Source organism: Streptomyces ardesiacus (assembly GCF_003112575.1).
GTDB lineage: Bacteria > Actinomycetota > Actinomycetes > Streptomycetales > Streptomycetaceae > Streptomyces > Streptomyces ardesiacus.
Map to the genome: position 1 here is coordinate 854,452 of NZ_BEWC01000002.1, position 56,735 is coordinate 911,186.

A 56,735-nucleotide genomic window follows, 5' to 3' on the forward strand; every position below is an offset into this window, starting at 1 on the left:
CGCCGCCTTCAGGCGCAGCATCGACTTCGGGGTGAAGACCACCAGCGGCTTGTGGTGCGGGTTGTGCACCTGCCACCGCAGGAGGTGGAAGTAGTTCGACGGCAGGGTCGGCATCGCGACCGTCATGTTGTTCTGCGCGCACAGCTGCAGGAACCGCTCCGGGCGGGCCGAGGAGTGGTCCGGGCCCTGGCCCTCGTAGCCGTGCGGCAGGAGCAGGGTGACGCCGGAGGTCTGGTTCCACTTCTGCTCGGCCGAGGAGATGAACTCGTCCACGACCGTCTGCGCGCCGTTGACGAAGTCGCCGAACTGCGCCTCCCACATCACCAGCGCGTCCGGGCGGGCCAGCGAGTAGCCGTACTCGAAGCCCATCACCGCGTACTCGGAGAGCAGGGAGTTGTAGACGTTGTACCGGGCCTGGTCCTCGGACAGGTACAGCAGCGGCGTGAACTCGTCGCCCGTCTCGCGGTCGATGACGACCGCGTGGCGCTGGCCGAAGGTGCCGCGCTGCGAGTCCTGGCCGGTGAGGCGGACCGGGACGCCCTCCAGGAGGAGGGAGCCGACGGCGAGGGTCTCGCCCATGCCCCAGTCGATCGTGCCGTCCTCGACCATCGCGGCGCGGCGCTGCAGCTGGGGCAGCAGGCGCGGGTGGATGGTGACGTGGTCGGGGATGTTGACCTGGGACTCGGCGATCCGCTTGACCGTCTCGGCGCTGACCGCGGTGTTCACGGCGACCGGGAACTCGGCCTGCGGGTCCGACGGTTCGGCGGCCGTCGGCTGCGAGACGGCCTCGCGGACCTCGGTGAAGACCTTCTCGAGCTGGCCCTGGTAGTCCTGGAGCGCCTGCTCGGCCTCTTCCAGGGTGATGTCGCCGCGACCGATGAGGGACTCGGTGTAGAGCTTGCGCACCGAGCGCTTCTTGTCGATCAGGTCGTACATCAGCGGCTGGGTGAAGGCCGGGTTGTCCGACTCGTTGTGACCGCGGCGGCGGTAGCAGATGAGGTCGATCACCACGTCCTTGTTGAACGCCTGGCGGAACTCGAAGGCGAGCCGCGCGACGCGGACCACGGCCTCCGGGTCGTCGCCGTTCACGTGGAAGATCGGGGCCTCGATCATGCGGGCCACGTCGGTGGCGTACATCGAGGAGCGCGAGGACTCCGGGGCGGCGGTGAAGCCGACCTGGTTGTTGATGACGACGTGGACCGTGCCGCCGGTGCGGTAGCCGCGCAGCTGCGACATGTTCAGGGTCTCGGCCACCACGCCCTGGCCCGCGAAGGCCGCGTCGCCGTGGATCGCCACCGGCAGGACGGTGAAGTCCGTGCCGCCCTTGTTGATGATGTCCTGCTTGGCGCGGGCGACGCCCTCCAGGACCGGGTCGACCGCCTCCAGATGCGAGGGGTTGGCGACCAGCGAGACCTTGATCTGCTCGCCGTCCAGGCCGGTGAAGGTGCCCTCGGCGCCCAGGTGGTACTTCACGTCGCCGGAGCCGTGCATCGACTTCGGGTCGAGATTGCCCTCGAACTCGCGGAAGATCTGCGCGTACGACTTGCCGACCACGTTGGCCAGCACGTTCAGCCGGCCGCGGTGGGCCATGCCGATGACGACCTCGTCCAGGCGGGACTCGGCGGCCGAGTCGATGACCGCGTCGAGCAGCGGGATGACGGACTCGCCGCCCTCCAGGGAGAACCGCTTCTGGCCGACGTACTTGGTCTGCAGGAAGGTCTCGAAGGCCTCCGCCGCGTTCAGCCGGCGCAGGATGCGCAGCTGCTCCTCGCGCTCCGGCTTGGTGTGCGAGCGCTCGATGCGGTCCTGGATCCACTTGCGCTGCTTCGGGTCCTGGATGTGCATGAACTCGACGCCGGTGGTGCGGCAGTACGAGTCGCGCAGCACGCCGAGGATGTCGCGCAGCTTCATCAGGGACTTGCCGGCGAAGCCGCCGACCGCGAACTCGCGCTCCAGGTCCCACAGGGTGAGCCCGTGCTCGGTGATGTCCAGGTCGGGGTGCTTGCGCTGCTGGTACTCCAGCGGGTCGGTGTCGGCCATGACGTGGCCGCGGACCCGGTAGGAGTGGATCAGCTCGAAGACGCGGGCGGCCTTGGTGACGTCGTCGTCGTGCGAGGCGTCGATGTCCTTGAGCCAGCGGACCGGCTCGTAGGGGATGCGCAGCGCCTTGAAGATCTCGTCGTAGAAGCCGTTCTCGCCGAGGAGAAGGTTGGCGACCTGGCGCAGGAACTCGCCGGAGGCGGCGCCCTGGATGACCCGGTGGTCGTAGGTCGACGTGAGCGTCATGACCTTCGAGATGCCGAGCTTGTTCAGCGTGTCCTGGCTGGTGCCCTGGAACTCCGCCGGGTAGTCCATGGAGCCGACGCCCAGGATGACCGACTGGCCGGGCATCAGGCGCGGCACGGAGTGGACGGTGCCGAGACCGCCGGGGTTGGTCAGGGAGACGGTGACGCCGGTGAAGTCGTCCATCGTCAGCTTGTTGTCGCGGGCGCGACGGACGATGTCCTCGTAGGCCTGCCAGAACTCGAAGAAGTTCAGCGTCTCGGCCTTCTTGATCGCCGCGACGACGAGCTGGCGGTCGCCGTTGGGCTTGACCAGGTCGATGGCGAGGCCGAGGTTGATGTGGGCCGGCTTGACCAGGGTCGGCTTGCCGTCCTTCTCGCCGAACGAGTGGTTCATCGACGGCATGGCCTTGATGGCCTGCACCATCGCGTACCCGATCAGGTGCGTGAAGGAGATCTTCCCGCCGCGGGCGCGCTTGAGGTGGTTGTTGATGACGATGCGGTTGTCGAACAGCAGCTTCACCGGGACCGCGCGCACGGACGTGGCCGTGGGCAGCTCCAGCGAGGCGTTCATGTTCTTCGCGACCGCGGCGGCCGGGCCGCGCAGGGTCACCAGCTCGGGGCCCTCGGGGGCGGCAGCGGCGTCCTTGGCGGGCGCGGCGGCCTTCGCCTGCGGCTTGGCGGCGGGCTCGGCGGCCGGCGCGGGGGCGGGCTTGGCGGCCGGGGCGGCGGGCGCTGCGGCGGCGGGCTGCGCGGCCGGCTTCGCGGGAGCGGGGGCCGGGGCGGCCGCCTTCGGCTGGGCGGGGGCCGCGGCCTGCGGGGCGGGTGCGGCCTGCGGCGTGCTGCCGGAGTCCGTGGTCGCCGTGCCGGCGGCCGGCTGGGCCGCGGCTCCGGGCTTGTAGTCGGCGAAGAAGTCCCACCAGGCTCGGTCCACGGAGTTCGGGTCCTGGAGGTACTGCTGATAGATCTCGTCGACGAGCCACTCATTGGCACCGAAGGCGGCCGCGGGGTTCTTACCCGTGGTGCCCGCTTGGTCGGTGTCGGTCGAGATGCTCGAGTTACTGGGGGACTGTGGCGACACGGCGAGAACCGCCCTCTTCCGCTTCACAAGGATGGTGGACAGCGGGAATCAAGGCTACGCCTACCGGCACCGGAAGGTCAGTCCGGGCCCGTTCATCGTCGCGTAAGTCACATCACAGACCGCGTTTCAGCGCTGGAAATGGCGGGAAACAAGCCAGGTTCTGTTGCGTGAGGGATCGGGAGACCGCGACCCGGCGCCTCGAAAACGCGGGCCTGTGCCTGATCACACGTGTCCGCCAGCGCGGATGCAGTGGATCTTGGTGCTCCGCTGTGAACCCTACGTCAACCGGACCGCGACGGCAGGCCCGGAAGAGTGATGAGAATCCGGCAGCCCCGCTCGGATTCGGCCACTCCGATCCGGCCGCCGTGCAGATCCACCGCCCAGCGCGCGATCGCGAGCCCCAGACCGGTGCCTCCGTCGCTGCCCGGACCGTGCGGCCGCGACACCGAACCCCGGTTGAACCGCTCGAACACCCGTCGCCACTCCGAACGCGGGATGCCCGGACCCTCGTCGAGCACCTCCAGCTCCAGCGACTCGGGCAGCTCCCCGGCCCGCGCCCGCACCGTCACCCGGCCGTGCGGCGGGCTGTGCTTGACCGCGTTGTCGATGAGGTTGGCGACGACCTGGTGGATGCGCTCGGGGTCGGCGTGCGCGGTGAGGTCCCCGGGGAAGACGTCGAGGGCCAGGTGGACGTCGGTGCGGGTGTGCCTGCCGGAGCCGGAGGCGATGCCCGCGCGGGCCGAGGCGACCATGTTGGCCTCCTTCAGTACGCCCGCGAGGTAGGGCCACACCTCGAAGCGCCGCTTGCGCAGCGGAATGACGCCGTTGTCCAGGCGGGAGAGGTCCAGCAGGGTCTCCACCAGCCGGCCGAGCCGCTCGGTCTGCCCGAGCGCCGTGCGCATGGTCTCCGGGTCGGCCTCGGTGACGCCGTCGACGATGTTCTCCAGCACCGCGCGCAGGCCCGCGATCGGGGTGCGCAGTTCGTGCGAGACGTTCGCGACCAGCTCCTTGCGCTGGAGGTCCTGGGCCTCCAGGTCGTCGGCCATGCGGTTGATGGTGACGGCCAGGTCGCCCAGCTCGTCGCGGCGGTTCTCGCTCACCCGGCGGGTGTAGTCGCCGTGCGAGATGGAGCGGGCGACGGCGTTCATCTCGTCCAGCGGCGCGGTCAGCGAGTGCGCCACGAACTGCGTGATCAGCAGCGTGGCGATCATCGAGAACACCGTGATGAAGCGCAGCTCGGTCTTGGTGTGCACCGCTATCACCGACAGGCCGGTGGTGATCAGCACCGACGTGACGACGAGCGCGCCCAGCTTGGTCTTGATCGAGAACGGGCGTACGCCGCGCCAGGGATCCCCGGTCTTCCGGGGGCCGGGGCTCCTGCGTGCGGTCTCCCGTCCCCGGCTCATGGGGTCGGCGTCTCCAGGGCGTAGCCCACGCCGTGCACGGTGCGGATGCGCTCGGCGCCGATCTTGCGGCGCAGCGCCTTGATGTGGCTGTCCACGGTCCGGGTGCCGGAGGCGTCCGCCCAGTCCCAGACCTCGGCGAGCAGCTGCTCGCGGGAGAGCACCGCGCGGGGGGTGTTCGCCAGGCAGACCAGCAGGTCGAACTCGGTCGGCGTGAGGTGCACGTCCTCGCTGCGCACCCGCACCCGGCGCTGCGCGTGGTCGATCTCCAGCTCGCCCAGGCGCAGGATGCCGCTGCGCGGGGTCGAGGCGGCCACCACGGCCCGCTCGACCCGCCGCAGCAGCACGTGCACGCGGGCGGCCAGCTCGCGCATCGAGAACGGCTTGGTCATGTAGTCGTCGGCGCCCACGCCGAGGCCGACCAGCATGTCCGTCTCGTCGTCGCGCGCGGTGAGCATCAGCACCGGCACCGGCCGCTGGGCCTGCACGCGGCGGCAGACCTCCAGGCCGTCGAAGCCGGGCAGCATGATGTCGAGGATGAGCAGGTCGGGCTGCCACGCCTCGGCCGTGTCGACGGCGGACGGACCGTCGCCCGCCGTCTGCACCAGGAATCCCTCGGCGCGCAGGCGGGTCGCGATGGCGTCCACGATCGTCTGATCGTCCTCGACCACCAGGACCCGGCGCTGGGCGCCCTGGGTGGCCGTGCCGTTGTGGGAGGTCTGTGTCTGCTCCATCGCCCGCCCCTGAGGTGTGCTTTCCGGAATCCGTGGGGTGATCCCATGACTGCGCTTGACGCTTGAATGATCCGCGCCAGGGCAGCAGCGTACGGGGAGTCACCGCGCCTTTGCTATCCAGGCCCGACGCCGATGTGCACGACGTCCGGAACGCCCCGGGCAACGGGGATCTCTTCGGTACGCACCTGCTGGAAACCGGCATTACGCAAGGTTTCTTCGAATTCCGGAGAGGGCTGCGCGGACCATACGGCCAGCACCCCGCCGGGCCTCAACAGCCGTGCGCAGCCCGCCAGTCCGGACGGCGCGTACAGCCCGTCGTTGCCCTCGGTGACGGTCCACCCGGGGCCGTTGTCGATGTCGAGGCACAGGGCGTCGTACGTGTCGGAAGTCTCATTGACGTACTCGACCAGGTCCGCCTCGACGATCTCCGCGCGGGGGTCGGCCAGCGCGTCGGCGGAGAGCGCGGCCAGGGGGCCGGTGCGGTGCCAGTCGATGATGGCGGGCTCGCGTTCGACGACCGCGATCCGGCCCCAGCGGGGGTCGGCGGCCGCGTGGACGAGGGAGAAGCCGACGCCGAGTCCGCCGACGAGCAGATGCGGCGCGATCCGCCCGCCGGAGGCGGCCAGCGCGTCGGCCGCCGCGTCGATCAGGCGCCGCTCCGAACGCCCGTCGGAGGTGTCCATCAGGAAGCAGCCGTTCGCGATGATCTGCAGGAGGGGTCCGTGCCGGCGCAGGACCACCTCGCCGTACGGACCCTCGCGGCGGTCCAGCACCTCGGGGGCGTCGGGGTCGTGGTGAGAGGTGAGGGGCATCGGCCCATCCTGGCACCCGCCCGGCGCAGGAATGCCGCTCGGTCCGGCGGTGCTGTCCCGTGGGCGGGAGGCGCCCCCGGCGCATGATCGCTCAGAGCGAACACGGTGGGGGGAACAATCCCGGGCTCGCTTTCATTGAGTCGATGTAACTCAACTTGACTGCCGAAGGGGAGATCATGGCTGCTGAGTCCGCCGCCTTCACACCGCTCACCCTGCCCGTGCTGCCGCTCGACGACGAAGTGGTCCTGCCCGGAATGGTCGTCCCCCTGGACCTGAGCGACGCCGAGGTGCGGGCCGCGGTGGAGGCCGCGCAGGCCGCCGCCAGGTCCGAGCCCGGCAAGCCCCGCGTCCTCCTCGTCCCGCGCATCGACGGCACCCACGCCGCGACCGGCGTCCTCGGCACGGTCGAGCAGGTCGGCCGCCTCGCCGACGGCGACCCGGGCGCCCTGATCCGCGGCCGGGGCCGGGTGCGGATCGGCGCCGGCACCACCGGCCCCGGCGCCGCGCTCTGGGTCGAGGGCACCCGGGTCGACGAGACCGTCCCCGATCCGCTGCCCGGCCAGGTCGCCGAGCTGATGAAGGAGTACAAGGCGCTCGCCACCGCGTGGCTGCGCAAGCGCGGCGCCTGGCAGGTCGTCGACCGGGTCCAGGCCATCGACGACGTGTCCGCGCTCGCCGACAACTCCGGTTACTCGCCCTTCCTGACCACCGAGCAGAAGGTCGAGCTGCTGGAGACCACCGACCCGGTCGCCCGTCTCAAGCTCGCCACCCAGCAGCTTCGCGACCACCTCGCCGAGCAGGACGTGGCGGAGACCATCGCCAAGGACGTCCAGGAGGGCGTCGACAAGCAGCAGCGGGAGTTCCTGCTGCGCCGCCAGCTCGAAGCCGTCCGCAAGGAACTGCGCGAGATCAACGGCGAGCAGGAGGGCGAGGAGTCCGACGACTACCGCGCCCGGGTCGAGGCCGCCGACCTGCCGGAGAAGGTCCGCGAGGCCGCGCTCAAGGAGGTCGACAAGCTGGAGAGGTCCTCCGACCAGTCGCCCGAGGGCTCCTGGATCCGCACCTGGCTCGACACGGTCCTGGAGATGCCCTGGAACGAGCGGACCGAGGACGCCTACGACATCCGGGGCGCCCAGGCCGTGCTCGACGCCGAGCACGCGGGCCTGGAGGACGTGAAGGAGCGCATCACCGAGTACCTGGCCGTGCGCAAGCGGCGCGGCGACCGGGGCCTCGGCGTCGTCGGCGGCCGGCGCGGGGGCGCCGTCCTGGCCCTGGTGGGCCCGCCCGGCGTCGGCAAGACCTCGCTCGGCGAGTCCGTCGCCCACGCGATGGGCCGCAGGTTCGTCCGCGTCGCCCTCGGCGGCGTCCGCGACGAGGCCGAGATCCGCGGCCACCGGCGCACGTACGTCGGCGCGCTGCCCGGCCGGATCGTGCGGGCGATCAAGGAGGCGGGGTCCATGAACCCGGTCGTCCTGCTCGACGAGATCGACAAGGTGGGCTCCGACTTCCGCGGCGACCCGGCCGCGGCCCTGCTGGAGGTCCTCGACCCGGCCCAGAACCACACCTTCCGGGACCACTACCTGGAGGTCGAACTCGACCTGTCCGACGTGGTCTTCCTGGCCACCGCCAACGTCCTGGAGGCCATCCCCGAGGCCCTGCTCGACCGGATGGAGCTGGTCCGCCTCGACGGCTACACCGAGGACGAGAAGGTCGTCATCGCCCGCGACCACCTGCTCCCGCGCCAGCTGGAGCGGGCCGGACTGGACGCCGGCGAGGTCACCGTCGACGAGGGCGCGCTGCGCAAGCTGGCGGGCGAGTACACCCGCGAGGCGGGCGTGCGCACCCTGGAGCGGTCCATCGCGCGGCTGCTGCGCAAGGTGGCGGCCCAGCACGAACTGGGCGAACGGGAGCTGCCGTTCACCGTCACCGAGAGCGACCTGCGCGGCCTGATCGGACGGCCGCACCACGTGCCCGAGTCCGCCCAGGACCCGGCGGAGCGGCGCACGGCGGTGCCGGGCGTGGCCACCGGCCTCGCGGTCACCGGCGCGGGCGGCGACGTCCTGTACGTCGAGGCGTCGCTGGCCGACCCGGAGACGGGCGCGGCGGGGCTGACCCTGACCGGTCAGCTCGGCGACGTGATGAAGGAGTCGGCGCAGATCGCCCTGAGCTTCCTGCGCAGCCACGGCGCCGAACTGGAACTGCCGGTGGGCGACCTGAAGGACCGGGGAGCGCACATCCACTTCCCGGCCGGCGCGGTCCCCAAGGACGGCCCGAGCGCCGGCGTCACCATGACCACGGCCCTCGCCTCGCTGCTCTCCGGCCGGCTGGTGCGCACCGACGTGGCGATGACCGGCGAGGTCTCGCTGACCGGGCGCGTGCTCCCGATCGGCGGGGTCAAGCAGAAGCTGCTCGCCGCGCACCGGGCCGGGATCACCACGGTGATCATCCCCAAGCGCAACGAGCCCGACCTGGACGACGTCCCGGCCCAGGTGCTGGACAAGCTCGACGTCCACGCCGTCACCGACGTCCGCCAGGTGCTGGAGCTGGCGCTCGCACCGGCGACCAACGGCGCCGGGCAGGAGGTTCCGGTCGCGGCGTGACGGGCGCGGCCGGACGAGGAAAGGGGAAGGCCCGGACTCCGCTCGGAGTCCGGGCCTTCGCCGCGCGCGGGGCGGGGTGTCAGCCGTTGGCGAGGGCCTGGACGCGGTCCAGCGCGCCGTTGAACTTGTTGTGGTCGCCGACCGTCGGGCCGGACGACGTGTACTGCCACATCGTGTAGTAGCCCCAGCCGGCCGGCAGCGTGCCCACCGTCGAGGCGTACCGGGCGACCCACAGCGGGTTGTTGGCGGCGAAGCCGCCGTAGTTGCCGGTGCACTGGGTCCACCAGCTCGTGGCCGTGTAGATCACGGCGTCCCGGCCGGTGCGGGCCTTGTACGTGTTCAGGAAGTCGCTGATCCAGGACACCATCGCGCTCTGCGACTTGCCGTAGCAGGTGGCGCCGTAGGGGTTCCACTCGATGTCGAGCGCGCCCGGCAGCGTCTTGCCGTCCTTGGACCAGCCGCCGCCGTGGTCGACGAAGTAGTTGGCCTGCGCGGCGCCGCTCGTCGTGTCCGGGGTGGCGAAGTGGTACGAGCCGCGGATCATGCCGACGTTGTAGGAGCCGTTGTACTGCTGGGCGAAGTAGGGGTTGGTGTAGTACGTCCCCTCGGTGGCCTTGACGTAGGCCCACTTGACCCCGCTGTTCCACAGGGTCGACCAGGCCACGTTGCCCTGGTGGCTGGAGACGTCCACGCCCTCGGTCTGGGCCGCGCGGCCCGGGACGGGGGTGCCGTGTTCGCCGTCGTGGGCCGCGACGCCCATGCCCATGTGGGCCGAGCCGCGGGGCGGGACGTCCGCGGACGACGCGGCGTCGGCGGGAAGGGTGAACACGAGGGAGAACGCGGCGAGCAGGATCCCGGTGACGGCGAAGCGCCGGCCACGGACCGATCCGGGTCTGTGCACGAGCATGACGTGCCTCCGATGGCTCGGTGGTGCTCGGTGGGGGATGCGCTGGTGGGGAGAACCCCGGGATGGCGTGCGCATGCCATCCGGGGGTCCGGTGAAGACTCTACGCACGTAGAACGAGGGGTGGGAAGAGGGACCGGCGGCCGCCGTTGGTCTAAGCCTGCGAAATACTTGGCGAGCTGCGGCGATGGCGGCCGGCGGCGGAAACTTTCAGGACCGGAAAACCCAGAAAACGAGGCAGGGGCTGACGTGCACGAAGACGCGAACGGCGGCGGTCACGGAGCTGAATCCCACCTGTCCGGCAGCGGTGTGCACCAGCCGGAGTTCCTCGCCCTGGAACGGGAGATGACGGTCCTGCTGCGGCGGGCCCGGGCCAACCAGGGCGAGATGGCCCGGGAGGTCCACCCCGACCTGGAGTCGTCCGCGTACGGACTGCTGGTCCGGCTCGGCGAGAGCGGCGGCCAGCGCGCCACCGACCTCGCCGCCTTCATCGGCGTCGGCAAGGCGACGATGTCCCGCCAGCTGCGCGCCCTGGAGGAACTCGGGCTCGTCGCCCGCGAGCCCGACCCCGCCGACGGCCGGGCCTGGCTGGTCACGCTCACCCCCGAGGGCCAGGAACGCGTCGGCCGGGTCCGCGAGGCGCGCCGCGCCCGGTACGCCCGCCGGCTCGCCGACTGGGACCGGCGCGAGGTGACCGAACTGGCCCGGCTGCTGCACGAACTCAATCGGGGGATGGAGAAGTAGCACCTCGCCGGGCCGGGCAGGCCGGGCGGGGCGGGGCGGGGCTTCACAACTCGGCGTAGACCACCGTCGCGTCGTCGTGCGTCTTGCCGCGCCCGAGGAACGCCCGCTCACCCGCCGCGTCCGCCCGCTCCAGCTCCCGCACCCGGTCCACCAGGGCCTGCGCGCCCTGCTTGCGCACCAGTGCCAGGCAGTCCGCCCAGTCGCCCTCGCCGAACGTCTCCACCCACCGCGCGGCCCCGTCCGTCAGCGCCACCAGCGTCCGCACCTCCTCACGAGGCAGCGTCCCCGTCACCGCCCGCGCCGCCACCGAGGGATCGGCCGCCGCGGTGAAGAAACCGCCCTCCTTGTTGCGCAGGCGGGCGTCGACCATCGCGTCGGTCGCCAGCGCCGAGCGGGGCAGCCGGGCCAGCCGGTCGTCCAGGACCGGCGTGACGGTGCCGTCGGGGGCCTCCAGGAGCAGGGCGGAGTCGGACAGGACCAGGTACTCGACCGCCGCCGGGGACCAGCGGGCGAGGACGACGGTCGCCTGCGGCGTGCGCGGGTGAGAAAGGTCACAGGTGTCGGCGTGCGCCGCCGCGGTACGGGCAACGGCACGGGACAGGACCTCGACGAGGGGGAGATCCGGGAGTGAAACGGTCAGTTCGGTCAGTGCGCCACCCAGGCGCGCCGTGAACCAGGGCACGGAATGCAGACATCCCGTCGCGGTCCGTGGCGGGGTCACGCCGTCCAGCACGACGAGCGAACCACCCCGTCCCGAGGCCGGTAGTCCGACGCTCGCGAAGTCCTCGTTGGGCCGTTCGGCGAGGCCTGGTTCCGAGACGAGTTCCGTACGCATCCGGCCAGTCTGCACGACCCCTTCACGGCCTTCGCACGAGGCTGGCATCTTCCCCGGATTCTCCCGGAATCGACGCGGCGGCGCAGGTCAGGCGCCGGATTTGGGGTGGAATTCGGTCCCCGGGCGGCACGTGGCGGCACATAGTGCCACCGCCGCTCGCAGACGTCCAACCGGCTCGCCGGGCGACCGCCCGGCACGAGCCGGGGGAACTTGCCCCTCAACTCCCCTCCGGGGTTCACTCCTTCGGGTGGCGGGTCGGATGATGCGCGCTCACCGCCCACCGGCACTGGGAGGGTCGGGAACCGGTGGGGGCCCTGCCCCGCTCACGCGGTCTCCCCGCCCGACGCGCTGCCGGCGGACGGGCGGCCCAGCGTCCGGCGGAGGGTGGACGCGCCCCCGACCGGCCAGTTGACGGAGCGCCACCCGGCCCACGGGTACACGAGTCAGGAATGCGAGCACCGGTGCAGAAGACGCGGCCTCGTCGCACAGGCAAGCAGACGGCCCCCGCGGGGAGCGCGGAGCACACCTCCGGCACCGCCGGGAACTCCACCCCTCCGCCGCCGGAGGCACCCGTCGGCAAGGGGCGTCCCACCCACGTACGCAACCGCCTGATCGTCGCCGTGGCGGTCGTGGCGGCCGCCGTCGCCGGGGCGGGAGCGCCCTCGGTCCTGGCCGCCTCCGGGCAACTGCACGACTCCCAGGAACTGGTGACGCTCGCCGAGCAGACCCAGGGCGCGCTGACCCTCGCCCACTCCCTCGCCGACGAGCGCGACGAGGTCACCCCTTACATCGCGGCCGGCCGCCCCAAGTCCAAGGCGCCCTCCGAGCAGCGCAGCGCCCGCGTCGACCGCCAGGTCGAGGAACTGCGCACCGACCCCGACATGCCCGCCTCCCTGCGCGAGGACCTCGACGCCGTCGCGGCGCTGCGCCGGGCGGCCCTCAGCGGCAAGAGCACCGCGCTGGAGGCCCACGAGGCGTACTCGGAGGCGATCACCGAACTCCACGCCCTGGCCGAGAAGCTGGGCGAGGAGATGCCGCCCCGCGCGGGCGCCGGCGCGTACGCCCTCGCCGAACTGGACACCGCCGTCCAGCAGGCCGCCGCCACCCGCGGTCTGCTGCTCGCGGCCCTCAACGTGCCCAGCACCACCCAGACCGTCATCGACCCGATCACCGGCCTGCCGACCGAGACGTCGACCGCCTCGGAGGCCGACGCCAAGCAGCGCGACGCGCTCTCCGCCGCCGCCCAGCAGGCCCGGGTCCGCTCCGACGCCGCCCTCGCCGACTTCCGCGAGGGCGCCCCCAAGGAGGCGCGGAGCAGCTTCGACGCCACCGTCGCCGGGCCCGACGTGAACAGCGCCGAGAAGTACCTCGCCGGCCTCACCGACGAGCCGACGCTCTCCGACGGCGACCTGCGCACCAGCACCAAGCGGCTGGACGCCGCGCTCTCCGCCCGCGTCGACGCGATGCGCGGCGCGGAGTCCGCCCTGTACGAGAAGCGCGTCAAGGCGCTGGAGCAGCTCCGCGACGACGACGTCACCGCGCTGGAGATCCGGATCGCCGTCCTCGGCGCCCTCGTCCTGCTCGCCGTCGGCATCGCCACCGCCCTGGCCCGCACCCTCACCCGCCCGCTGTCGGTCCTGCGCCGGGGCTCGGCCCGGCTGGCCGGCGCGGAGGACCCGACGGCCGAGGAGCCGGTCGCCTTCACCGGCCGCAACGACGAGTTCGCGCAGGTCGTCCGCTCCGTCAACGCCCTGCACGCGCACGCCGCCACGCTCGCCGGACGGGTCGCCACGCTGGAGTCCGACCGCAAGCACCTCGTCGGCCAGCGGCAGAAGATGGCCGACGCCCGCGAGGAACTGCGCGCCGAACTCGCCGAGTCGGCCGCCCGGCTCGAGACGGTGCGCAAGAGCATCGGCTCCACCTTCGTCAGCCTCGCGCTGCGCACCCTCGGCCTGGTCGAGCGGCAACTCGCCGTCATCGAGAACCTGGAGGAGCGCGAGCAGGACCCGGACCGGCTCGCCACCCTGTTCAAGCTCGACCACTTCGCCACGGTCATGCGCCGGCACAGCGAGAACCTCCTCGTCCTCGCCGGCACCGAGCACGTCCAGCACAGCGCCTCGCCGGTGCCGCTGGTCGACGTGGTCCGGGCCGCGGTCAGCGAGATCGAGCGGTACGAGCGGGTGCGGATCGCCGCGCTGCCGCCGCACGCCCACGTGGCCGGGTTCGCCGCCGACGACCTCTCCCACCTGCTGGCCGAACTGCTGGAGAACGCCACCTCCTTCTCGCCGCCCGACCTGCCCGTCGAGGTCTCCGGCTGGCTGCTGGAGAACGGCGAGGTGATGCTCTCCGTCCAGGACGAGGGCATCGGCATGACGACCGAACGCCTCCAGCGGCTCAACGCCCGCCTCACCGACTTCGACCCGGAGGCGCCGTACGAGCGGGAGGGCGAGGAGGGCGAGGACGGCCTCGGGCTCGGCCTCTACGTCGTCGCCCGGCTCGCCCACCGGCACGGGGCGCGGGTGCGGCTGCGGGAGCAGAAGCAGGGCGGCGTCGCGGCCGTCGTCGTGCTCCCCTCCCCGCTTCTCGCGGAGGCCCCGCCGGCCGCGCTGGCCCCGACCGTGCCGGTGTCCGACGGCACCGGTTCCTTCACGCTGCCCGGCGCGGACGCGGAGGCCAACTCCAACGTCCTGCACGGGCGGGCGGAGAAGGCGGAACAGGCGGCCCCGGGCGCCGGCGAGGACCCCGCCCCGGACCAGGAGCCCGGCACCGACCCGCTGGTGGCCTCGGCGGAGGAAGCCGTACGCCGCGCCGAGGCGGAGGCGTCCGGCGGGGAACCGGGGAAGGACACGCCCCTCGCGGAGCAGGAGCAGGAGCAGGAGTGGGACCGGGACCGGGACGAGGCCGGCGCCGACGTCGCCGCCACGCAACCGGTGCCGTCGGACGCCCCGGACGCCCCGGAGACCGCCGGCCGGGCCACCGCGAGCCCGGAGCGCCAGGGCGGCGCGACCACGGACCCGGCACCCGCGCGCGCCGAGGACCCGGGTGCGGACGACGCCACCCGCCCGGCGGCCCCCGGCCGCCCCGAGGCCCCCGCACCGGACCGGCAGACCGCACAGGCGGACCGGCCCGCCCCGCAGGAGCCCCGCCGGGACGCGGCGGCCCCCGGGGACGGTGCCGCCCCCGGCAGCGACCTCCCCGACGACGCCACGATGGCGCTCTTCCTCCCGGCCCTCGCCGCCCCCGAGAACCGGCCGGAGCCCGCCTCCGACCCGTACGCCATCGGTCCCGATGCCCACGCCCGCACCCCGGACGAGGGCGCGGCGCGCACGCCGGACGACGCACCGGACCCGGCGGAGGGACCCGGCACTCCCGCCGAGTCGGACACCCCGCAGGCGCCCGGCGCGGACGCCGGACCGGGACCGCGTGCCGAACCCGAACCGCCCGCCGAGCCTGTCACCGACAAGGGCCTGCCCAAGCGGACCCCGAAGCTCACCACCCCCGCCGCGGTGCCGCACCCGCGCACGTCGGGGTCCGTGGACGCCGACGCGCTCCGCCGGCGCCTGGGCGGGTTCCGCCGGGGGGCGGAGGCCGGCCGCCGGGACGTGGAGGCGGAGATCGCCGACCGCACCGGAGCGAACCGGACGCCGGAGACCGCGGCGGACACAACCGAAGAAGCAACGGGGGGCACTGTCGAGGAGGCAAGCAGTTGACCGCTCCCAGTACCTTCGGACTGAGCAGTGAAGCCCGCAATCTCCACTGGCTGCTGACCAACCTCGTCGAGGAGGTGCCCGGCATCCGGTCGGTCGCCGTGGTCTCCTCCGACGGGCTCCTGCTCCTGTCCTCCGACCCCGGCCGCAACGAGGAGGCCCGGCAGGTCCGCGAGACCCGGACGGGCCCGCGCGGCTCGGCCGCCGACCTCGCCACCGTCGTCTCCGGCGTGGGCAGCCTGACCGTCGGCGCCGCCCGGCTGATGGACTTCGGCACCGTGAAGCACACGATGGTCACGATGGACGAGGGCAGCCTGTTCGTCATGTCGATCAGCGACGGCTCGCTGCTCGGCGTGCACGGCTCCGCGGAGTGCGACATGAGCGTCGTGGCGTACCACATGGCGCTCTTCGTCGGCCGCGCCGGCCACGTCCTGACCCCCGAACTCCGCAGCGAACTGCGGAAGTCCCTGGAGTCCGAGCCGACGGGGAGCGCCCGATGAGCAGCAGTCCCGGAAAACGCCCGAAGAACGGCCGGGGAAGCCTCCCCGTGCGGGGCGCCGACCGCAGACCCGCCCGCGTCCGCCCCTACTCGCTCACCGGGGGCCGCACCCGCTTCGGCCACGTCCTGCTCGTGGAGACGTTCGTCGGCGCCACGGCCGGCACCGCCGCGCTCGAAGCCGCCGAGGAGCGCAAGGAGCTGACGAACGGCGGCCTCACCTCCCGCGTGATGCCGGAGATGCGGGCCATCGTCGAACTGTGCCGCCGCATGCGTACGGTGGCCGAGATCGCCGCGCTGCTGAAGATGCCGCTCGGTGTGGTCCGCGTCCTCATCAGCGACCTGGCGGACCAGGGAAAGATCCGTGTGTACGGCACCGGGACCGGCCACGGCACGGGCCGCCCGGACCGCGCTCTGCTCGAAAGGGTGCTCAGTGGACTCCGTCGTCTCTGACGCCGCCGTCTCCGGCGTCTCCCCGCTCGTCGACACCGACGGGCCCGTACAACCCTGGCAGACGGACCCCACCCGCGCTCCGGTCGCCACGAAGATCGTCGTCGCGGGAGGGTTCGGCGTCGGCAAGACCACGCTGGTCACCGCCGTCTCGGAGATCACGCCCCTGCAGACCGAGGCGCTGATGACCGAGGCGAGCGAGGAGACCGACGACCTCACCGCCACCCCGGACAAGCTCACCACCACCGTGGCCATGGACTTCGGCCGCATCACGCTCGACGACGACCTGGTGCTCTACCTGTTCGGCACGCCGGGCCAGCAGCGGTTCTGGTTCATGTGGGACGACCTGGTGCGCGGCGCGATCGGCGCGGTCGTCATGGCGGACACCCGGCGCCTGAAGGACTGCTGGCCGGCGCTGGACTACTTCGAGAGCTGCGGCCTGCCGTACGTCGTCGCGGTCAACCACTTCGACGGCAGCGAGCTGTTCGAGGCGGAGGACGTGCGGGAGGCGTTGACGATCCCCGCGCACATACCTGTAATGATCATGGACGCGCGCCGTCGGATCTCGGCCATCGAGACCCTCCTGTCCCTCGTGGGCCACGCGCTCGACGAAACACCCGAGTAGACGAACCCCGAGTAGGAGACGGAAGAACCGCATGCGGAAGATACTCGTCGTCGGAGCCGGCCAGTCCGGTCTCCAGCTCGCCCTCGGCCTGCAGTCGCACGGCTACGAGGTCACCCTGATGTCGAACCGGACCGCGGACGAGATCCGCACCGGCCGGGTCATGTCGACGCAGTGCATGTTCCACACGGCACTCCAGCACGAGCGCGATCTCCAGTTGAACTTCTGGGAGTCCCAGGCCCCGAAGATCCAGGGACTCGGCGTCTCGGTGGCGGCCCCCGGCTCCTTCGACCCGGGCCCCTCGCAGCGCGCGATCGACTGGCTCGGGCGCCTCGACGGCTTCGCGCAGTCGGTCGACCAGCGGGTGAAGATGGCCGGCTGGATGGAGACCTTCGCCCAGCGCGGCGGCCAACTGGTCATCCACGGCGCGGCCGTCGGCGACCTGGACTACTTCTCCCGCGCCTACGACCTCGTCCTGGTCTCGGCGGGCAAGGGCGAGCTGGTCCAGATGTTCGGCCGCGACGCGGAGCGGTCCCCGTACAGCGAGCCGCAGCGCGCCCTCGCCGTCGCCTACGTCCACGGGATGGCTCCGCGCCCGGAGCACCCGGAGACGGAGGCCGTGCGCTGCAACCTGGTGCCGGGCGTCGGCGAGATGTTCATCATGCCGACGTTCACCACCTCGGGCCGCGCCGACATCCTGTTCTGGGAGGGCATACCCGGCGGCCCGCTCGACGCCTTCAAGGACGTCAAGGACCCCTCGGAGCACCTCTCCCTGACCCTGGAACTCATGGAGAAGTTCCTCCCCTGGGAGTACGCGCGGGCCACCAAGGTCGAACTGACCGACGCCGGCGGCACCCTGGCCGGCCGCTACGCCCCCACCGTCCGCAACCCGGTCGGCCGCCTCCCCGGCGGCGGTGCCGTCCTCGGTGTCGCCGACGTGGTCGTCGCCAACGACCCGATCACCGGGCAGGGCTCCAACTCCGCCTCCAAGTGCGCCGCCTCCTACCTCGCCTCGATCATCGAGCACGGGGACAAGGAGTTCGACGAGGCCTGGATGCAGCAGACCTTCGACCGCTACTGGGAGACGGCCCGGCACGTCACCAAGTGGACGAACACCATGCTCGCCCCGCCGCCGGAGCACATCCTCAACCTGTTCGGCGCCGCCGGCCGGCTCCAGCCCATCGCCGACCGCGTCGCCAACGGCTTCGACGACCCGTCCGACTTCGAGAACTTCTTCTACGACCCGGCGAAGACGGAGAGCTACCTGGCGGAGGTCTCCGGCGCGGCCGGCGCGTAGGAGTCCGCGTACCCCTCGTCCGACCCGTCCGCGGCCCCCGGGGGGAGCCTCGGAGGCGTGTAGCGCCCTACCGGCTCCCCGTCCGGGTCGGGGCGCACGGCGCCCAGGACCGGGTTGGCGGCGATCGGCGACACCTTGACGGCGGCACCGGGGCGCGGCGCCTGGACCACCATGCCGTCGCCCAGGTACAGCGCGACGTGGGTGGCCTCGGGGAAGTACACGACCAGGTCGCCGGGGCGCAGCGCGTCCAGCGGCACGTGCTCCAGGCGCGCCCACTGCTCCTGGCTGGTCCGGGGGATGGGCGTCCCGGCGCGCTGCCAGGCGACCGAGGTCAGCCCCGAGCAGTCGTAGGACGCCGGGCCCTCGGCGCCCCACTCGTAGGGCTTGCCGAGCTGCTCCACCGCGAAGCGCACCGCCCGGTCGCCCTCGGCTGAGGGCCTGGCGTCGTCGCCGAGCGCGCCGGACGCCAGGAAGCGCTCCTGCTGCTCGGCCGCTCCGCTCCGCTCCAGCTCCGCCACCGCGGCCAGTTGGTCGGGGGTGAGCGAGGCGAGCAGCTCCTCGACGGCGCCGAGGCGTTCGCGCACGCCGTCGCGTTCCTTCTCCTGGCGCTGGGCGAGGGCGGTCTGCCGGGCCAGCGCCGCGCGCGAGCGCCGGGACAGCTCCCCGGCCTTCTTCTCCGCACCCGTCAGGCGGCCCACGGTCTCGACCCGTTCGCGGGCCAGCCGGCCGATCACGTGCCCCTGGTCGACCGCGTGCTGCGGGTCGCGGGCCAGCAGCAGCCGCAGGTAGGGGGAGAGGCCGCTGCTGCTCTGGTACTGCTGCCGGGCCAGCCGTCCGGCCGCGCCCCGGCTGTCGCTCAGGGAGTGCCGGGCCCGGGCCAGCTCGGCGTCCAGCCTGCGCACCTCGGCGCGCTGCCGGCGCAGCCGCTCCTCGGTGGCGTTGTAGGTCTCGGTCGCCCGTTCCGCCTCCCGGTACAGCCGCTGAAGGTCCGTCAGCAGACCGGCCACGGTGCGGTCGCCGGTCGTGCCGGGTGCGGGTTCGGCGGCGGCGGGTACGGGCGCGAGCGCGATCCCGGCCGCGAGCGCCGCCGTACACGCCCGTCGCAGAAGCCTTCCTGACACACCATCACCTCCGGTGCGGGGCGGTGGGTCCGCTCCGCACGGCGAGCATGGGGCGGGTCCGCGGGCTTCGCGCGGCGAGTGTGCGCGGATCGGCGCAACCGGGTCACCCGTCCGCGTCGTCCGGCTTGCCGCGCGGCGTGGCGTCTGGATCGGAGGCTGCCGGGGGGCCCGGCTTCGACCAGGGCCACTTCCGGCCGGAGCCCTTTCGGCCCGTGGGGTCGTACGTGTACTTCCAGCGGGCGAACCGCAGCCCGCCCCGGGCGTCCCGGGGCTCCCTGCGGTACACCAGGACGGTGGGCGGGCCGCCGTCCGGGTCCGGCACGGGGATGCGGTACGTCTTCGGCGGGTGCCCGGTCATCCCGACCAGGACGGGCAGCACGCGTCCGTCCATGGGGCCGCCCTCGAAGGGGGTGTCTTCGCTCTTCACGGCACCAGTGTCGGTGATCGGCGCACCGGGTCAGAGGTCCGCCGCGAGTGCCTCGACCAGTCCGGCGGTCTGCGGGTCGCGGCGCGCGGTGACCGTCAGCACGGCGAGGAACTGCTCCACCAGCCACTCCCGCAGCTCGTCGACGGGCGGCTGCTTGTCCTCGTCGAGCCAGATCAGCGAGGCCGCCTCCACCGCAGTGATCCACATCCGGACGGTCATCCGCAGCCGGGGGCCCGGCGCGGCGACGTCCAGGTGGCTCAGGATGTGCTCGGCGGCGGCCCGGCGGACGCCGTCCACGATGCCCGAGGTCTGCGAGGTCTCGACCACGCTGCCGCCCCGCAGCAGGGCGCTGAAGCCGGTGTCGTGCTCGTCGACGAAGGCGAGGTAGCGGTCCAGCGCGCGGGAGAGCCGGGCCAGCAGCGGGCCCACCCGGGGCTCGTCGAAGCACAGGCGCAGCTCGGCGGCGGCGGAGCCGAGCGCGGCCTCGTAGAGCTGCTGCTTGCCGCCGGGGAAGTACCGGTACACCAGCGGCCGCGAGACCCCGGCCTGCTCGGCCACGTCGTCCAGGGAGACCTCCTCCGGGGGCCGGTGCGCGAAGAGGACGAGCGCCGCGTCCAGCAGCTGGACGCGGCGCTCCTCGACGCTGAGGCGGCGGTAGGCGGGGGTGGAGGCCTGCGGGGTCATGAACCGCAGCGTAACCCGCCCAACCGGGCGCTCCCTCATGCCGGCGGAGCCGACCGGCCCGACTAGGCCAGCAGCCCCGACGACCGCCACAGCTTCCGGCCGACGCCGCGCAGGACGCCGATGTCGTCCAGGAAGTCCGTCAGGCGCTTCGCGCCGGTCTGCATGATCTCCTTGCGGTGGCCGCTGGCCTTGACCTGGGCCAGGGCCTCGCGCTTGTCGAGGCCGACGTTCGTGTAGACCTCCGGGTTGATGAAGGCGATGGAGAAGACGCGGGCGAACTCGCCGGAGGTGACCCGCGTGAACTCCTGGGACCACTTCGGTGCCGTCACCATCTGCCGGCGCAGCTCCTCGCGGGCGTACCGCACGTGCCGCGCCTCCTCCACGACGTGGATGCGCGTGACGCCCCGGATCAGCGGCTGGACCCGCTCGTCCGGGAAGGTCAGCCGCTGCATCCAGTCCAGGACCTCCTCGCCGAGCAGCGTGGCGGTGAAGGAACCGGGCGTGGTGGAGATCGTCTTGAACAGGCGCCCCAGGTGCTGGTGGACCGGGCTCACCGGGTACCACGGGGTCCCGCCGCGCGATATCAGCCGGGCGAACATCTTCGAGTGCCGGCACTCGTCCTCGATCTCGGTGAGCGCGTAGCGCACGTGGGCGCTGGTCGCCGACTTGTCGTAGATGTGCCGGACCAGGAGCTGCATCAGGATCAGCTCGAACCAGATGCCGAGCGAGGCGAGCGCGGCGGCCTCGTGCTGGGAGAGCAGGATGCGCTGCTCCTCGCTCATCCGCTGCCACATCGGGGTGTCGTACAGCGACACCAGCTCCGGCGGCCAGAACCACTTGCCGTCCTCGAACGGCGCGTCCCAGTCCAGCTCCTTGTCCGGGTCGAAGGAGTGCTTGGCGGACGAGTCGAGCAGCCGTTCGGCCACCTGCTCCCGGTCCTTGAGCAGGCCGAGCGCGTCGCGCAGGCCCTCGAGCGCGTCGGCTTCCGTCAGGGTCGTCATGACTGTGTCCCACCTCGTCGAACGGATCGTGTTACCCGCGGTCACTCCACCTTGCTCCGTCTTATGAGACTGCCTGTCAGCAAGCCCGTCAATCCCCTGCGCGGAACTTGTTGACTGCGAGTAAAGAAGTGAGAGGTGCTCAGGTGTCCAGACCGAGCAGCCCAGCCCCTCCGGCACCTCGCCCGCCACCGGCACCGAGGCTCCGGCGGGGCAGGACGTCCGCAGGGTGAAGGCGTACGGCGTCGGGCCGTGGCTGCGCAGGTGGAGCAGCCGGGACTCCGCCTCCGCGACCGTCGGACGGTGGCCCGCCGGCACCCACCCCAGGGTGGTGACGGCCTCGGCCGGCTTCTCGAACCACTCCCTGCGCCACGCCGGCATCTCCCGGTGCCGCCCCGGGTGCATGAACGCGGTCAGCGCGTCCGCGTCGCGCCGGACCGTCAGGTCGACGATCGGCCGGGCGTCGCCGAAGACGGGGATGTCGGTCGCGTCCCCGCCCTCGCTCCGCAGGCGCCGCACGAAGCCGTCCGCGGCGTCGGCGGAGGCGTTGACCGGATCGAGCGCGTCCACGAAGTCCTTCAACCGCGGGGAGTCCAGCGGGGCGTTGAGGCGGGCGATGTCGACCTGGGCGAGTTCGCAGGCGGCGTCAGCCATGTACCGGAGGTCAGGGCGGTGGCCGTGCGGTGCGGTACCCCCGTCTCACCCGCCGAGCACCGCCTCCCTCACCCGCCGAGCACCGCCTCCATCACCCCCCGCGCGATCGGCGCCGCCAGCCCGCCCCCGCTGACGCCCTCCCGGTCCGCCGCCGAGCCCTCGACCACCACCGCGACCGCGACCCGGGGCTCCGCGTCCCCGTCGCCCCGCGCCCAGGAGATGAACCACGCGTACGGCGTGCCCGAGTTGCCCACCCCGTGCTGGGCCGTGCCGGTCTTGCCGCCCACGGTCGCACCCGGGATCGCGGCCTTCGCGCCCGTGCCGTTGTCCACGACGCCGGTCATCAGCTCCTTGAGCAGCGCCGCCGTCGAGGGGCGCATCACCTCCCGGGAGGGACGCGACCCGGCCGCCGCCACCAGGCTCCCGCCCGCCCGCGTCGTCCGCTCCACCAGGTACGGCTGGCGCACCTGGCCGCCGCCCGCGACCGCCGCCGCCACCATCGCCATCTGCAGGGGCGTCGCCCGGGTGTTGTACTGCCCGATCGAGGACAGTCCGAGCTGCGCCCGGTCCACCGAGGTGTCGAAGCTGCTGCGCGCGACGGGGAAGGGGACCCGCAGCCCGTCGTCGTTGAAGCCGAAGGCCTCCGCCGTCGACGTCATGCCGCGCACCCCCACGTCCACGCCGAGCTTGGCGAACACCGTGTTGCAGGACCACTCGAACGCCTCCCGCAGCGAGGCGTCGCGGCACCCGTCGGACTCGTTGGTCAGCTTCGTCCGCGTCCCGGGCAGCGTGTACGGGTCGGGGGAGCGGGTCGGCGCGTCCAGGTCGCGGATCACCCCCGAGTCCAGCGCCGCCGCCGCGGTGACCACCTTGAAGGTCGACCCCGGCGGATAGGTCCGGCTCACCGCCCGGTTGAGCATCGGCTTGTCCGGGTCGGCGTTGAGCCGGTTCCAGGTACGGGTGGCGGCCGCGCTGTTGCCGGACAGCGACTGGGGGTCGTAGGAAGGGGTGGAGACCAGGGCCAGGACGCGGCCCGTGGCCGGCTCGATCGCGGCCACCGCCCCCTTGCGCCCTCCGAGCCCCTCGAACGCCGCCCGCTGCGCGGCCCCGTCGATCGTCGTCACGACGTCGCCGCCCGGGTTGGGGGCGCCCGTGACGTCGTTCCACAGCGGCAGCGGCGCGAGCATCGGGTCGGCGCCGGACAGCAGGCCGTCCTCGGCGTGCTCCAGCAGCGTCGTCCCGTACGCCTGCGAGGCGAAGCCGGTGACCGGCGCGTACATCGGCCCGTTCGCGTACGTCCGCTCGTAGCGCAGGTGCTCGCCCGTGTCCCGGGAGCCGGTGACCGCCTTGCCGCCGACCAGGATGTCGCCGCGCGGCTGCTGGTAACGGGCGATGTCGGGGCGGCGGTTGGCCGGGTTGTCGTCGTACTCCGGGGCCTGGACGATCTGCACCCGGGCCGCGTTGACCACCAGGGCGACCAGCAGCAGGGCGCAGAAGACGGCCGCGTGCCGGATGTTCCGGGTCACCGGACCCGCTCCCCGCTCACGGCTCCGCCCGCCCGCCGGCCTGGCTGCGGGCCGCGTGGCTCACCCGGATCAGCAGCGCCACGATCGCCCAGTTGGTGACGACGGAGGAACCGCCTTGGGCCAGGAACGGCATCGCCATGCCGGTCAGCGGGATCAGCCCGGTCACCCCGCCCGCGATGACGAACACCTGGAGCGCCACGATCGAGGAGAGGCCGACGGCCAGCAGCCGCCCGAAGGGGTCGCGGGCGCCGAGCCCGGCCCGGTAGCCGCGTTCCACCAGCAGCCCGTACAGCAGGAAGACGGCGGTCAGGCCGAGGAAGCCCAGCTCCTCCCCGGCCGTCGCCAGGATGAAGTCCGACTTGACGGCGAAGCCGATCAGGACCGAATGGCCGAGGCCGAGGCCCGTGCCGGTCACCCCGCCCGCCGCGAACGCGAAGAGCGACTGGGCCAGTTGGTTCGGGCCGTGGCCCGCCTCGATGGACGCGAAGGGGTGCAGCCAGTCCTCCACCCGGCTGTGCACGTGCGGCTCCAGCCAGCCCACCGCGACCGCGCCCAGCGAGGCCAGCAGCAGACCGACGGCGATCCAGCCGGTGCGGCCGGTGGCGACGTAGAGCAGGACCACGAACAGGCCGAAGAAGAGCAGCGAGGTGCCCAGGTCGCGCTCCAGGACCAGCACGCCGACGCTGACCAGCCACACCGCGAGGATCGGGCCCAGCACCCGCCCGGTGGGCAACTGCAGCCGCCACACCCTGCGCCCCGCGTACGCCAGCGCGCTGCGGTTGGCGGCCAGGTAGGCGGCGAAGAACACCGCGAGCAGCACCTTGGCGAACTCGCCGGGCTGGATGGAGAAGTCCGCGATCCGGATCCAGATGCGCGCGCCGTTCACCGCCGGGAAGAGGATCGGCACCGTGAGCAGCGCGAGCGCGGCGGCGACGCACACGTAGGCGTAGCGCTGCAGGACGCGGTGGTCGCGCAGGAGCAGGACGACCACGATGAACAGGGCGACACCCAGCGTCGACCACACCAGCTGGGCCGGTGCCGCCCGGTCGCCCGGCGTCTCCAGGTCGAGCCGGTAGATCAGCACCAGGCCGAGGCCGTTGAGCAGCACGCCGATGGGCAGCAGCAGCGGGTCCGCGTACGGGGCGCGCAGCCGCACCGCCAGGTGGGCGAGGAGGGCGAGCACCCCGAGCCCGGCGCCGTAACCGGCGGCGCCGGGCGGGAGGGCGTCGTGCCGCGCGAGGCCGACGTTGCAGTAGCCGAACACCGACAGCAGGACGGCCAGCAGGATCAGCGCGAGTTCGATCCCCCGGCGCCGGGGGAGACGGGCGACGGGAGCGGGGGTGTCCGCCTGTGCCACGGTGAGTCCGGTTCCGGTTCCGGCCTTGGTCATGTCCGGAACTTACCCAGATGTGATGGTCTGCGCGGCGTCTGGTTCAGCACCAGCGCGGCGCGGGGCCGACGGTGTCGATGGAACGGGCAGCGTCCCAGGCCCCGGTGCCGTCCGTGAGGAGGTACCAGAGGGGGTTGCCCCGGACCTTCGGGCCGGGCGTCTTGCAGTGGATCGAGACGACCTCGCCCCGGCGGGCGTGACGGCTGACCTCCGGCCCCCGGCTCGGCGAGGTGCGCAGGGCGAGCCGCTCGGCCGTCACGACGCCCCGGTAGCGGCCCTGCCGCTCCTGGCGGCCGTCGCCCCCGCCCCACGCGTCGCCGTCGCCGCATCCGTCACCGTTTCCGCCGCCGGTGACGGCGGGCGCGGAGTCCGCGTCCTCGCCCCGGCCGTCGTGCGCGACGGCGGGCGTGACGGCGACGGCGGTGGCGGGTGCGCCGGCCGCGAGGGCGGCGGCGAGGCCGCGGACCAGCGGGAAGCGCGAGGCCGGTGCGGGCGGGTGCGGCATGGGAGTACCTCCCGGGAGCGAACAGGTCTTCAGGTGACTAACCGCCACATTAGGAGCGCCCGCAGGGCACCGCCCGCCGCACTGAGCCATCGGTGCGGGCACCGCGGCCGGGCCGCGGACGGGGCCGGGTCAGGGCCGGTGGGGCAGCGTCAGCCGGGCCAGCGCCCCGCCGTCCGGCGGGTTGGTGAACTCCAGCCGCGCCCCGAGCACCTCGGCCTGTCCCAGCGCGATGGTCAGCCCCAGGCCGTGCCCCTTGGTCCCGCCCTCGGTGCGAAAGCGCTGGGGCCCGTGCGCGAGCAGGTACTCCGGATAGCCGTCCCCGTGGTCCCGCACGGTGATCACCGCACCGTCCACCGTCAGCACCACCGGCCCCCGCCCGTGCCGGTGCGCGTTGGTGACCAGGTTGCCCAGCACCCGCTCCAGGCGCCGCCGGTCGGTCTCCACCCGGGCGTCCCGTGCGACGTCCACCCGCGTGTCGGTGCCCGAGCCCCGTACCACCCGCCGGGCCAGCGCGCCCAGCTCCTCCGGCTCCGTCTCCAGCCGCTCCCGCCCGCTCTCCAGCCGGGAGATCTCCAGCAGGTCCTCGGTCAGCGTGCGCAGCGCCGCCACCCGGTCCCGCACCAGCTCGGTGGGGCGGCCCGGCGGCAGCAGCTCGGCCGCCGCGTGCAGACCGGTGAGCGGGGTGCGCAGCTCGTGCGCCACGTCGGCGGTGAACCGCTGCTCGGCCAGCAGCTTGCCCTGCAGGGACGACGCCATGGAGTCCAGCGCGGCGGCGACCGACGCCACCTCGTCCTGCGGGCGCGTCGGATCCTGTGCGCGCGGATCGCCGACCCGTGCGTCGAGGTCGCCCGCGCTGATCCGCCGCGCCACCCGCGCCGTCGTGTGCAGCCGCCGCGTCACCCGCGTCACCGCGAACGCGCCGACCAGCAGCGTCGCCCCGATCGCCAGTCCCGACGCCCACACCAGGGTGTGGTCCAGGCCCTCGATGGTGGCCCGGCCCTGGGAGTGGTCGACCCGCACCGCCAGGGCCCGGCCGCCGTCGGCGGGGCCCGCCGCCCACATCGTGGGGCGCCCCTCGTACTCGGCGACCATCGTGCCGCGCCGCCCCGACACGGCCAGCTCGCGCAGGGCTCGCGGCAGCCCCGGCGGATCGACGCCGGCCCCGCGCCGCAGCGGGTCCCCGGCCTCGTAGGACTCCGTCGCGTCCCGCAGCCGGGCCAGGGCGACGTCACGCGCCTGGCCGACGGTCCGGTCGGTGACCGAGACGTGCACCAGGACGCCGAGCAGCGCGGCGAGCGCGCAGCACATCACGGTGATGAAGACGGCCGCCTTCACCGCCAGCGGCCCGGCCCACCGGGGGAGGGCGAGCCTCACCGGGCGCTCGCCGGGGACGACGCGGAGGGAGAACCGGACGGCGAGGGCGACGGTGACGGCGACGCCGATGCGGACGGACGCCTCGTGTGCCGTCCGCCGTCGTCGGTGCGCAGCATCTCGTCGCTGGTCAGCAGCATGGCCCGCTGGTCCGGGGCCCAGGTCCACTGCAGGCGGTACTCGTAGCCGGCCACCTCCGAGGGCGAGCGGACGATCACCGTCCGCCCGGCCAGCTCGACCGCGCTCACGGCGTCCTGGTACGACATGACCCGCACCAGCCGGCCCTTCTCGACGGTGTACACGCGTACGGCGGTCAGCTTCTCCGGCAGCAGCCGGAACCCCAGCGTCATCTCGGGGCGCCCGTCGCCGGTCAGGTCGCGGTAGTACGGCCGCAGCACCGGGCAGCGGCCGGCCGCGTCCCCGGCCCCCTGTCCGCAGTCCGCCATCCGCCCGGACGTCTCGTGGTACGGCGCCTTCGCGCCCGCGTAGTCCTCCGGGTGCGCGGCGATCTCGGCCCGCACCGCGGCCACCGGGTCCACCCTGCGGATGTCGCCCCCGGGCACGGCGACGCCCTCGACCACCGCGTGCTCCACCTCGCCGATGTCGTACGCCGGACTCGACGCCGGCGTCAGGCCGGGCCAGAGCCGGGCCGGATCCCGTGCGGGGGGCGTCGCCCCGGCGGCACGCAGCCCGCCGGTGTCCCCGCAGGCGGCCAGCGTCCCGGCGGCGGCCGCGGTCGCCAGGAGCAGCGCGAGGGCGGCGGAGACGCGGGCGGGGCGCCCGCGGCGGCTCGGGAGCACTGCACTCCTGGGGTCGGGATCGGCGATCGGCGTCTGCGGGGCAGCGGGCGTCGCCGTACGCGTCTTCGTACGGAAGACCATTTTGCGTGCGCACGGGCCCGCCGGGCTACTCGGCCAGGTCCTCCAGCAGCCGTACGGCGGCCAGCCCCGCCCGCAGGTAGGCCACGAACAGGTCGTTGTGCAGCGCCCAGGGCGAGCGCCGGGTGCGGATCAGCCGGATCGCGTCCTCGGCGCCGCAGCCCCGGCGCATCAGCGCGTGCGCGACGACGAGACCGGAACGGTTGTAGCCGTGATAACAGCGGACGAGCACCTTGCGGCCCTCGTCCAGGGCCTCGCCCGCCGCCTCCCCCAGCCGGATCACCCCGGCGAGCTGCGTGCCGTCCAGGGGACCGTCGGGGATGGGCCACACATGGTGCTCGACGTCCTCGTCCGGGCCGTGCCCCGGCAGTCGCAGCAGCGTCTGCACGAGGTCGAACTCGTCCCGCACGACGGCGAACTCCAGCCGCCCGGCCGCCCGCCGGAACTCGTGCCCGCCCATCCACAGACCCGGCACGATCTCGTCCCACGGCCGGTCCGGAGCCGGCACGTCCGGACCTTCCCCACGGGTTCGCACAGGCACCTCCCCAGTCCCGCCCAGGGCTTGCCCGATTCCCCTCAAAGGTAACCGGGTTCTTGCCCCGGCAGCACCCCTCCTGGTCCCATGGAGAGGGGTGTTGTGCGTGGACGGACTGCGCGTCGTACCGACCCGGCGGCACGGCCGGGAACGGCTCTACGTCTGCCTCCCGGACGGCGCGAACGTCGCCTGGTACGACCGGGAGGCGGCCCGCGTCAACCTGCTGGGCGACGACCGCCGGGAGGAGGTCCTGCGGGCCCTGGCCCCCTTCCTCACCGGCCCGGTGACCGTCGGCCCGCCCCCGGTCCCGACCCCGGCCGAGCTGGCCCGGCTCGCCCTCCACCCGGACGACGACCTCGCCCCCAACCGGCCCGGCGAGGCGCTCCTGGTCGCCCTGGAGCGCGAACCCGGCCCGGCGCACCGGCTGCGCCCCGACCCGCGCCGCCGGGCGCTGGCCGCCGAGCAGGCGACGGGGGAGGCGCTCGACCGCCTCGACGGCGCCGGCTGGCACACCCTGCACTCCCTCCCGCTGCCCGGCGGCGACCGCGTCCACCACCTGCTGATCGGACCCGGGGGCCTCTTCGCCCTCCACGTGCTGCCCGCCCGCAGGCACCGGGTGCGGGTCGCCGACCCCCTGGTGACGCTGGGCCGCGGCGCACCGCTTCCCCTGCTGCGCCGGGTCCGCGCCGACGCCGACCGGGCCTCGTACGCCCTGACCGCCCAGGTGCGTCCCGTCCTCGTCCTGGTCGAGCCCGCGCGCGTGAGCCTCACCGCCCCGCCGCGCTCCGTGCGCGTCCTCACGGACCGCGAGCTGCCGCGGCTGGCCCGGACGGGCGGCATGCTGAAACCGGCGGACGTGGAGGCCCTGCACGCCGTGGCCCGCGACCGCGCCACCTGGGCCCGCCTGTGAACCGCGCCCGGGGTCAGGGCAGTACTGCCGCCCGCCCCCGGTCGAAGAGCGGCGCGAGCAGGTCGCCGTAGTCCTCCACCCGGGGCCCCACGTCCGCGGTCCGGAAGACGAACTGCTCCGCCCGCCCGCACCCGGCGACCTCGTCCCACGTCACCGGGGTGGACACCGCCGGTACGTCGCGCGCCCGCACGGTGTAGGGGGCGGCCGTGGTCTTGCGGGCGGCGTTCTGGCTCCAGTCCACGAACACCTTCCCCGGCCGCAGGCTGCGCGTCATCCGGTGCACCACCAGCGCGGGCAGCGCCTTCTCCGCCTCCACCGCCAGCGCCTTCGCGTACTCCGACACCCGCTCCGAGGAGGCGCCCCGCACGCCCGCCAGCAGGTGCAGGCCCTTGGCCCCCGACGTCTTGGCGTACGCCTCGACGCCGTCCGCCGCCAGCCGGTCCCGCAGCCACAGCGCGACCTCGCAGCACTGCACCACGGTCGCGGGCGCCCCGGGGTCCAGGTCGAACACCAGCCGGTCGGCCTCGCCGGGGTCCCCGGCGGTCCACTGGTGGGTGTGGAACTCGGTCACCAGGTTCGCCGCCCACATCAGGCTCGCCAGGTCCTGCACCAGCACCATCCGGGCCGGGCCCTCCGAGCGCGGCACCTCGGCCGTGGTGACCCACTCGGGCGTACCCGGCGGCACGTTCTTGGTGAAGAACACCTGGCCGTCCGGGCCGTCCGGATACCGCAGGAAGGAGACCGGACGGTCCCGCAGGTGCGGCAGCAGCACCTGAGCGGTCGTCGCGTAGTAGTGCAGCAGCTCGCCCTTGGTGAGGCCGGCCGCGGGATACAGCACCTTGTCCAGGTTGCTGAGGGCCACCCGCCGCCCCTCCACTTCCGTCATCGGCGCCATATCATGACAATCTCATAAAACAGCGACGAAATGCCCGAGAGGAACGGTGCTGCACGTGCGATCCATCTGGAACGGCGCCATCTCCTTCGGCCTGGTCAGCATCCCGATCAAGCTGGTGAACGCGACCGAGAGCCACGCGGTCTCCTTCCGTCAGATCCACACGGAGGACGGCGGCCGGATCCGCTACCGCAAGGTGTGCGAACTGGAGGACCGCGAGGTCACCCAGGCCGAGATCGGCAAGGCCTACGAGGACGCCGACGGCGCGATGATCCCGATCACCGACGAGGACCTCTCCCAGCTCCCGATCCCGACGGCCCGCACGATCGAGATCGTGGCCTTCGTGCCCGAGGACCGCATCGACCCGCTCCAGATGGGCTCGGCCTACTACCTCGCGGCGAGCGGCGCGCCCGCCGCCAAGCCGTACACACTGCTGCGCGAGGCGCTCAAGCGCAGCAACCGGGTCGCGATCGCCAAGTTCGCGCTGCGCGGCCGGGAACGCCTCGGCATGCTCCGGGTCGTCGGCGACGCCATCGCGATGCACGGCCTGCTGTGGCCGGACGAGGTCCGGGCCCCCGAGGGCGTCGCCCCGGAGGGCGGCGTCACCGTGCGCGACCAGGAACTGGACCTCGCGGACGCCCTCATGGACACCCTCGGCGAGATCGACCTGGACGACCTGCACGACGAGTACCGGGAGGCCGTCGAGGAGGTCGTCGCCGCCAAGGCTGCCGGGGAGCGGCCCCCGGAGTCCCGCGAGGAGGCGGCCCCCGGGAAGGTGCTGGACCTGATGGCCGCCCTGGAGAGCAGCGTGCGGGCGGCCCGCGAGTCCCGCGGGGGCGAGGGCGGCGGCACCGACGAGGAGGCCGAGGTCAGGTCCCTGTCGCAGCGCAAGACCGCCTCCCGCCGGACCCCCAAGGAGACCGGGGGCAAGAAGTCCACCTCCACGGCCGCGAAGAAGACGGCGGCGAAGAAGGCGGAGCCGAAGAAGTCGACGGCGAAGTCCGGCGCGTCCGCGCCCGCGAAGAAGACGGCGGCCAAGGGCACCGCCAAGAAGGCCGCGGGCCGCAGCACGGCCAAGGAGAGCGCCAGGAGCACCGGCAGGAGCACGGCCAAGAAGACGGCGTCCCGCAGGCGCAGCGCCTGACGCGCGGACCCCCGCCGCCCGGACGGCAGGTCGTCGGACAGCCGTTCAGTTGATGGTCCACGGGGAGCCGGACGCCCCGGGTGTCGCGGACGGGGCGGGCTCGAAGACGGCGGGACTCGCGTCGCCGGACGGCGTGGGCACGGCGGCATCCGGGAGCGAGCCCGCCGTGGGCAGGGTGGGGCTCTCCTCCAGGCGCTGCCCGATCGTTTCGGCGGGTCCGCCGTCCGGGACGACCGGGTCGGTGGACAGGTGCGACCACGCGGTCAGGGCGAGGGCGGCCGCGGCGGCCGTGCCGAGCACCCGGCCGATCCGCCGCGCCCGGGCCCGGCCGTCCAGCTCGCGCCAGGCGGGACCCGCCCATGTGTCCTCCGCGCGCCACGCCTCGCCGACCGTGGGAACGGGAGCAGGGGCGAGGGCCTCGCCCGGCCGGTCCGCAGGGGGCTCCGGCGGCCGCCCGGGGAGCCGGTCCCGGGCGGCGGGCTCCCTGGGGGCGGAGGCGCGGATGGCGCGTTCGTCGTCCTCCAGGAAGAGCCGCCAGACGTACTCGGGCACGGTCGGCGTGCCGTCCGGCCCCTGAGGGGCGTCGCCGCCCGGTCCGGAAGCTGTCATGGTCCCGCTCTTCCTGTGGTCGGCCCCGGGCGGGCGAGGGCGGCGGAGGGTGACGGCCCGCCCGCCACCGGTCCCGGCGCCGGATGGTCATGGCCCGGCGGACTCCGTCGGCCGCCAACCCCTAAGAACGCGCGGGGCGCGGGGCCCGTTCCCCCCGCCGCCGGTCGTGACGCGGTCGTGATGGTGCCCGCCCCCGGGGGCGCCCCGGATTCAGGGGGCCGCCGGAGACGGAGCCGGCGCCGGGGACGCCGTGTTCACGTTCAGGTCGGGCCGCGGCTTCAGCACCCGCACCTGCTCGCCCGGCTGCGGCGGGGGCGGGGTGACCTTCTCCCGGGGCAGCTTCGCCGGTCCGGTCTGCTGGAAGGTGACCCGGTCGTACTCGACCAGGCCGGTCTTCTCCAGCACCGTGATGTGGTCCAGGACGGTGTCGTTGGCCAGGTCCGCCAACTGCCGCACGAGCGTGTTCTTGGTGGCGGCCCGGATGGTGGCGATGGCGGGGAAGATCTGGCCGTGCGTCACCCGCATGATGTTGACCGCCGCCGAGTCGAACTCCTTGCCGCTCCTGGCGTCCACCGTCGCCACGAAGCCCTCCTGCTGCGGGGAGGCCCGGTTGGGCAGGGTGATGCCCAACTCGGGGGCGATCTCGCGGCACTTCGCGTCGAGACCGGCGTGCCCGACGACCAGGTGCTCCCCGGCCGTCCTCATCGCCTGCGTCGTACCGCGCTCCCTCACCATCTCGCCCAGCGGGTACTCCCACAGCCCGGCGGCACGGACCTTGACCACGAAGTCGCGGTCCGCCTCGGTCAGCGGGCCGAACCTCGTACTGGCCACCACCCGGTTCTGGTCGCCGTCGGGCTTGTCCAGACCGAGCACGGCCGGGAAGGCCAGCGCGGTGAGGGTCAGGGTCATCGCACCGAACAGGACGAGGACTCCGATCCTGCTTCGGGACAGGCGCATGGTGCCTCCAGGGGCGACGCGGGGGACGCGCACGCGTGCGCGTCCCGGTGACGCCAGGAGGTACGGAAACGGCGGGCGGATCTATCACCGCCCGGCACAGAACTTGCGCGCCCCGGACGGCCGCCGGGCCGGTTCAGCCGAGGGCGGCGCCGTACACGCGCTCGACCGCGATGGTGAGCAGCACCCGGCGGTCGGACACCATCGTCGCCCGGTACTCGTCCCAGTCCGGGTGCTCCCCGGACGCGGCGCGGTAGTACGCCACCAGGGCCTCGACCTCCGGCCCGTGCGGGTCGGTGCCCGGCCCGGTGAGGGTGGCGACGCCCTCGGCGGTGGCCCAGGACCTGCCGTCCGGGGCGGTCACCTCCAGCGTGGCCCGCGGGTCCCGGCGCAGGTTCGCCGTCTTGGCGAGCCCTTCGCGCGTCGACACCCGGATGACGCCGGCCGCCTCGTCGTAGGCGGGCATCACGGGGGAGAGCTGCGGGCGGCCGTCCGACTTGATCGTCGCCAGGACGCCGAGCCGACTCGTCGCCAGCAGGGTTCGGGGATCGAAGCGCGGTGTGGTGGTCATGAGCCGATCATCACCCCGCGGGGCGCGGCCTGTCCTGCGAACCGTCCCCCGAACAGCGCCGCCGCGGCCGGCTCAGGGCACCGAGGGGCCGCTCAGGTAGGTGCCGGACTCGTCGTAGGGCCAGGCGTTGGCGACGCACCCCTTGAGGCCCTTGATCTGCTGCATCATCGCCGGGGCGGGCCGCCCGGCGCCGGGGCAGGTCTCGTGGCCGTGGCCGATGCGGTGGCCGACCTCGTGGTTGACGATCAGCGCCCGGTACTCGTGGATCGGGCCGTCGAACTCCGGCGAACCCAGCACCCAGCGCTTGAGGTTCACCACGACGTCCGTGCCGACGCTGCAGTTGACCTCGCCCCGCGTGAGCAGCCCCGCCGCGCCGCAGATCTTGTCCACGGTGCCCGGCGTGGCGATCTTCACCACGAAGTCGTACGAACCGCTGCTGACCAGACGGAAGGAGTTGGTCCCGTCCCGGGTCCAGCCGCGCCGGTCGGCGAGCACCTCGGCTATCTCGTCGGCCGCCGCACCGGGCCGGACGTCGATGCCCTCCTCCACCAGGACCTTGTAGCGGCGTACGCGACTGCCGGTGCCCACGGTCGTGCCGTCGGCCTGGGCGGTGACGAAGGTGCCGGGACCGGTCGCCGGAATGGCGATGGTCGAGGGAGAGGCCGAGGGAGAGGCCGAGGGCGACGTGGAGGCCGTCACGGACGACGAGGGGGAGGGGGAGGAGGAGGCGGAGGGCGTTCTGGTCGAGGCGTCCAGGGCGTCCGTGACGTCGGCCACCTGGTCGTCCGTCACCGGCGGCCGGGTCTCCCGCCAGTACGCCACGGCGGCACCCGCGGTGAGCAGGACGGCCCCCAGGGCGACGCAGGCCAGGACCGCGCGGGCGGGTCCGCGGCGTCTGCGTCTGCGGGAGCGGGATCTGTGCCCCGCACCGTCGCCTCCGGTTCTCCGGCTGGCCCGGCGGGCGGTGGATCGGCCCACGGCGTGCGTCCTCTCTGCTGGTCGTCGGGGCACGCACGGCGCATCGCTGTGCTGTTGTACCCCCAAGATCCAAGCGGACGGACGTACGAAAACGTCACGGTTTCCGAGGTGTCCCTTCTCACGCGGACATTCGATTGCTGAAGGCAACCGATCGGCCTCCGGAAACGTCTTCGCCGGGGTCACCCGTTTCCGCGGGTGACCCCGGCGCGCGGGGGCGGTGCCGTCAGCCGGCGGGGGTCCGCTCCCAGCGGTAGAAGCAGCGCGCCATCGCGTCCTTCGGACCGCGCCAGGTCGCCGGGTCGTACGCCGAGACGTACGGCTCGAGCCGCTCGCTGACCCGGCGGAACTCCGGGTGGCCGGTCAGCCTGCCGATGGTGGGGGCCGGGTCCTCGTCGCTCTCGATGAGGTGCAGGTACACGCCGTCGCCGAACTCGAAGAGGCTGCGCCGGTTGACGCCGACCAGGTGCGGCAGTTCGCCGCTGTCGGACTCCGCGAACACCTTCGCGATGTCCGGTGCCGCGCCGGGTGCCATCCGGGCGACGATCAGTGTGTGGTGCATGGGGGTACTGCCCTTCGCCGAGGTCGGTCGGTGCCGGTCGGTGCCGGTCCGTGCTGGGGGGCCGGTCTCAGTCGGCGAGCACCGACGCGGTGCGCCGCTCGCCCGCCGCCTGCTCGATCCGGTCCCGGATCAGCGCCATCTGCGTACGCGAGTTGCGGTTGATGTTGTCCGTCATCCAGGCGTCGTCCACGGGCGCGTCCGGCTTCATCGCGAAGTCCTGCGTCCAGCGCATGACGGTGCCCTCGGCGGTCTCGGCGTACTCCCAGACGATGTTCATGTACTGGAAGGGGCCGGTCTCGACCCGGTGGGCGCGGACGGTGCGGGTGACGGGGTCGGCGACCCGCTCGGAGACCCAGCTCCACACCTTGCCGTCGGCGTCCGGGTGCATGGTGAGCCGGAAGGTCACCTTGTCCCCGTCGCGGTCGAGCACCTCCACGGAGGCGTACTCGCTGAACAGCCCGGGCCACTTCTCGATGTCGTTGGTCATGTTCCAGACCAGCTCCATCGGGGCGGCGATGGTGATCTCGTTGTCGGTGTGCCCTGCCATGTCACACTCCCGTCTTCAGGGCGCCGTTGACCAGCGCGAGGAAATCGGCGGGCGTCTTGCAGCGCTCGGCCTGCTCGGGCAGGCCCAGGCCGTACCGCTTCTCCAGCTCGGCCACGATGCCCAGCAGGCCGAGGGAGTCCAGGCCGAAGGTGTCGAAACCGTCGTCGGCCTGCTGCCGGAGGGTGGCCGGGTCGACGTGCACGCCGGCGGTGCGCTTCATCAGCGCCGACAGCTCCTCGACGGTCACCTCGTGGTCCAGTTGCTCGGTCATGGTGTCCTCCTTGACTCGGTTGGCAGGCCACGGACGTTCTCCGTGGCCCTCGGTGGTCGGTCGGGCCCGGGGTCAGCGGCCCGCGGGCGGCACGGTGCCCCGGCGCAGGACGAGCGCCGAGTTGGACCCCATGAGGCCGCGCGCCAGGACCAGGGCCGTGCGCGGCTCGGCCGGGCGGGCCCGGCCGGTCACCACGTCCAGGTCGTGGCACACGTCGGCCACGTGCGGGGTCGGCGGGACCAGCCCGTGCTCCATCGCGAGCACCGCCGTCGCCACGTCCAGCACCGGCGCCGCGCAGTACGCCCGTCCGGTCCCCGTCTTGGGCGCGGTCACCGGCACCCGCGCGGCGTGCGGGCCCAGCGCGTCGGCCAGGGCCAGGGCCTCGGCCCGGTCGGCCTCCGGGACCCCGAGGGCGTCCGCGAAGACCACGTCCACGTCCTCCGGCCGGCAGCCCGCCTCGGCCAGGGCGCCCTCGATCGCGCGGGCCAGGCCCTGGCGGGAGAGCTCCCAGCGCCCGGGTCCGGTGAAGGTCGCCGCGTGCCCGGCCACCGTCGCCCGCACGTCCGCGCCGCGCTCCCGGGCCGCCGTCTCGTCCTCCACGAGGAGTACGGCCCCGCCCTCGGCCGGCGCGAACCCGCAGGCCGCATCGGTGAACGGGCGGTAGGCACGGTCGGGTTCGGCGGACCGGCTCAGCTCGGGGTAGCCGAGCTGGCAGACGATCGAGTACGGGGCCAACGGAGCCTCCGTCGCGCCGCAGACCACCGTGTCGGTGCCGTTGCGCACGGCCAGCGCCGCGTGTGCCAGGGCGTCCAGACCGCCCGCCTCGTCGGCGGCCACGACCCCGCAGGGACCCTTGAAGTCGTTGCGTATGGAGACCTGGCCCGTGCTGGCCGCGTAGAACCAGGCGATCGACTGGTACGGGCCGACGTGCCGCGAGCCCTGGCCCCACAGGTTCTGCAGCTCCCGCTGCCCGAACTCGCCACCGCCCGAACCGGCCGCGGTGACCACGCCGACCGTGAACGGCGAGTCGACGTCCGCCCGGCCGAACCGGGCGTCGGCCAGGGCGTGCTGGGTGGCGGCCAGCGCGAAGTGCGTGAACCGGTCGGTCTGGACGAGGAAGCGGTCCTCGACCGTCTCGGCCGCGTCGAAGCCGTGCACCTCGCCCGCGACCCGCAGCGGCAGGTGCGCGCAGCCCTCCCGGGTGACGGGACCGAGACTGCTGGTGCCGTCGGCGACCGCCTTCCAGTGCGCCTCGACGCCGGTGCCGTGCGGGGACACCACGCCCAGGCCGGTGACGACCGCGCGCCGGGGCCCGCCCTTGGTCTGTCCTGGTCCGCTCATCGCAGCCCTCCTTCACTGCCGCTCAGCACGACCGCGGACTGGAAGCCGCCGAAGCCGCTGCCCACCGACAGCACGTGCCGCAGCGTCCGCTCCCGTGCCTCCCGCGGCACGTAGTCCAGGTCGCACTCGGGGTCGGGGGTCGTGTAGTTGGCCGTCGGCGGCACCACCTGGTGGGCCATCGCCAGCACGCACGCGGCCAGTTCGATCGAGCCGATCGCCCCCAGCGAGTGGCCGACCATCGACTTGATCGAGCTCATCGGCGTCGCGTAGGCGTGCTCGCCCAGCGAGCGCTTGACGGCCGCGGTCTCGTGCCGGTCGTTCTGCTGCGTGCCGGAGCCGTGCGCGTTGACGTAGTCGATCGCGGAGCCGTCGAGGCGGGCCATGTCCAGCGCCGTGTCGATGGCCCGCGCCATCTCCAGGCCCTCCTTGGTGAGCCCGGTCATGTGGTACGCGTTGCCGAACGTGGCGTAGCCGGAGATCTCGCAGTACACGTCCGCGCCCCGGGCCCGGGCGTGCTCCAGGTCCTCCAGGACCAGCACCGCCGCGCCCTCGCCCATCACGAAGCCGTTGCGGTCGGCGTCGAAGGGGCGGGAGGCGTGCGCGGGGTCGTCGTTGTTGGGCGAGGTCGCCTTGATGGCGTCGAAGCAGGCCATCGTGATCGGCGATATCGGCGAGTCCGACGCGCCCGCCAGGCACACGTCGACGCGTCCCTCGGCGACCGCGTGAAAGGCGTACCCGACCGCGTCGAGGCCGGACGTGCACCCGGTGGAGACGGTCTGCACCGGTCCGCGCACCCCGAACTCCTCGGCGACCGCGGAGGAGAGGGTGGCGGGCGTGAACGCGCGCTCCAGGTGCGGCTCGGCCCGCCGGTCGTCGACGTCCCAGCGCGTGCCGCGCTCACTGACCAGCACGTAGTCGTGTTCCAGCCGGGTGGTGCCGCCGACCGCCGTGCCGAGGGTCGCGCCGGTCCGCCAGGGGTCCTCGCGGTTCATGTCGAGGTTCGCGTCCCGGACCGCCTCCGAGGCGGCCACCAGCGCGAACTGCACGTACCGGTCGCAGCGTTGGGCCGTGGCGAGGCCGAGCCCGTGGTCGGCGGGCTCGAAGTCGCACTCGGCGGCGATCTGCGACCGCAGCCCGGCCGGGTCGAACAGGGAGATGCGGCGCGTCGCCGTACGGCCTTCGGACAGCAGCCCCCAGAACTGGGGCACGCCGATCCCGCCCGGGGCGACGACGCCTATGCCCGTGACGGCGACCCTCCGCCGGGTCATGACACCACCTCGGCCGCGGGGGCGGGCCGCTCGTGCGCGGCGTGGCCGTGGGCCCCGTCGCACGGGAGCGCGTTGCCCTCCGCGTCCTCCGTGTCGACGTGGCCCAGCTCCGGCCGCGGGGCCAGCGGCCCCAGGTGGAAGACGAGCCGCGCCTCGACGTCACCCGTGTTGCGGAAACGGTGGCGCATGTCCTGCGGGATCAGCAGCCCCTGCCCGGTGGCGAGCGAGTGCGGCACCCCGTCCAGGTCCACTTCGAGGGCGCCCTCCGTGACGTACACGAACTCCTCGGAGTACGGGTGGTAGTGCTCGGCGATGCGGTCGCCGGGCTGCACGATGGCCACGCCCATGAAGCCGCTGGTCGAACCGGCGGTGGTGGGCGTGAGGAGAGCGCGGAGGTCTCCGCCGCGGCGGCGGTTCGGCGCGATGTCGCCGAGGGAGACGATGCGTACCTGCTGGTCTGTCATGTCGTTCACTCCGGGGAGACGGGAGGAAGTGGGGGAGAAGGGGGAGGGACGGTGCGGAGAGGGGCGGGAACGGGTCCACGCGGACCGGCGGGCACACCGCCGGGGAGGGCTCCTCAGGAACCGGCCGAACTCCGGTCGGTCAGAGGCGTCATACGGAGCCGGGTCAGCAGCCGGGACAGCGTCGCGGGCTCGGCCGGCGACCCCTCGACGCCGGCCGCGGCGACGTCCAGCAGCCGCTCGGCGGCCGCGGCGCCCTCGGCCCCGTGCAGGCCCAGCACGGCGGCGGGCGCGGACTCGGGATCACCGGCCACGTCGACGAGCCGTACGACGAGGTCGTCGCGGTGGAAGACGGTGGCCGCCAGCACGGGACCCGCCGGGTCCTGCGCGGCCGACGCGTCCTGCCGGGCCAGCAGCCGGGCCAGTTCCCCGCCCGCGCCGGCGCGCACCGGGTAGAGCAGCGCGAGCCGCTCGATGCGCGCACCGGCCCGCCCACCGGTCGCCGCGTGGTGGACGGCCGGCATGGCGGCCCGGGTGAAGAACCGCCGGGCGGACTGCGGGTCGGCGAGGTCCCGGTCCTGCTCCAGGTACGGGTTGAGGGCCTCCTCGACGGCCCGTACCCCGGGCTGCCGGGCCACGTGGCGCAGCGCGGTCTGCAGGTCGCCCCGCACCTCCACCGCGCGCACGATCCGGTTGCCCTGCATGAACAGCGAGGTGCGCAGCAGCCGCGTGGAGCCGTCCACGTGGGCCTCGGGCGACACGTACTCGGACAGCAGCCGGGCGGTCTCCGCCTCGCTGCCGGGCCGTACGGTGAAGGTCAGGGCGTGCCGCACGACGTTGCCGCCGATGCGGGGCGCGGAGCGCGGCTCACCGGGTGCCGGGCGCCCGCCGTCGGTCTCCCGCAGGACGCTGTAGCGCAGCGAGTGGGTGTCACGGACGCAGGTCTGCAAGGGCTCGACGGTGTCCAGGTGCTCGTCGCTGTTGACCCAGGCCAGGAAGGGCGCGGCGCTCTCCCACTCGCTGGTCAGCAGCCACTGGGTCGGGTTCTCCAGGGACTGGCAGAGCTGGTCGCTGACGTGCCCCGGAACGGCGGCGACCCGGTCGCGGATGCGTTCGTAGGCGTCCAGGAACTCCTGCTGCATGCCGTCGTGGACGTCCAGCATCAGGACGACCCGTACGCGGGAACCGTCGAACGCGGATATCGACACGCCGCCCGCGTCCGCCGCCACGGACGTGGTGTCCGTGGCGACCGTCGCGTCCGTGGCATCCGTGGTCGGGGCATCCGTCGCTACGACGGGAGAGACCGTCATCCGGCCCACCTCTTCTCCGGGGGACTTCTCGTGGACTGGGGCGATCGTCACTGGCGCGCGCCGTGCCGGCGGGGTGTGACGGTCGCACAAGCACGATCGTGGGCCGTGCCCGCGGGCTCCGCGAACCAGGAGGGTTAAGCGGGTGAAGCCTGCGCCGCCGCGGGCCTCGACGGGCCGTACGGGGCATGCATGAAGACCCCGGCGCACACCGGTCGCGGGGCGCGCCCGTCCCTCACGCACAGCGGTCGCGGAGGCGCGTCCGTCGCGGGGCGCGTTCCGTCCCGCGGGTCTGTCCCGCGGGTCTGTCCCGCAGGTGTGTCCCACAGGTCTGTCACGCACGTCTGTCACCCACGTCTGTCGCAACGGAGGACGAGCAACCATGAACGAAAGAGCCGACCGGTCCGGCGGCGCCCCCGGGGGCGACCGGACCCACCGTGTCCCGGTCCTCGTCGTCGGAGGGTCCCTGGTGGGCCTGTCGATGTCGGTCTTCCTGGGCCGGCTGGGCGTCCGGCACACCCTCGTCGAGCGGCACGCCGGCACCTCCATCCACCCCCGCGGGCGCGGCAACAACGTCCGCACGATGGAGATCTTCCGGGTGGCCGGCGCCGAGCCGGACATCCGCAGGGCCGCCGCCACCCTGGCCGACAACCACGGCATCCTCCAGACGCCCACCCTGGCCGGTGACGCGGGGGAGTGGCTGTTCAAGCAGATCGACCCCGGCAACGGACTGGCCCGCTTCAGCCCCAGCTCCTGGTGCCTGTGCAGCCAGAACGACTTGGAACCCGAACTCCTCACCCACGCCGCCACCCTCGGCGGCGACCTCCGCTTCGGCACCGAGATGCTCTCCTTCGAGGCCGACGCCGACGGCGTCACCGCGATCGTGAAGAGCCGGGAGACCGGCGAGCACACCACCATCCGCGCGGACTACCTGGTCGCCGCCGACGGCCCCCGCAGCCCCGTCCGCGAACAGCTCGGCATCGGCCAGAGCGGCCCCGGCGACCTCTTCCACAACGTCAGCATCACCTTCCGCTCCCGCCGCCTCGCCGACGTCGTGGGCGACCGCCGCTTCATCGTCTGCTACCTGACGGACGAGAACGCCGACGGCGCCCTCCTGCCCGTGGACAACCGCGAGAACTGGGTCTTCCACGCCCCCTGGCACCCCGACCAGGGCGAAACGGTGGAGGACTTCACCGACGAGCGCTGCGCCGCCCACATCCGCCGCGCCGTCGGCGACCCCGGCCTCGACGTCGAGATCACCGGCAAGGCGCCCTGGCACGCCGCCCAGCGCGTCGCCCGCAGCTACCGCTCCGGCCGCGTCCTGCTGGCCGGCGACTCGGCCCACGAGATGTCCCCCACCGGCGCCTTCGGCTCCAACACCGGCATCCAGGACGCCCACAACCTCGCCTGGAAGCTGGCGGCGGTACTGGAGGGCTGGGCGGGCGAGGCCCTCCTGGACACCTACGACACGGAACGCCGCCCGGTCGCCGAGGCCACCAGCGCCCGCGCCGCCCACCGCTCGGTCGAGCACAGCCACCCGGGCTTCGCACCGCCGCCGGTGATGGGGGGCGGAGGGCCCGGTGGGGGCGGCGCCGCCCCCGGTGGCCCCGGTGGTCCTGGTGGCTCCGGCGGCCCCGGTGGCCCCGGTGGTCCGGGTGGCCCCGGTGGTCCGGGTGCCCCCGGGGTTGCGTCGGGTGCGTCGGGTGCGTCCGTGCCGTCCGGGGGTGCTCCCGGGGGGCCGGGCGGCGGTCCAGGCGGTGCGGCTCGCGGCGGTCCGGACGGGGCTCCCGGAGGCGGTCCGGGCGGGGCTCCCGGAGGCGGTCCGCAGCGCGGCATCCTCAACGTCGCCCTCGGCTACCGCTACCCCCAGGGCGCGGTGGTCGGCGCCGACCCGGCGACGCCGGTGGTCCCGGAGGGGCTCGACCTCTCCGGCGCCCCCGGCAGCAGGGCCCCCCACCTCTGGCTCCGCCGGGACGAGGAGCGCCTGTCCACCCTGGACCTCTACGAGGACTCCCTCGTCCTGCTCAGCGACGCCGCCCAGCCCACCGGCTGGCACGAGGCGGCGACCGAGGTGGCCGCGGAGATGCGGGTCCCGCTGACGTCGTACCGCGTGGGCGGGAGCGCCGGGGCCGACCTGGTCCCGGACGACGAGGAGACCGACTGGGCGCGGGCCCACGGAGTGACCCGGGGCGGCGCCGTCCTGGTCCGCCCCGACGGCTTCGTGGCCTGGCGCTCCCCGGGCCCCGCCCCCGACCCGCGGGCGATGCTGCGCCAGGTGGTGGGCACGGTACTGGCCCGCGCCTGAGACCCGCGGTGCGAACCGGCGACGCACACCCCGCCGGCCGGCGCCTCAGCCGGCCGGCGTCCCGACGGCGCACCCTGCCGTCAACGCCGCACCGCGCCGTCACCGCCGCACCCTGCCGAAGGCGAGGTAGGCGAACCCCTCGCCCTCACGGGGCGCCCGCGTCCAGGACCGGGTGGTGAAGGTGGGCAGCCTGCCCTCGGTGAGCGCGAAGCGGGGCAGCGACAGCCCGAGTTCACCGTGCAGCGCGTCGAGCGCCCGCCGATGCCCCTCGTTCCCGGAATCCCCCGGGCGGAACAACCGGTCCGGGTCCAGGGCGTCGGGTATCGCCCCGGAGCGCTCGACCTCCGAGCCCCACAGGGTGAACGCGTACCGCTCCTCGCCCCCTTCGGCCACGGACAGGTGGAACGCGTCCGGGCGGCCCCCGGCGCTCGCGCCCCCCGGCTCGCACCACACCACCACGGCCCGCCCGGCCGCGGAGGCGTCGGTGACCGGCGACCGGAACAGCTGACTCATGTGGTGCAGGCCGTACCCGTCGAAGGCGAAGGCCCACGCCCCCTCGGCCCGCCCGGCGGCGACCACGGCCCGGTCCTCCCACAGCTCCACGCCCTCGTCCTCCCGCTCATGCGGTCTGCGCGCCGCCCGGGCCGCGTCGAACGGCCGCACGGGACCGCTCAGCACCGCCCCGTCCTCCCCGATCAGCCCGGGCAGCCGCGCGGGTTCGGCCCCCTCGACCCAGACACAGCGGTACCCGCCACCGAACGACCTGGGGAACCGGGCGGGCTCCGCCAGCCACGCGAGCCCCGGCGGGTCGAGGGCGGGCACCGCCTGGGGAGCGGGCCCCGTGTGCCCGGCCCGCGGCGTCGCCAGCAGCTCCCGCCCCCGCTCCGCGGTGACCAGCGGCCCCAGCACCGGATCGGCGAGCAGCCCGAGCGGAACGATCAGCAGGGGCCCGGGCTGCTCCCACCGCGGAAGCGCGTCCCGCAGCACCCGCCACGCCGCGTCGCACGCACCCCACCGGGCTGCCTCCCGGGCCTCGCCGACGGCCCGCCCCCAGGCACCGGCGGGCGCATAGCGGTAGGTCCCGTCCCGCACCTCCCCCAGCACGGCCTCGGCCGCCTCCCGCCCGGCGCCGCGGGCGGCCATCATCCCCAGCCAGTGCTCGTCACCGCCCGCCCGCCACTGCTCCTGCGCCGGCCCCACGGCCTCCACGGGCAGCACCTCCGGCAGGTAGCGCGCGTCGGCCACCAGACTGCCGTAGCCCCGGGAGTGCCCCGGAGCCAGGAAATGCCGTATCTGGTTCAACAGGACGGCACTGTGCGGCCGCCCGAACCCGGCCGCCTCCTCCAACAGCGGCACCGCCTCCTCGTACCGACCCCGCAGGGCCAGCGACCGCGCGCGCTCCACTCGCCCGTCCTGCTCACGCGTGGTCGCGTTCACGAAGTCGGACCGCTCGGCCCGGGTGGCGTGGAAATGGCGGTACATGGCCTCCATGTAGGCGCGGAACGACGGATACCGGTCCGGGAACTCGCCGCTCCAGCCCTGGTAGACGTAGAGCGCCCACTCACCGTCCTCGTCCCGGTCGCCCGGGTCGAGCAGCGCGTACGACGCGTCGGAGTCCGTCTCCAGCCGCAGCGCCCGCCGCCACATCCCGGCCAGCAGGACCGCCTCCCGCGACGGTTCGTCGTCCAGGAAACCCTCGTACACGGACGTCATGTCGTACGGATCCCCGAACCAGTCGATCTCCGCGATGCCGCCGAGCCGGTAGACCCCGGCCGTCTGGTCCACGAACCACCCGTCGCTCACGGCCAGGAACTCCCGGTACGACGGCGGCAACCGCCGGCCCAACCGCTCCTCCGCGGCGACGATCGCCGCCTCACCGGCCCCGTCCCGCCCGAGGACGACGGACCGGGGCCCGCCGTCGGCCTCCCCTTCGGGCCGGGGCATCCACTCCTCCTGCCAACGCCCGAGGAACCCGCGCCAGTTGAAGGACCCGTAGGAAGAAACACCGCTCATGCCCGCATGCTGTCACCGGGCACCGACAACGCGGCCGTGGCGTCATCCTCCGGGTTCCGACAGACCGGACACCTCGTCGACCAGAGGCTGGACGCGAGGGGGAACGACCGCACTCAGCGCGATGACCGTCGTACTGCGCCGCACCCCGGGAACCGCGAGCACGTGGTCGATCACCTCCTGGACGCGCTGGTTGCTCGTCCCCGCGATGCGGCACCAGATGTCGCCGGGCCCCGTCACGACGTGGGCCTCCAGGATCTGCGGAACGGCCCGCAGACGCGCCGCGATGGCCGCACGGGCCGGCTGGTCCACCTCGAACGTCGTGAACGCCTGCACCCCGTGCCCGAGCGCGGCGACGTCCACGTCCGGCCCGTATCCGGTCACGACACCGGCGCCGGCCAGCCGGTCGAGCCGTGCCTGCAACGTGCCGCGGGCCACCCCGAGTTGGCGGGCGATCTCCAGCAGCCCGTCGCGCGGACGCTCCCGGAGCAGCCGCAGCATCCGCCCGTCGAGCCGGTCGAGCCCCTGCCGTGCCACCGTACGCACCTGCCGATCTGCCACCGAAAAGGCAACCCGAAGCCCCTGTTCCTGCCGAATGAGCAAGCGAGGACGGCATCTGTTGCCTGTCCGGCACCCGCTGTCCCACTCTAAGGACTCCCGTCCACGAGGAGACCCGTGAGGCAGCACACGCACCCGTTCATCCCCTACCGCCCCGACCGCTACGACGAAGCCGAAATGATCCGCCGCGGACGGGACTTCGTCTCCTTCGTCGACCGCCGGCGCAGCGTGCGCTTCTTCAGCGACGAGCCGGTTCCCCGCGAGTGCATCGACCTCGCGGTCGCCGCGGCGAACACCGCGCCCTCCGGCGCCCACTTCCAGCCGTGGAAGTTCGCGGTGATCGGCGACGCCGGGACCAAGCACCGCATCCGGGTCGCCGCGGAGGCGGAGGAACGGGTGAACTACGAGGGCGGACGCATCCCGCCCGAGTGGCGCGCGGCGCTCGCCCCGCTCGAAACGGACTCCGACAAGGGCTTCCTCGAGGTCGTGCCGTGGATCGTGGTCTGCTTCGCCGAGAAGAGCACCGTGATGCCGGACGGCACGCTGCGCAAGAACTACTACGTGAACGAGAGCGTCGGCATCGCCTGCGGCCTCTTCATCACCGCCCTGCACACGATGGGCCTGAGCACGTTGACGCACACACCCAATCCCATGGCCTTCCTCACCAGGATCTGCGAACGCCCCGGCAACGAACGCCCCTACATCCTCTTCCCCGTCGGCCACGCGGCCCCCGACTGCGAGGTCCCGGACCTGACCCGCAAGCCCCTGGCGGAGGCGATCACGACCCCGATGACGTCCGGCCCCGGCGGGTGTCTGCCTACCGCAGGACAGGGGAAGACACGAGAAGCGCCCTGACCATCCTCGCCGGGAAGCCGTGGGCGGACGCCGTCGACCGCGACGCGCATCCGGCCGGATGCCCGGAGACCGTCGAAGGGGCCCGCGCCGCCGAGGGCTGCCGGGACTTCGCCACTCGGTCGACTTGATCGAACCGGACCGGATCAACGTCCACGAGCGCTGGGAGACGGACGAGGCACTCGCCCGCTTCCGCGGCGCGGGCCCGGAACCCGCGCAGGCGGCCCGGATCCGCGACGCGGAGGTGCGCGCGTACCGGATCGCGGCAGTCGAGGCACCGTAGCCCGGGCCTGCCTCCCGCACCCCGGAAGCCGCCGGAGGCGCCGGCCGGTCAGCGCGAGGCGCCGGGGCCTTCCAGCGCGCGCAGGCAGGCCGCCGCCTCGGAGACCTGGTCCTCGCTGAACACCCGCACCCCCGCGCGCCTCAACAGCGCCGTGGTGACACCGTGCCCCGGCACCCGCGCCCCCGCGAACCGCCCGTCATAGACACGAAGCGAGCCACAGGACGGACTGGACTCCTTCAACAACGCCACACGGGCGCCGGCACCCCGCGCCGCCTCCAGCGCGAGACGGGCCCCGCGGACGAACTGCCGGCTGACGTCCTCCCCGCCCTCGGTGAGCACCCGGGCGACCCCGTCCAGGACATCGTCTCCGTCACCGCCCACGATCTCCGCCGCCGCCCGCGGCACGGGCAACCCACCGGACACCTCCGGACAGAAGACGACGATCCGCCCCTCGCCCCGCCACCGCGCGACGACCTCGTCCCCGACGGGCTTCGCACCCCCGTCGTAACGCACGGGCCTGCCCAGCAAACAGGCACTCACCAAAATCCGCTCCACCGCGCCAGGCTACGAGGCGTCCCGGATCCACGCGGACGCGGAGGGCACGTCACCCTGCCGTGCCAACCCGGACCTTCGGCTCCTTGGCGAGAGGGCTCACCACCGTGCGGGGGTGACCGGCCAGGCCTTCTCCTCCGAGACCCTCGCGCGGGCTTCCCTCAGAGCCCACATGTAGTGCCTCACCCCCTTACCGATGGCCCAGAGGCCGGCCACCACGAGAACCCCACCCGCGCCCACCACGCCCAGTTGGTCGTAAGCGCCGTTGCCGTCGCTGAAGTCTCCTGCCAGGGCGGCGAGGACCACGACCGCGCCGATCATGACCGGGGCGACGGGCACCACCACCCAGGCAAGCGACTTCCCGGCCAGGAACACCAGATAGCGACGCCCGTCGAGCGGAACGGTCTCCTTCCACGGCCGCCCGGAGCGCATCAGGTCCCAGGTGGAGGCGAGCGGCTGTGGGATGTCCCCGGCGGGAAGCGAGCGAGCCGACGGCTGACGGTCGAGCGCCGTCCATGCCTCCAGCAGCTTCTGCGCGGCTCGACCGCGGCGCACCACGCGTACGAACGCCACGGCGGCAGCACCTGCGGCCGGCAGCAGTACGAGCCCCACTGCGACGGCCACCACGAGATCTGCTCCTTGGGGATCACCAAGCCCGCGGTACCAGCCGACAGCGGCCGATGTCATCAGGCAGGCTCCCGCGATCACTGCCGTGGCCAGCCCGGTCCACAGCATGTCGCGCAACGCGACGCTGCGCCGGACGAGGAAGTCGACGGCTGCCGCCCGGTCGGACAGCAACTGGGCACGGTCGGACCACGTCAGCCCCTGGGGGTCCGGCGGAATCTCCAGCGTGTTCCCGGGCTTCATGACCACGTACCGTCCTCAGCAGCGACCCGTTCCTCGAGGAACGTCGATTTCCGGGACGGTGAGCACCAAGACGCTCACCGTCGCCAGTACCTGGTCGGCATCCGGCCGGCTGCCGACGACCAACAACCTACGTCCGTCCCCTGGTCGGACCTTCGGGAGACCTCATGAGCTTGCTCGCCCTCCTCGACGAAGCGGTGTCCGCGCTCAAGGCTCCCCTGGACGAGGACGACCGGACGCAGGGCTGGACCGACGATCTCCGAAGAGAGGTGCAGGAAGAGATCTCGATCAACCGCTCGGTGCTGCGTCGCCACGGGAACGGCATGGCGCGGCACCTGCGTCCGCGCTTCGACGAGTGGATGGAACGCGAGGGCGTACAGCCCGGTCGTCTCCGAGACCTGGTGGGCACCGTGCAGCGCTCACTCGTGGAGGAGGCACGGGCCACCCAGTGACAAACGCCTGCCGCCCCCACGGTGGCCGGGGCATCAAAAAAGTCCGCTACGACTCGCGTACATACTCGAAGGGGCTCACAAAGGCCTCTTGGAGCGCCAGTTGGCAAAGGACCCATCCCGTGAGCGGACGCCGGTGAGATCTCCGTGGAACAGCACCGCTGCCTCCGCTCTGTGCGCAGGAGGATCGGTTAAGTACGCATTGGCGTGGTCCCATGTCTGGAGGTCGGCAGCGAGGCTCTCGTACCAAGCCAAGCCGCGGGTGTTGCAGTCCTTGCACAGCAGTCCTCGTACGCATTGTCCGCAAGAGGTCGGACCGGAACAGCAGCGATGGTCGTGATCAATGTGCCACCATGACGGCCCTTCCATGGAGGAGTCGCCTCCCAGACTGCCGCAGAGGGGACAGGTGTCATCCTGAACTCTGAGGATCGCATTGACCCGAGCTCGCGTCAGATTATGTCGCCGTGCCTGTCGTTCGGCGTTGCGGCACTGCGGACATACTCTTCCCTTGGGGCCCGCTTCGACCCGCCAAAGCTTGTCGAAGCACACCTCGCACGGTTCCAAAGTATCGACCCACGCGTCGAACTCTTCACTCGTAAGGGCGACGATCTCGTCGTCTGTCAGCCAATCCACACGCCGCAAGATAGACGCCCCCACCGACAGCCGGTGAGCGCTGCCAAGTTCTCACTGCCGCTCACAGCACAAGCCGCGCAAGAGCCCCAGCCCACCCAGCAGTTCCCCACCGTTGCTGCCGCAGCACGAGTAGCGCTTCCGCAATCCGGGCTCCAGGTTCGTCCCGACAATCGCCCGTCGAGGAACACGGCACGGTACTGGCCGGGCACATGCCGCCAAGGCGGAGGAAAGCGTCTCTTACCGATGGCGGCACTTTGGAGCGCTGCCCTCGGCTTTACTGGACGTCCGAGGAAGCGAGCTTGATGAACTGTTCCAGAACCTCTCGTGCCTGTGTGCCGACGGCACTCAGCTCTGTCTTGTCGGATGCCTTGTGCAGAGTGGACGTCAGGGCGTAGGCATCCTGCGCGGTGTCGATCAGTGTCCGGGCGCTCGCTATGAGCTGGACACGGAACAACGCGTGGAGGGCGATCCCGCGCAGCCGGTAGGCCTCTGTTCGAGCTTCGATGAACGCGGAGCCGTCTGGATCTTCGTTCCAGCGATGCCAGCGATCTTGTTGCCCCCGTCGGAATTCTGTCAGCGCGCCAGCGAAGTCGCTGTAGACGGTCATCCGGTCGGAGCGGATTTGTTGCTGAGCCGCGAACAGGTGATCTTGCGCGGACGCTTTGCGCTGAAAGGCATGCGTGACGGCAGAGCCCAACAAGGTGCCCGCAATGGCGATCAAAGCCGAGATGGCAACATCCACGGAAGCAGAACATCACAAGAGCTTCTGCGTGCCCAGGTCCATAATGAGACGTGCTCGGGACTCCCGAAAGGGGCCCTGGCCTGCGAAGAGGCTCACCAAGATCATGACGTCGGCAGTGCGTGATCACTGCCATCGGCCTGCATCGAACCGCATCCGCCCGCACATGCAAGAAGACCCCGCACGCAGCGTCTCCGCTGGTTACGGGGTCTTGGCACACTTGCACAGTGTGCCCCCGGCAGGATTCGAACCTGCGCACACGGCTCCGGAGGCCGTTGCTCTATCCCCTGAGCTACGGGGGCGTGTTCGTCGCGGTCGGTGTTGCTCGCGGCGACGGGTAGAACACTACCAGCTCGCCCGGGGTGGTCATGAACGGGTTTTGGCGGGTCGTGGGGGCCGGTTGTCGCTCGCGCGGGGTGGAAGTGGGGAAAACCCGGACGCGGTGGCCGGTGTCGACCTACTCTCGAGTGGTGCCTAGGGCTTCCGGCCGGATTCTTGTTGTGGATGACAACAAGGTCATCCGGCAGCTGATCAGGGTCAACCTCGAGCTGGAGGGCTTCGAGGTCGTGACCGCGGGCGATGGTGCCGAGTGTCTTGAAGTCGTCCATCAGGTGCGGCCCGACGTCGTCACGCTGGACGTGGTCATGCCTCGGCTGGACGGGATCGGGACGGCTGCCCGGCTGCGTGCCGATCCGCGGACCCGGGACCTTCCGATCGCGATCGTCAGTGCCTGCACGCAGTACGAGGTCGACGCCGGGTTCGCGACGGGGGTCGACGCCTTCCTCCCCAAGCCCTTCGAGCCCGCCGAGCTCGTCCGCCTCGTACGGCAGTTGGCCGAGCGGGAGGCCCGTCGGCCGACCGGGGCGCCCGCCGCCGGCTCCCGGCCCCGGGTCCGCGGGCTTGCCGGGGGGAGTGGGTCGCCCGCCCAGGCGTGAGCCCGTGACGGCGCGACCCGCGTCCACATCCCGGGACTCCCGGGAAACGGTTCGCCTGCCCACCCCCTCCCTCCCATACGCTTGTCACGTGACCCCCGTCGAGCTCTCCCGCACCGTGCTGCACGCCGTGCGCCGTGCCGTCGACGCGGGGGAGCTGAGCGTGGCCGTGCCGACGCGTGCCGTGGTCGCGCCGCCGGGGCCCGGGGGGTGCGGGGACTACGCCACGAGCATCGCCCTCCAGCTGGCCCGCCCGGCCGGGCAGCCGCCGTTCCGGGTCGCCGAGGTGCTGCGGTCCCACCTCGCCGAGGCCGACGGGATCACCGACGTCGTCCTCACCGGGCCGGGGTTCCTCAACATCAGCCTCGACCGTGCCGCCACCGACGTCGGTCTCGTCCGCGAGATCCTGCGCCGCGGACCCCGGTACGGGTACGTCGACGCGGCGGAGGGCGCCGAGGGACGTGTCGTGCAGCTCCGTTGCCCCCGCGACCCGCGTGCCGTCGTCGTCGCGGACGCGTCCGCGCGGATCCTGCGTTCCCAGGGCACCCGCGTGCGGGTGAGCGCCGAGGGGATCGAGCCCGCGTGGACCTCCGTCCTCGGGGTGACCGTCGACGCCGTCGGCCCCGTTGCCGCCGAGCTGCCTGTCGAGGTCCGCCCCGCTCCCGTCGACGCCGTCGGCCCCGTTGCCGCCGAGCTGCCTGTCGAGGTCCGCCCCGCTCCCGCCGAGCTGCCCGTCGACGTCCGGCCCGTTCCCGCCGTCGCGTCCGCCGAGCTGCTTTCCCTCGGCCGCGACGCCGGGCGCTGGGCCCTGCTCCACCCCGCCGCCCACGACCGGCCCCGTACCGGCGTCGAGCACCTCGTCCAGCGGGAGAGCAACCCCCTCTTCCGGGTGCGCTACGCCCACGCCCGCGCCCGTGCCGCCGCGCGCAACGCGGCCGACCTGGGGTTCACCGCCGCCCCCGGTCCGCTCACGGACGTGGAGCCGGGACTCCTCGCCGCCCTCGCCGACCACCCCCGCGTCCTCGCCGCCGCCGCGGACCACCGCGCCCCCGACCGGCTCGCCCGGCATCTCGTCACCGTCGCCGACGCCGCGCTGCCCTTCCTGCTCACCGTGCTGCCGCGCGGCGGGGAGAAACCCTCGGCCGCCCACCGAGCCCGGCTGGCCCTCGCCGAAGCCGTCGGGGCGGTGCTGGCCGGCGGCCTGGCCCTCCTCGGCATCGACGCACCCGACCACCTCTGAGAGAGCGCAGAAGACGCCATGAGCCGTTCCGCACACCCCGCCGGGCCCCGCCACGCCGATGTCCTGCCCGAGGGGCACTACGCCGCCCCGGCGGAGGACCTGAACGCCCTGGACCCCAAGGTCTGGGCCCACACCGTCGGACGGGACGCGGACGGTGTCGTCACCGTCGGCGGGATCTCCGTCACGCAGCTCGCCGAGGAATACGGCACCCCCGCCTACGTCCTCGACGAGGCCGACTTCCGGGACCGGGCGCGGGCCTGGCGCACCGCCTTCGGCGACGACGCCGACGTCTTCTACGCCGGGAAGGCCTTCCTGTCGCGGGCCGTGGTGCGGTGGCTGCACGAAGAGGGGCTCAACCTCGACGTGTGTTCCGGGGGCGAGCTGGCCACCGCGCTCTCCGCCGGGATGCCCGCCGAGCGGATCGCCTTCCACGGCAACAACAAGTCGCCGGAGGAGATCGAGCGCGCCGTCCGCGCCGGGGTGGGGCGGATCGTGCTCGACTCGTTCCAGGAGATCGTGCGGGTCGCGCACATCGCGCAGTCGCTCGGCAAGCGGCAGCGGGTGCAGATCCGGATCACCGTCGGGGTCGAGGCGCACACGCACGAGTTCATCGCCACCGCCCACGAGGACCAGAAGTTCGGGATCCCGCTGGCCGGCGGGCAGGCCGCCGAGGCCGTGCGGCGGGCGCTGCAGCTCGACGGGCTCGAGGTCATCGGGATCCACTCGCACATCGGGTCGCAGATCTTCGACATGTCGGGGTTCGAGGTCGCCGCGCACCGCGTGGTGGGGCTGCTCAAGGACATCCGCGACGAGCACGGCGTCGAGCTGCCCGAGATCGACCTCGGGGGCGGGCTCGGGATCGCGTACACCAGCGACGACGACCCCCGCGAGCCGCACGAGATCGCCAAGGCGCTGACCGAGATCGTGACGCGGGAGTGCGAGGCCGCCCGGCTCGCCACCCCGCGCATCTCCGTCGAGCCGGGGCGGGCCATCGTCGGGCCCACCGCCTTCACGCTCTACGAGGTCGGCACGGTCAAGCCGCTCGACGGGCTGCGGACGTACGTCTCCGTCGACGGCGGGATGTCGGACAACATCCGTACCGCGCTCTACGACGCCGAGTACAGCGTCGCTCTCGCCTCCCGCACCTCCGACGCCGAGCCGATGCTCGTGCGCGTCGTCGGCAAGCACTGCGAGAGCGGGGACATCGTGGTCAAGGACGCCTTCCTGCCGGGGGACCTGGCACCCGGTGACCTCGTCGCCGTACCGGCGACGGGGGCCTACTGCCGGTCCATGGCGAGCAACTACAACCACGTGCTGCGTCCGCCGGTCGTCGCCGTGCGGGACGGCGCGGCGCGGGTCATCGTGCGGCGGGAGACCGAGGAGGACCTGCTCCGTCTCGACGTCGGGTGATCCCGGCCACGGGGGAGAGAGAGGGCCGGGGCGACGAAGATCCTTCGGCCTCTACCCCTCCGAAAATGAAATAAACGTCTCACGATCCGGACGAATGGCAGAAAATCCCGTCCGGTGCGTGAGACTGGTCCCACCGTAGACGGTAAGAGGAAACGAGGTCGGATGATGCGTACGCGTCCGCTGAAAGTGGCGCTGCTGGGCTGTGGAGTGGTCGGCTCAGAGGTGGCGCGCATCATGACGACGCACGCCGCCGACCTCGCCGCACGGATCGGGGCGCCGGTGGAGCTCGCGGGCGTCGCCGTACGGCGGCCCGACAAGGTGCGCGAGGGCATCGACCCGGCCCTCGTCACCACCGACGCCACCGCCCTCGTCAAGCGCGGGGACATCGACGTGGTCGTCGAGGTCATCGGGGGGATCGAGCCCGCGCGGACCCTCATCACCACGGCTTTCGCGCACGGCGCCTCCGTGGTCTCCGCCAACAAGGCGCTCATCGCCCAGGACGGCGCGGCCCTGCACGCCGCGGCCGACGAGCACGGCAGGGACCTGTACTACGAGGCCGCCGTCGCCGGTGCCATCCCGCTGATCCGGCCGCTGCGCGAGTCGCTGGCCGGCGACAAGGTCAACCGGGTGCTCGGCATCGTCAACGGCACGACGAACTTCATCCTCGATGCCATGGACTCGACCGGGGCCGGGTACCAGGAGGCGCTCGACGAGGCCACCGCCCTCGGGTACGCGGAGGCCGACCCGACCGCCGACGTCGAGGGCTTCGACGCCGCCGCCAAGGCCGCCATCCTCGCCGGGATCGCCTTCCACACCCGCGTGCGCCTCGACGACGTCTACCGCGAGGGCATGACCGAGGTCACCGCCGCCGACTTCGCCTCCGCCAAGGAGATGGGCTGCACCATCAAGCTGCTCGCCATCTGCGAGCGGGCGGCGGACGGGGGATCGGTCACCGCACGCGTGCACCCCGCGATGATCCCGCTCAGCCACCCGCTGGCCAACGTGCGCGAGGCGTACAACGCGGTCTTCGTCGAGTCCGAGGCCGCCGGTCAGCTCATGTTCTACGGGCCCGGCGCCGGCGGCTCCCCGACCGCCTCCGCCGTCCTCGGCGACCTCGTCGCCGTCTGCCGCAACCGCATCGGCGGCGCCACCGGCCCCGGTGAGTCCGCGTACGCCGCGCTGCCCGTCTCCCCGATGGGCGACGTCGTCACGCGCTACCACATCAGCCTCGACGTGGCCGACAAACCGGGCGTGCTCGCCCAGGTGGCGACCGTGTTCGCGGAGCACGGTGTCTCCATCGACACCGTGCGGCAGTCCGGCAAGGACGGCGAGGCATCCCTCGTCGTCGTCACCCACCGCGCGTCCGACGCCGCCCTCGGCGGTACGGTCGAGGCGCTGCGCAAGCTCGACACCGTGCGGGGTGTCGCCAGCATCATGCGGGTTGAAGGAGAGTAACGAGCAATGACCCACCAGTGGCGCGGAATCATCGAGGAGTACCGGGACCGGCTGCCCGTCTCCGACAGCACGCCCGTCGTGACGCTCCGCGAGGGCGGCACTCCGCTCGTGCCCGCGCAGGTGCTCTCCGAGCGCACGGGCTGCGAGGTCCACCTCAAGGTCGAGGGGGCGAACCCGACCGGGTCCTTCAAGGACCGCGGCATGACCATGGCCATCAGCAAGGCCAAGGAGGAGGGCGCGCAGGCCGTCATCTGCGCGTCCACCGGGAACACCTCCGCCAGTGCCGCCGCCTACGGCGTGCGCGCGGGCATGGTCTCCGCCGTGCTCGTGCCGCAGGGCAAGATCGCGCTCGGCAAGATGGGCCAGGCGCTCGTGCACGGAGCGAAGATCCTCCAGGTCGACGGCAACTTCGACGACTGCCTCACGCTGGCCCGCGCGCTCAGCGACAACTACCCGGTGGCGCTGGTCAATTCGGTCAACCCGGTGCGTATCGAGGGGCAGAAGACGGCCGCCTTCGAGATCGTGGACATGCTCGGCGACGCACCCGACATACACGTCCTCCCGGTGGGCAACGCGGGCAACATCACCGCGTACTGGAAGGGGTACAAGGAGTACGCCGCCGACGGGGTCAGCACCAGGACGCCCCGCATGTGGGGGTTCCAGGCCTCCGGCAGCGCCCCGATCGTGCGCGGCGAGGTCGTCAAGGACCCCTCGACCATCGCCACCGCCATCCGGATCGGCAACCCCGCCTCCTGGGACTTCGCGCTCGCCGCGCGGGACGAGTCGGGCGGCGCCATCGACGAGGTGACGGACCGTGAGATCCTGCGCGCCTACCGGCTGTTGGCGTCCCAGGAGGGCGTCTTCGTGGAGCCCGCGTCCGCCGCGTCGGTGGCCGGACTGCTGAAGGCAGCCGAGCAGGGCAAGGTCGACCCGGGACAGCGCATCGTGTGCACCGTCACCGGCAACGGGCTCAAGGACCCGGACTGGGCCGTCGCGGGTGCCCCGCAGCCCGTCACCGTCCCGGTCGACGCGGCGACGGCGGCCGAGCGGCTCGGCCTGATCTGAGCGTCGCCCCGGTGGAACGCGACCGGCGTACGAGGGCGTAAGCGACGTCCGGCCGGGAAAGCCCCATACGGGGGGTGCACAGGGGGCTTACGACACGCATCGTGCGCCTCCTGTGCGCCCTATGTCGCCACAGAACCTTCCTTCGATAGGCTGTACCTAACCCGCCTGCCGCATATGCCGCGGTGCCGCGCCGTCTCCGCGGTCGGTACGGGCCGGCCGTTCGGCAGCAAGCGGCGAGGCCCGCGGTCCCGTACGTCATCGAAGGTCATTCGACGTCCCGACAGTCACGACAGATACGACAGTCACGCAGCTCAAGGAGAGTCATCGAGCGATGGCCGGTCCAGCGTTCCGCGCCGCCGCCGTCAGGGTGCGCGTCCCCGCCACCAGCGCCAATCTCGGTCCGGGCTTCGACGCCTTCGGCCTCGCGCTGGGTCTGTACGACGACGTGGTCGTCCGGGTGGCCGACTCCGGGCTGCACATCGACATCGCGGGTGAGGGCAGCGAAACCCTCCCGCGCGACGAGAAGCACCTCCTCGTCCGTTCCCTGCGCACCGCCTTCGACCTGCTCGGCGGCCAGCCGCGCGGCCTGGAGATCGTCTGCGCCAACCGCATCCCGCACGGCCGCGGCCTCGGCTCCTCCTCCGCCGCCATCTGCGCCGGCATCGTCGCCGCGCGCGCGGTGACCATAGGCGGCGAGGCGCGCCTCGACGACGCCGCACTGCTCGACCTCGCCACCGAGATCGAGGGCCACCCGGACAACGTGGCGGCCTGTCTGCTGGGTGGTTTCACCCTGTCCTGGATGGATTCCGGCGCCGCCCGGGCGATCAGGATGGAGCCCTCCGATTCCATCGTTCCGGTGGTTTTCGTGCCCGGAAAGCCGGTACTGACCCAGACGGCGCGCGGACTGCTCCCGCGCAGCGTCCCGCACGTCGACGCCGCCGCCAACGCGGGCCGCGCCGCGCTCCTCGTCGAGGCCCTCACCCGGCGCCCCGAGCTGCTGCTGCCGGCCACCGAGGACCGCCTCCACCAGGAGTACCGCGCCCCGGCCATGCCGGAGAGCGCGGCGCTGGTGGAACGGCTGCGCGGCGACGGCATCCCCGCGGTGATCTCGGGCGCGGGACCCACGGTGATGGCACTGGCCGACGCCGACACGGCCGACAAGGTCGAGGCGCTGGCCGGCACGGACTGGGCGGCCAACCGGCTCAGCCTGGACGGGCGGGGCGCGAGCGTCCTGCCGCTGGCGACATCCGGCGACATCTAGACGCGCGAGCGGTTGCCGGACTGCGAGAGGGGGAATGTTTGTTGGATCCGGTAGTGTTAACCTCAAGTCTGCACCCGACCCCACCATGGCGAGGTGCCTTGTGTCCCCGTCCGGGACAGACATTCTTCCGGGAGCCCCCCAAGACGCCTCATGCAGTGGATGTCGTACGTGATCAGTACGGCCGACACGGGCAGTGAAGCGGCCCTCCGGTGGGGGTCACCCCCTCTGGGGGAGTTTCGGAACCGGTGCGACCACGCCG

The 56,735-nt window shown here is 73.0% G+C and carries 53 protein-coding genes, 1 tRNA gene and 1 pseudogene (1 of these 55 running past the window's edge); 19 read left to right on the top strand and 36 right to left on the bottom strand.

Annotation, left to right across the window (positions count from 1 at the left end):
* From Sdi02f_RS10930 to Sdi02f_RS10945, 4 genes are all read right to left on the bottom strand, one after another.
* Positions 1–3,363 carry the 5' portion of a multifunctional oxoglutarate decarboxylase/oxoglutarate dehydrogenase thiamine pyrophosphate-binding subunit/dihydrolipoyllysine-residue succinyltransferase subunit gene (locus Sdi02f_RS10930; RefSeq protein WP_108933164.1) on the bottom strand. Its footprint begins 459 nt before the window's first position, so only the first 3,363 of its 3,822 coding nucleotides appear in the window; its start codon is at positions 3,361–3,363; the stop codon falls past the left edge of the window.
* 281 nt (positions 3,364–3,644) lie between these two features.
* Positions 3,645–4,769 carry a sensor histidine kinase gene (locus Sdi02f_RS10935; RefSeq protein WP_030402796.1) on the bottom strand — a complete coding sequence of 375 codons (1,125 nt, stop codon included), beginning with the start codon at positions 4,767–4,769 and terminating at the stop codon, positions 3,645–3,647.
* Entirely contained in the window at positions 4,766–5,500 is a 735-nt protein-coding gene (locus Sdi02f_RS10940; protein ID WP_003973686.1) for a response regulator transcription factor, read from the bottom strand. The genes Sdi02f_RS10935 and Sdi02f_RS10940 overlap by 4 nt, the downstream gene beginning before the upstream one ends.
* A gap of 113 nt (positions 5,501–5,613) precedes the next feature.
* Complete coding sequence (locus Sdi02f_RS10945; RefSeq protein ID WP_108933165.1) at positions 5,614–6,312, bottom strand: spermidine synthase family protein; 699 nt, start codon at positions 6,310–6,312, stop codon at positions 5,614–5,616.
* A 176-nt stretch (positions 6,313–6,488) separates the two neighbouring features.
* On the opposite strand from Sdi02f_RS10945, the gene lon reads away from it, so the two are divergent.
* Positions 6,489–8,912 carry an endopeptidase La gene (gene lon / locus Sdi02f_RS10950; RefSeq protein WP_030402794.1) on the top strand — a complete coding sequence of 808 codons (2,424 nt, stop codon included), beginning with the start codon at positions 6,489–6,491 and terminating at the stop codon, positions 8,910–8,912.
* A gap of 79 nt (positions 8,913–8,991) precedes the next feature.
* Here the strand turns inward: lon and Sdi02f_RS10955 are convergent, their stop codons facing one another.
* On the bottom strand, positions 8,992–9,819 hold the full coding sequence (locus Sdi02f_RS10955) for a lysozyme (RefSeq protein WP_030402793.1): 828 nt from the start codon (positions 9,817–9,819) through the stop codon (positions 8,992–8,994).
* A 246-nt stretch (positions 9,820–10,065) separates the two neighbouring features.
* On the opposite strand from Sdi02f_RS10955, the gene Sdi02f_RS10960 reads away from it, so the two are divergent.
* On the top strand, positions 10,066–10,560 hold the full coding sequence (locus tag Sdi02f_RS10960; RefSeq protein ID WP_030402792.1) for a MarR family winged helix-turn-helix transcriptional regulator: 495 nt from the start codon (positions 10,066–10,068) through the stop codon (positions 10,558–10,560).
* 43 nt (positions 10,561–10,603) lie between these two features.
* On the opposite strand, the gene Sdi02f_RS10965 is transcribed toward Sdi02f_RS10960, so the two are convergent.
* The gene (locus Sdi02f_RS10965) at positions 10,604–11,395 is read right to left on the bottom strand and encodes a protein phosphatase 2C domain-containing protein (protein ID WP_108933166.1); all 792 of its coding nucleotides are present in this window, start codon (positions 11,393–11,395) and stop codon (positions 10,604–10,606) included.
* Between the two features lie 461 nt (positions 11,396–11,856).
* Here Sdi02f_RS10965 and Sdi02f_RS10970 point away from each other — a divergent pair, with 461 nt between their 5' ends.
* From Sdi02f_RS10970 to Sdi02f_RS10990, 5 genes are read left to right on the top strand one after another with little or no spacing between them, the layout of a single operon-like run.
* The gene (locus Sdi02f_RS10970; RefSeq protein WP_108933167.1) at positions 11,857–15,105 is read left to right on the top strand and encodes a sensor histidine kinase; all 3,249 of its coding nucleotides are present in this window, start codon (positions 11,857–11,859) and stop codon (positions 15,103–15,105) included.
* Positions 15,102–15,602 (top strand): roadblock/LC7 domain-containing protein, encoded by a 501-nt coding sequence (locus Sdi02f_RS10975; protein WP_030402789.1) that lies wholly within the window; start codon positions 15,102–15,104, stop codon positions 15,600–15,602. Before Sdi02f_RS10970 ends, Sdi02f_RS10975 begins: the two co-directional genes overlap by 4 nt.
* Positions 15,599–16,051, top strand: coding sequence for a DUF742 domain-containing protein (locus Sdi02f_RS10980; protein WP_030402788.1), 453 nt, complete (start codon positions 15,599–15,601; stop codon positions 16,049–16,051). Before Sdi02f_RS10975 ends, Sdi02f_RS10980 begins: the two co-directional genes overlap by 4 nt.
* Complete coding sequence (locus Sdi02f_RS10985; protein ID WP_030402787.1) at positions 16,032–16,673, top strand: GTP-binding protein; 642 nt, start codon at positions 16,032–16,034, stop codon at positions 16,671–16,673. Before Sdi02f_RS10980 ends, Sdi02f_RS10985 begins: the two co-directional genes overlap by 20 nt.
* Before the next feature lie 31 nt (positions 16,674–16,704).
* The gene (locus Sdi02f_RS10990; protein WP_053637528.1) at positions 16,705–17,967 is read left to right on the top strand and encodes a styrene monooxygenase/indole monooxygenase family protein; all 1,263 of its coding nucleotides are present in this window, start codon (positions 16,705–16,707) and stop codon (positions 17,965–17,967) included.
* On the opposite strand, the gene Sdi02f_RS10995 is transcribed toward Sdi02f_RS10990, so the two are convergent.
* From Sdi02f_RS10995 to Sdi02f_RS11045, 11 genes and pseudogenes are all read right to left on the bottom strand, one after another.
* Positions 17,931–19,088, bottom strand: a complete 1,158-nt coding sequence (locus Sdi02f_RS10995; RefSeq protein WP_108933168.1) for a C40 family peptidase — start codon at positions 19,086–19,088, stop codon at positions 17,931–17,933. The two genes, Sdi02f_RS10990 and Sdi02f_RS10995, sit on opposite strands and share 37 nt — an antisense overlap.
* Positions 19,089–19,191: 103 nt before the next feature.
* Positions 19,192–19,515, bottom strand: a complete 324-nt coding sequence (locus Sdi02f_RS11000) for a DUF8847 domain-containing protein (protein ID WP_031082695.1) — start codon at positions 19,513–19,515, stop codon at positions 19,192–19,194.
* A 30-nt stretch (positions 19,516–19,545) separates the two neighbouring features.
* Positions 19,546–20,199 carry a TetR/AcrR family transcriptional regulator gene (locus Sdi02f_RS11005; protein WP_030402783.1) on the bottom strand — a complete coding sequence of 218 codons (654 nt, stop codon included), beginning with the start codon at positions 20,197–20,199 and terminating at the stop codon, positions 19,546–19,548.
* A 62-nt stretch (positions 20,200–20,261) separates the two neighbouring features.
* Positions 20,262–21,200 (bottom strand): AurF N-oxygenase family protein, encoded by a 939-nt coding sequence (locus Sdi02f_RS11010; RefSeq protein ID WP_030402782.1) that lies wholly within the window; start codon positions 21,198–21,200, stop codon positions 20,262–20,264.
* Between the two features lie 216 nt (positions 21,201–21,416).
* Positions 21,417–21,851: pseudogene (locus tag Sdi02f_RS11015) on the bottom strand (DUF3291 domain-containing protein); the annotation flags it as partial.
* A 68-nt stretch (positions 21,852–21,919) separates the two neighbouring features.
* Complete coding sequence (locus tag Sdi02f_RS11020; RefSeq protein ID WP_108933169.1) at positions 21,920–23,377, bottom strand: penicillin-binding transpeptidase domain-containing protein; 1,458 nt, start codon at positions 23,375–23,377, stop codon at positions 21,920–21,922.
* A 16-nt stretch (positions 23,378–23,393) separates the two neighbouring features.
* Entirely contained in the window at positions 23,394–24,767 is a 1,374-nt protein-coding gene (locus tag Sdi02f_RS11025; protein WP_030402780.1) for an FtsW/RodA/SpoVE family cell cycle protein, read from the bottom strand.
* A 43-nt stretch (positions 24,768–24,810) separates the two neighbouring features.
* Positions 24,811–25,272: an SH3 domain-containing protein gene (locus tag Sdi02f_RS11030; protein WP_108933170.1), complete on the bottom strand. Its 462-nt coding sequence runs from the start codon at positions 25,270–25,272 to the stop codon at positions 24,811–24,813.
* Between the two features lie 129 nt (positions 25,273–25,401).
* Positions 25,402–26,646, bottom strand: coding sequence for an ATP-binding protein (locus tag Sdi02f_RS11035; protein ID WP_108933171.1), 1,245 nt, complete (start codon positions 26,644–26,646; stop codon positions 25,402–25,404).
* Positions 26,643–27,443: a hypothetical protein gene (locus tag Sdi02f_RS11040; protein WP_108933172.1), complete on the bottom strand. Its 801-nt coding sequence runs from the start codon at positions 27,441–27,443 to the stop codon at positions 26,643–26,645. The genes Sdi02f_RS11035 and Sdi02f_RS11040 overlap by 4 nt, the downstream gene beginning before the upstream one ends.
* Positions 27,444–27,549: 106 nt before the next feature.
* Positions 27,550–28,029 carry a protein-tyrosine phosphatase family protein gene (locus tag Sdi02f_RS11045; protein ID WP_108933173.1) on the bottom strand — a complete coding sequence of 160 codons (480 nt, stop codon included), beginning with the start codon at positions 28,027–28,029 and terminating at the stop codon, positions 27,550–27,552.
* Between the two features lie 133 nt (positions 28,030–28,162).
* Here Sdi02f_RS11045 and Sdi02f_RS11050 point away from each other — a divergent pair, with 133 nt between their 5' ends.
* Positions 28,163–28,966 (top strand): nuclease-related domain-containing protein, encoded by an 804-nt coding sequence (locus Sdi02f_RS11050; RefSeq protein ID WP_108933174.1) that lies wholly within the window; start codon positions 28,163–28,165, stop codon positions 28,964–28,966.
* A gap of 13 nt (positions 28,967–28,979) precedes the next feature.
* Here Sdi02f_RS11050 and ligD read toward each other — a convergent pair whose 3' ends face one another.
* Positions 28,980–29,861 (bottom strand): non-homologous end-joining DNA ligase, encoded by an 882-nt coding sequence (gene ligD, locus Sdi02f_RS11055; protein WP_030402774.1) that lies wholly within the window; start codon positions 29,859–29,861, stop codon positions 28,980–28,982.
* A gap of 55 nt (positions 29,862–29,916) precedes the next feature.
* Here ligD and ku point away from each other — a divergent pair, with 55 nt between their 5' ends.
* Positions 29,917–31,002 carry a non-homologous end joining protein Ku gene (gene ku, locus Sdi02f_RS11060; RefSeq protein WP_167458151.1) on the top strand — a complete coding sequence of 362 codons (1,086 nt, stop codon included), beginning with the start codon at positions 29,917–29,919 and terminating at the stop codon, positions 31,000–31,002.
* A 45-nt stretch (positions 31,003–31,047) separates the two neighbouring features.
* Here the strand turns inward: ku and Sdi02f_RS11065 are convergent, their stop codons facing one another.
* The 11 genes from Sdi02f_RS11065 to Sdi02f_RS11115 form a co-directional block, all read right to left on the bottom strand.
* Positions 31,048–31,611, bottom strand: coding sequence for a hypothetical protein (locus Sdi02f_RS11065; protein WP_108933176.1), 564 nt, complete (start codon positions 31,609–31,611; stop codon positions 31,048–31,050).
* 210 nt (positions 31,612–31,821) lie between these two features.
* On the bottom strand, positions 31,822–32,568 hold the full coding sequence (locus Sdi02f_RS11070; protein WP_108933177.1) for a DUF4142 domain-containing protein: 747 nt from the start codon (positions 32,566–32,568) through the stop codon (positions 31,822–31,824).
* Between the two features lie 133 nt (positions 32,569–32,701).
* The gene (locus Sdi02f_RS11075) at positions 32,702–33,136 is read right to left on the bottom strand and encodes a PPOX class F420-dependent oxidoreductase (RefSeq protein WP_030402770.1); all 435 of its coding nucleotides are present in this window, start codon (positions 33,134–33,136) and stop codon (positions 32,702–32,704) included.
* 72 nt (positions 33,137–33,208) lie between these two features.
* Positions 33,209–34,114, bottom strand: a complete 906-nt coding sequence (locus Sdi02f_RS11080) for a DUF3152 domain-containing protein (protein WP_108933178.1) — start codon at positions 34,112–34,114, stop codon at positions 33,209–33,211.
* 223 nt (positions 34,115–34,337) lie between these two features.
* On the bottom strand, positions 34,338–34,673 hold the full coding sequence (locus Sdi02f_RS11085; RefSeq protein WP_030402768.1) for a TcmI family type II polyketide cyclase: 336 nt from the start codon (positions 34,671–34,673) through the stop codon (positions 34,338–34,340).
* A gap of 67 nt (positions 34,674–34,740) precedes the next feature.
* A complete protein-coding gene (locus Sdi02f_RS11090; protein WP_030402767.1) occupies positions 34,741–35,220 on the bottom strand; it encodes an SRPBCC family protein in 480 nt (159 codons plus the stop codon).
* 1 nt (position 35,221) lies between these two features.
* Positions 35,222–35,491: an acyl carrier protein gene (locus Sdi02f_RS11095; protein WP_030402766.1), complete on the bottom strand. Its 270-nt coding sequence runs from the start codon at positions 35,489–35,491 to the stop codon at positions 35,222–35,224.
* A 72-nt stretch (positions 35,492–35,563) separates the two neighbouring features.
* Positions 35,564–36,832: a ketosynthase chain-length factor gene (locus Sdi02f_RS11100; protein ID WP_030402765.1), complete on the bottom strand. Its 1,269-nt coding sequence runs from the start codon at positions 36,830–36,832 to the stop codon at positions 35,564–35,566.
* Complete coding sequence (locus Sdi02f_RS11105; protein WP_030402764.1) at positions 36,829–38,100, bottom strand: beta-ketoacyl-[acyl-carrier-protein] synthase family protein; 1,272 nt, start codon at positions 38,098–38,100, stop codon at positions 36,829–36,831. The genes Sdi02f_RS11100 and Sdi02f_RS11105 overlap by 4 nt, the downstream gene beginning before the upstream one ends.
* Positions 38,097–38,564 carry a cupin domain-containing protein gene (locus tag Sdi02f_RS11110; RefSeq protein WP_030402763.1) on the bottom strand — a complete coding sequence of 156 codons (468 nt, stop codon included), beginning with the start codon at positions 38,562–38,564 and terminating at the stop codon, positions 38,097–38,099. Before Sdi02f_RS11110 ends, Sdi02f_RS11105 begins: the two co-directional genes overlap by 4 nt.
* 113 nt (positions 38,565–38,677) lie before the next feature.
* A complete protein-coding gene (locus Sdi02f_RS11115; protein WP_108933179.1) occupies positions 38,678–39,871 on the bottom strand; it encodes a SchA/CurD-like domain-containing protein in 1,194 nt (397 codons plus the stop codon).
* A 379-nt stretch (positions 39,872–40,250) separates the two neighbouring features.
* Here Sdi02f_RS11115 and Sdi02f_RS11120 point away from each other — a divergent pair, with 379 nt between their 5' ends.
* Positions 40,251–42,173 (top strand): FAD-dependent oxidoreductase, encoded by a 1,923-nt coding sequence (locus Sdi02f_RS11120; RefSeq protein WP_108933180.1) that lies wholly within the window; start codon positions 40,251–40,253, stop codon positions 42,171–42,173.
* 99 nt (positions 42,174–42,272) lie between these two features.
* Here the strand turns inward: Sdi02f_RS11120 and Sdi02f_RS11125 are convergent, their stop codons facing one another.
* Both Sdi02f_RS11125 and Sdi02f_RS11130 read right to left on the bottom strand, forming a co-directional pair.
* Positions 42,273–44,186: an SMI1/KNR4 family protein gene (locus tag Sdi02f_RS11125; RefSeq protein WP_167458152.1), complete on the bottom strand. Its 1,914-nt coding sequence runs from the start codon at positions 44,184–44,186 to the stop codon at positions 42,273–42,275.
* Between the two features lie 42 nt (positions 44,187–44,228).
* On the bottom strand, positions 44,229–44,720 hold the full coding sequence (locus tag Sdi02f_RS11130) for an Lrp/AsnC family transcriptional regulator (RefSeq protein WP_108933182.1): 492 nt from the start codon (positions 44,718–44,720) through the stop codon (positions 44,229–44,231).
* A gap of 138 nt (positions 44,721–44,858) precedes the next feature.
* Between Sdi02f_RS11130 and Sdi02f_RS11135 the strand changes: the two genes are divergently transcribed.
* The gene (locus Sdi02f_RS11135; protein ID WP_245962173.1) at positions 44,859–45,596 is read left to right on the top strand and encodes a nitroreductase family protein; all 738 of its coding nucleotides are present in this window, start codon (positions 44,859–44,861) and stop codon (positions 45,594–45,596) included.
* Positions 45,597–45,720: 124 nt separating this feature from the next.
* Positions 45,721–45,876, top strand: a complete 156-nt coding sequence (locus tag Sdi02f_RS36380; RefSeq protein ID WP_245962174.1) for a hypothetical protein — start codon at positions 45,721–45,723, stop codon at positions 45,874–45,876.
* Between the two features lie 48 nt (positions 45,877–45,924).
* Here Sdi02f_RS36380 and Sdi02f_RS11145 read toward each other — a convergent pair whose 3' ends face one another.
* Positions 45,925–46,431, bottom strand: coding sequence for a 2-thiouracil desulfurase family protein (locus tag Sdi02f_RS11145; protein ID WP_108933183.1), 507 nt, complete (start codon positions 46,429–46,431; stop codon positions 45,925–45,927).
* A gap of 96 nt (positions 46,432–46,527) precedes the next feature.
* Complete coding sequence (locus Sdi02f_RS11150) at positions 46,528–47,301, bottom strand: hypothetical protein (protein ID WP_108933184.1); 774 nt, start codon at positions 47,299–47,301, stop codon at positions 46,528–46,530.
* A gap of 158 nt (positions 47,302–47,459) precedes the next feature.
* Here Sdi02f_RS11150 and Sdi02f_RS11155 point away from each other — a divergent pair, with 158 nt between their 5' ends.
* A complete protein-coding gene (locus Sdi02f_RS11155) occupies positions 47,460–47,744 on the top strand; it encodes a hypothetical protein (RefSeq protein ID WP_030402754.1) in 285 nt (94 codons plus the stop codon).
* A gap of 75 nt (positions 47,745–47,819) precedes the next feature.
* On the opposite strand, the gene Sdi02f_RS36840 is transcribed toward Sdi02f_RS11155, so the two are convergent.
* From Sdi02f_RS36840 to Sdi02f_RS11170, 3 genes are all read right to left on the bottom strand, one after another.
* Positions 47,820–48,398 carry an endonuclease domain-containing protein gene (locus Sdi02f_RS36840; RefSeq protein ID WP_368668282.1) on the bottom strand — a complete coding sequence of 193 codons (579 nt, stop codon included), beginning with the start codon at positions 48,396–48,398 and terminating at the stop codon, positions 47,820–47,822.
* 250 nt (positions 48,399–48,648) lie between these two features.
* Complete coding sequence (gene kilB, locus Sdi02f_RS11165; protein WP_030402753.1) at positions 48,649–49,116, bottom strand: plasmid transfer protein KilB; 468 nt, start codon at positions 49,114–49,116, stop codon at positions 48,649–48,651.
* A gap of 227 nt (positions 49,117–49,343) precedes the next feature.
* A tRNA-Arg gene (locus Sdi02f_RS11170) sits at positions 49,344–49,415 on the bottom strand.
* Between the two features lie 168 nt (positions 49,416–49,583).
* Between Sdi02f_RS11170 and Sdi02f_RS11175 the strand changes: the two genes are divergently transcribed.
* The 6 genes from Sdi02f_RS11175 to thrB all read left to right on the top strand — a co-directional run bounded on the left by Sdi02f_RS11175 (position 49,584) and on the right by thrB (position 56,476).
* On the top strand, positions 49,584–50,048 hold the full coding sequence (locus tag Sdi02f_RS11175; RefSeq protein ID WP_030402752.1) for a response regulator: 465 nt from the start codon (positions 49,584–49,586) through the stop codon (positions 50,046–50,048).
* 88 nt (positions 50,049–50,136) lie between these two features.
* Positions 50,137–51,285, top strand: coding sequence for an ArgS-related anticodon-binding protein NrtL (gene nrtL, locus Sdi02f_RS11180; protein WP_108933186.1), 1,149 nt, complete (start codon positions 50,137–50,139; stop codon positions 51,283–51,285).
* An 18-nt stretch (positions 51,286–51,303) separates the two neighbouring features.
* Positions 51,304–52,695 carry a diaminopimelate decarboxylase gene (lysA, locus tag Sdi02f_RS11185; RefSeq protein ID WP_108933187.1) on the top strand — a complete coding sequence of 464 codons (1,392 nt, stop codon included), beginning with the start codon at positions 51,304–51,306 and terminating at the stop codon, positions 52,693–52,695.
* Between the two features lie 162 nt (positions 52,696–52,857).
* Complete coding sequence (locus Sdi02f_RS11190; protein ID WP_030402749.1) at positions 52,858–54,150, top strand: homoserine dehydrogenase; 1,293 nt, start codon at positions 52,858–52,860, stop codon at positions 54,148–54,150.
* A 6-nt stretch (positions 54,151–54,156) separates the two neighbouring features.
* Positions 54,157–55,215, top strand: coding sequence for a threonine synthase (gene thrC / locus Sdi02f_RS11195; RefSeq protein ID WP_030402748.1), 1,059 nt, complete (start codon positions 54,157–54,159; stop codon positions 55,213–55,215).
* A 331-nt stretch (positions 55,216–55,546) separates the two neighbouring features.
* Entirely contained in the window at positions 55,547–56,476 is a 930-nt protein-coding gene (gene thrB / locus Sdi02f_RS11200) for a homoserine kinase (RefSeq protein ID WP_030402747.1), read from the top strand.
* Positions 56,477–56,735 lie beyond the last annotated feature (259 nt).

Coding starts and splice junctions, on each gene's coding strand:
- lysA (WP_108933187.1), top strand. CDS start 51,304: ATGAGCCGTTCCGCACACCCCGCCGGGCCCCGCCACGCCGATGTCCTG.
- Sdi02f_RS10980 (WP_030402788.1), top strand. CDS start 15,599: ATGAGCAGCAGTCCCGGAAAACGCCCGAAGAACGGCCGGGGAAGCCTC.
- Sdi02f_RS11190 (WP_030402749.1), top strand. CDS start 52,858: ATGATGCGTACGCGTCCGCTGAAAGTGGCGCTGCTGGGCTGTGGAGTG.
- Sdi02f_RS11095 (WP_030402766.1), bottom strand. CDS start 35,491: ATGACCGAGCAACTGGACCACGAGGTGACCGTCGAGGAGCTGTCGGCG.
- Sdi02f_RS11155 (WP_030402754.1), top strand. CDS start 47,460: ATGAGCTTGCTCGCCCTCCTCGACGAAGCGGTGTCCGCGCTCAAGGCT.
- Sdi02f_RS11090 (WP_030402767.1), bottom strand. CDS start 35,220: ATGGCAGGGCACACCGACAACGAGATCACCATCGCCGCCCCGATGGAG.
- Sdi02f_RS10990 (WP_053637528.1), top strand. CDS start 16,705: ATGCGGAAGATACTCGTCGTCGGAGCCGGCCAGTCCGGTCTCCAGCTC.
- lon (WP_030402794.1), top strand. CDS start 6,489: ATGGCTGCTGAGTCCGCCGCCTTCACACCGCTCACCCTGCCCGTGCTG.
- Sdi02f_RS11030 (WP_108933170.1), bottom strand. CDS start 25,272: ATGCCGCACCCGCCCGCACCGGCCTCGCGCTTCCCGCTGGTCCGCGGC.
- Sdi02f_RS11115 (WP_108933179.1), bottom strand. CDS start 39,871: ATGACGGTCTCTCCCGTCGTAGCGACGGATGCCCCGACCACGGATGCC.
- ligD (WP_030402774.1), bottom strand. CDS start 29,861: ATGGCGCCGATGACGGAAGTGGAGGGGCGGCGGGTGGCCCTCAGCAAC.
- Sdi02f_RS10965 (WP_108933166.1), bottom strand. CDS start 11,395: ATGCGTACGGAACTCGTCTCGGAACCAGGCCTCGCCGAACGGCCCAAC.
- Sdi02f_RS10940 (WP_003973686.1), bottom strand. CDS start 5,500: ATGGAGCAGACACAGACCTCCCACAACGGCACGGCCACCCAGGGCGCC.
- Sdi02f_RS11100 (WP_030402765.1), bottom strand. CDS start 36,832: ATGAGCGGACCAGGACAGACCAAGGGCGGGCCCCGGCGCGCGGTCGTC.
- Sdi02f_RS11125 (WP_167458152.1), bottom strand. CDS start 44,186: ATGAGCGGTGTTTCTTCCTACGGGTCCTTCAACTGGCGCGGGTTCCTC.
- Sdi02f_RS11085 (WP_030402768.1), bottom strand. CDS start 34,673: ATGCACCACACACTGATCGTCGCCCGGATGGCACCCGGCGCGGCACCG.
- Sdi02f_RS11105 (WP_030402764.1), bottom strand. CDS start 38,100: ATGACCCGGCGGAGGGTCGCCGTCACGGGCATAGGCGTCGTCGCCCCG.
- Sdi02f_RS11005 (WP_030402783.1), bottom strand. CDS start 20,199: ATGACCCCGCAGGCCTCCACCCCCGCCTACCGCCGCCTCAGCGTCGAG.
- Sdi02f_RS10955 (WP_030402793.1), bottom strand. CDS start 9,819: ATGCTCGTGCACAGACCCGGATCGGTCCGTGGCCGGCGCTTCGCCGTC.
- Sdi02f_RS11120 (WP_108933180.1), top strand. CDS start 40,251: ATGAACGAAAGAGCCGACCGGTCCGGCGGCGCCCCCGGGGGCGACCGG.
- Sdi02f_RS11110 (WP_030402763.1), bottom strand. CDS start 38,564: ATGACAGACCAGCAGGTACGCATCGTCTCCCTCGGCGACATCGCGCCG.
- thrC (WP_030402748.1), top strand. CDS start 54,157: ATGACCCACCAGTGGCGCGGAATCATCGAGGAGTACCGGGACCGGCTG.
- Sdi02f_RS10935 (WP_030402796.1), bottom strand. CDS start 4,769: ATGAGCCGGGGACGGGAGACCGCACGCAGGAGCCCCGGCCCCCGGAAG.
- Sdi02f_RS11025 (WP_030402780.1), bottom strand. CDS start 24,767: ATGACCAAGGCCGGAACCGGAACCGGACTCACCGTGGCACAGGCGGAC.
- Sdi02f_RS10945 (WP_108933165.1), bottom strand. CDS start 6,312: ATGCCCCTCACCTCTCACCACGACCCCGACGCCCCCGAGGTGCTGGAC.
- Sdi02f_RS11010 (WP_030402782.1), bottom strand. CDS start 21,200: ATGACGACCCTGACGGAAGCCGACGCGCTCGAGGGCCTGCGCGACGCG.
- thrB (WP_030402747.1), top strand. CDS start 55,547: ATGGCCGGTCCAGCGTTCCGCGCCGCCGCCGTCAGGGTGCGCGTCCCC.
- Sdi02f_RS11065 (WP_108933176.1), bottom strand. CDS start 31,611: ATGACAGCTTCCGGACCGGGCGGCGACGCCCCTCAGGGGCCGGACGGC.
- Sdi02f_RS11070 (WP_108933177.1), bottom strand. CDS start 32,568: ATGCGCCTGTCCCGAAGCAGGATCGGAGTCCTCGTCCTGTTCGGTGCG.
- Sdi02f_RS11075 (WP_030402770.1), bottom strand. CDS start 33,136: ATGACCACCACACCGCGCTTCGATCCCCGAACCCTGCTGGCGACGAGT.